The organism is Rhodococcus sp. NPDC059968 (genome assembly GCF_042738615.1).
In the GTDB taxonomy this organism is placed as follows: Bacteria; Actinomycetota; Actinomycetes; order Mycobacteriales; family Mycobacteriaceae; genus Rhodococcus_F.
Genome location: NZ_JBHWUE010000037.1, coordinates 1 through 56,426 on the forward strand (window position 1 = coordinate 1; position 56,426 = coordinate 56,426).

53 protein-coding genes and 2 pseudogenes (1 of these 55 running past the window's edge) are annotated in these 56,426 nt (G+C 64.5%); 22 read left to right on the forward strand and 33 right to left on the reverse strand.

From position 1 onward, the window contains the following. Positions 1-188 precede the first annotated feature (188 nt). Positions 189-419, reverse strand: a complete 231-nt coding sequence (locus tag ACFWAY_RS26520; RefSeq protein WP_378512760.1) for a universal stress protein — start codon at positions 417-419, stop codon at positions 189-191. Between the two features lie 86 nt (positions 420-505). After that, positions 506-1,390, reverse strand: a complete 885-nt coding sequence (locus ACFWAY_RS26525; RefSeq protein WP_378512761.1) for a universal stress protein — start codon at positions 1,388-1,390, stop codon at positions 506-508. 572 nt (positions 1,391-1,962) lie between these two features. Between ACFWAY_RS26525 and ACFWAY_RS26530 the strand changes: the two genes are divergently transcribed. The 11 genes from ACFWAY_RS26530 to ACFWAY_RS26580 all read left to right on the forward strand — a co-directional run bounded on the left by ACFWAY_RS26530 (position 1,963) and on the right by ACFWAY_RS26580 (position 13,068). After that, the gene (locus tag ACFWAY_RS26530; RefSeq protein ID WP_378512762.1) at positions 1,963-2,469 is read left to right on the forward strand and encodes a general stress protein; all 507 of its coding nucleotides are present in this window, start codon (positions 1,963-1,965) and stop codon (positions 2,467-2,469) included. An 897-nt stretch (positions 2,470-3,366) separates the two neighbouring features. After that, positions 3,367-3,870, forward strand: coding sequence for a general stress protein (locus ACFWAY_RS26535; RefSeq protein WP_032491940.1), 504 nt, complete (start codon positions 3,367-3,369; stop codon positions 3,868-3,870). 3 nt (positions 3,871-3,873) lie between these two features. Further along, complete coding sequence (dnaK, locus tag ACFWAY_RS26540) at positions 3,874-5,757, forward strand: molecular chaperone DnaK (protein ID WP_032491941.1); 1,884 nt, start codon at positions 3,874-3,876, stop codon at positions 5,755-5,757. An 8-nt stretch (positions 5,758-5,765) separates the two neighbouring features. Then, positions 5,766-6,305 (forward strand): nucleotide exchange factor GrpE, encoded by a 540-nt coding sequence (locus ACFWAY_RS26545; RefSeq protein ID WP_378512763.1) that lies wholly within the window; start codon positions 5,766-5,768, stop codon positions 6,303-6,305. A 6-nt stretch (positions 6,306-6,311) separates the two neighbouring features. Then, positions 6,312-7,238, forward strand: coding sequence for a DnaJ C-terminal domain-containing protein (locus ACFWAY_RS26550; protein ID WP_378512764.1), 927 nt, complete (start codon positions 6,312-6,314; stop codon positions 7,236-7,238). Beyond that, a complete protein-coding gene (locus ACFWAY_RS26555) occupies positions 7,235-7,564 on the forward strand; it encodes a chaperone modulator CbpM (RefSeq protein ID WP_378512765.1) in 330 nt (109 codons plus the stop codon). The genes ACFWAY_RS26550 and ACFWAY_RS26555 overlap by 4 nt, the downstream gene beginning before the upstream one ends. After that, positions 7,546-10,179: an ATP-dependent chaperone ClpB gene (gene clpB / locus ACFWAY_RS26560; protein ID WP_378512766.1), complete on the forward strand. Its 2,634-nt coding sequence runs from the start codon at positions 7,546-7,548 to the stop codon at positions 10,177-10,179. The genes ACFWAY_RS26555 and clpB overlap by 19 nt, the downstream gene beginning before the upstream one ends. A gap of 14 nt (positions 10,180-10,193) precedes the next feature. Further along, entirely contained in the window at positions 10,194-10,646 is a 453-nt protein-coding gene (trxA, locus tag ACFWAY_RS26565; RefSeq protein ID WP_378512767.1) for a thioredoxin, read from the forward strand. Continuing rightward, positions 10,643-10,909, forward strand: a complete 267-nt coding sequence (locus tag ACFWAY_RS26570) for a UBP-type zinc finger domain-containing protein (protein WP_083865197.1) — start codon at positions 10,643-10,645, stop codon at positions 10,907-10,909. Before trxA ends, ACFWAY_RS26570 begins: the two co-directional genes overlap by 4 nt. Continuing rightward, positions 10,887-12,614, forward strand: coding sequence for an FAD-dependent oxidoreductase (locus ACFWAY_RS26575; RefSeq protein ID WP_378512768.1), 1,728 nt, complete (start codon positions 10,887-10,889; stop codon positions 12,612-12,614). The genes ACFWAY_RS26570 and ACFWAY_RS26575 overlap by 23 nt, the downstream gene beginning before the upstream one ends. Before the next feature lie 13 nt (positions 12,615-12,627). Then, positions 12,628-13,068 carry a DUF1931 family protein gene (locus tag ACFWAY_RS26580; RefSeq protein ID WP_378512828.1) on the forward strand — a complete coding sequence of 147 codons (441 nt, stop codon included), beginning with the start codon at positions 12,628-12,630 and terminating at the stop codon, positions 13,066-13,068. Positions 13,069-13,309: 241 nt separating this feature from the next. Here the strand turns inward: ACFWAY_RS26580 and ACFWAY_RS26585 are convergent, their stop codons facing one another. Both ACFWAY_RS26585 and ACFWAY_RS26590 read right to left on the reverse strand, forming a co-directional pair. Then, a complete protein-coding gene (locus tag ACFWAY_RS26585; protein ID WP_378512769.1) occupies positions 13,310-13,588 on the reverse strand; it encodes a helix-turn-helix domain-containing protein in 279 nt (92 codons plus the stop codon). 68 nt (positions 13,589-13,656) lie between these two features. Further along, a pseudogene (locus tag ACFWAY_RS26590) lies at positions 13,657-13,856 on the reverse strand (HNH endonuclease family protein); the annotation flags it as partial. Between the two features lie 598 nt (positions 13,857-14,454). Here ACFWAY_RS26590 and ACFWAY_RS26595 point away from each other — a divergent pair. Beyond that, positions 14,455-15,880 (forward strand): annotated as a pseudogene (locus ACFWAY_RS26595) (IS1380 family transposase). Positions 15,881-16,115: 235 nt separating this feature from the next. Here ACFWAY_RS26595 and ACFWAY_RS26600 read toward each other — a convergent pair. The 7 genes from ACFWAY_RS26600 to ACFWAY_RS26630 form a co-directional block, all read right to left on the reverse strand. Next, positions 16,116-16,847 (reverse strand): class II aldolase/adducin family protein, encoded by a 732-nt coding sequence (locus ACFWAY_RS26600; RefSeq protein WP_378512770.1) that lies wholly within the window; start codon positions 16,845-16,847, stop codon positions 16,116-16,118. Next, positions 16,844-18,085: an NAD(P)/FAD-dependent oxidoreductase gene (locus ACFWAY_RS26605; RefSeq protein WP_378512771.1), complete on the reverse strand. Its 1,242-nt coding sequence runs from the start codon at positions 18,083-18,085 to the stop codon at positions 16,844-16,846. Before ACFWAY_RS26605 ends, ACFWAY_RS26600 begins: the two co-directional genes overlap by 4 nt. Further along, entirely contained in the window at positions 18,085-18,279 is a 195-nt protein-coding gene (locus ACFWAY_RS26610; protein ID WP_005256000.1) for a ferredoxin, read from the reverse strand. Before ACFWAY_RS26610 ends, ACFWAY_RS26605 begins: the two co-directional genes overlap by 1 nt. Positions 18,280-18,316: 37 nt before the next feature. Then, positions 18,317-19,123 (reverse strand): 3-(cis-5,6-dihydroxycyclohexa-1,3-dien-1-yl)propanoate dehydrogenase, encoded by an 807-nt coding sequence (gene hcaB / locus ACFWAY_RS26615; protein ID WP_378512772.1) that lies wholly within the window; start codon positions 19,121-19,123, stop codon positions 18,317-18,319. After that, on the reverse strand, positions 19,120-19,431 hold the full coding sequence (locus tag ACFWAY_RS26620; RefSeq protein ID WP_378512773.1) for a hypothetical protein: 312 nt from the start codon (positions 19,429-19,431) through the stop codon (positions 19,120-19,122). Before ACFWAY_RS26620 ends, hcaB begins: the two co-directional genes overlap by 4 nt. After that, positions 19,428-19,979, reverse strand: a complete 552-nt coding sequence (locus tag ACFWAY_RS26625; protein WP_007297301.1) for a 3-phenylpropionate/cinnamic acid dioxygenase subunit beta — start codon at positions 19,977-19,979, stop codon at positions 19,428-19,430. Before ACFWAY_RS26625 ends, ACFWAY_RS26620 begins: the two co-directional genes overlap by 4 nt. 71 nt (positions 19,980-20,050) lie before the next feature. Then, positions 20,051-21,481, reverse strand: a complete 1,431-nt coding sequence (locus ACFWAY_RS26630) for an aromatic ring-hydroxylating dioxygenase subunit alpha (protein ID WP_007297302.1) — start codon at positions 21,479-21,481, stop codon at positions 20,051-20,053. 202 nt (positions 21,482-21,683) lie between these two features. Between ACFWAY_RS26630 and ACFWAY_RS26635 the strand changes: the two genes are divergently transcribed. Next, complete coding sequence (locus ACFWAY_RS26635) at positions 21,684-22,478, forward strand: IclR family transcriptional regulator (protein ID WP_378512774.1); 795 nt, start codon at positions 21,684-21,686, stop codon at positions 22,476-22,478. A gap of 46 nt (positions 22,479-22,524) precedes the next feature. On the opposite strand, the gene ACFWAY_RS26640 is transcribed toward ACFWAY_RS26635, so the two are convergent. From ACFWAY_RS26640 to ACFWAY_RS26665, 6 genes are all read right to left on the reverse strand, one after another. Further along, a complete protein-coding gene (locus tag ACFWAY_RS26640) occupies positions 22,525-23,190 on the reverse strand; it encodes an N-carbamoylsarcosine amidohydrolase (RefSeq protein WP_011599104.1) in 666 nt (221 codons plus the stop codon). A 75-nt stretch (positions 23,191-23,265) separates the two neighbouring features. Beyond that, positions 23,266-24,081, reverse strand: coding sequence for an ABC transporter permease (locus ACFWAY_RS26645; protein ID WP_378512775.1), 816 nt, complete (start codon positions 24,079-24,081; stop codon positions 23,266-23,268). Beyond that, a complete protein-coding gene (locus ACFWAY_RS26650; protein ID WP_378512776.1) occupies positions 24,078-24,887 on the reverse strand; it encodes an ABC transporter permease in 810 nt (269 codons plus the stop codon). The genes ACFWAY_RS26645 and ACFWAY_RS26650 overlap by 4 nt, the downstream gene beginning before the upstream one ends. Then, positions 24,884-25,696 (reverse strand): ABC transporter ATP-binding protein, encoded by an 813-nt coding sequence (locus ACFWAY_RS26655; protein WP_378512777.1) that lies wholly within the window; start codon positions 25,694-25,696, stop codon positions 24,884-24,886. The genes ACFWAY_RS26650 and ACFWAY_RS26655 overlap by 4 nt, the downstream gene beginning before the upstream one ends. Before the next feature lie 14 nt (positions 25,697-25,710). After that, positions 25,711-26,697, reverse strand: coding sequence for an ABC transporter substrate-binding protein (locus tag ACFWAY_RS26660; protein WP_378512778.1), 987 nt, complete (start codon positions 26,695-26,697; stop codon positions 25,711-25,713). 645 nt (positions 26,698-27,342) lie between these two features. Then, positions 27,343-28,149 carry an IclR family transcriptional regulator gene (locus ACFWAY_RS26665; protein ID WP_378512779.1) on the reverse strand — a complete coding sequence of 269 codons (807 nt, stop codon included), beginning with the start codon at positions 28,147-28,149 and terminating at the stop codon, positions 27,343-27,345. Positions 28,150-28,241: 92 nt separating this feature from the next. Between ACFWAY_RS26665 and ACFWAY_RS26670 the strand changes: the two genes are divergently transcribed. From ACFWAY_RS26670 to ACFWAY_RS26695, 6 genes are all read left to right on the forward strand, one after another. After that, the gene (locus ACFWAY_RS26670; RefSeq protein ID WP_378512780.1) at positions 28,242-29,507 is read left to right on the forward strand and encodes an aromatic ring-hydroxylating dioxygenase subunit alpha; all 1,266 of its coding nucleotides are present in this window, start codon (positions 28,242-28,244) and stop codon (positions 29,505-29,507) included. Continuing rightward, the gene (locus tag ACFWAY_RS26675; protein ID WP_005256013.1) at positions 29,504-29,974 is read left to right on the forward strand and encodes an aromatic-ring-hydroxylating dioxygenase subunit beta; all 471 of its coding nucleotides are present in this window, start codon (positions 29,504-29,506) and stop codon (positions 29,972-29,974) included. Before ACFWAY_RS26670 ends, ACFWAY_RS26675 begins: the two co-directional genes overlap by 4 nt. After that, positions 29,971-30,987 (forward strand): PdxA family protein, encoded by a 1,017-nt coding sequence (locus ACFWAY_RS26680; RefSeq protein WP_378512781.1) that lies wholly within the window; start codon positions 29,971-29,973, stop codon positions 30,985-30,987. The genes ACFWAY_RS26675 and ACFWAY_RS26680 overlap by 4 nt, the downstream gene beginning before the upstream one ends. Next, a complete protein-coding gene (locus ACFWAY_RS26685; RefSeq protein ID WP_378512782.1) occupies positions 30,984-31,994 on the forward strand; it encodes a 2Fe-2S iron-sulfur cluster-binding protein in 1,011 nt (336 codons plus the stop codon). Before ACFWAY_RS26680 ends, ACFWAY_RS26685 begins: the two co-directional genes overlap by 4 nt. A 57-nt stretch (positions 31,995-32,051) precedes the next feature. Next, on the forward strand, positions 32,052-33,431 hold the full coding sequence (locus ACFWAY_RS26690; RefSeq protein ID WP_378512783.1) for an MFS transporter: 1,380 nt from the start codon (positions 32,052-32,054) through the stop codon (positions 33,429-33,431). 678 nt (positions 33,432-34,109) lie between these two features. Continuing rightward, a complete protein-coding gene (locus ACFWAY_RS26695) occupies positions 34,110-34,331 on the forward strand; it encodes a hypothetical protein (RefSeq protein ID WP_378512784.1) in 222 nt (73 codons plus the stop codon). 220 nt (positions 34,332-34,551) lie between these two features. Here ACFWAY_RS26695 and ACFWAY_RS26700 read toward each other — a convergent pair whose 3' ends face one another. Then, complete coding sequence (locus ACFWAY_RS26700; RefSeq protein ID WP_378512785.1) at positions 34,552-35,307, reverse strand: IS5 family transposase; 756 nt, start codon at positions 35,305-35,307, stop codon at positions 34,552-34,554. A 386-nt stretch (positions 35,308-35,693) separates the two neighbouring features. On the opposite strand from ACFWAY_RS26700, the gene ACFWAY_RS26705 reads away from it, so the two are divergent. Next, complete coding sequence (locus ACFWAY_RS26705; protein ID WP_378512786.1) at positions 35,694-36,650, forward strand: nucleoside hydrolase; 957 nt, start codon at positions 35,694-35,696, stop codon at positions 36,648-36,650. 68 nt (positions 36,651-36,718) lie between these two features. Here ACFWAY_RS26705 and ACFWAY_RS26710 read toward each other — a convergent pair whose 3' ends face one another. The 15 genes from ACFWAY_RS26710 to tal form a co-directional block, all read right to left on the reverse strand. Continuing rightward, positions 36,719-38,095, reverse strand: coding sequence for a coenzyme F420-0:L-glutamate ligase (locus ACFWAY_RS26710; RefSeq protein ID WP_378512787.1), 1,377 nt, complete (start codon positions 38,093-38,095; stop codon positions 36,719-36,721). Beyond that, complete coding sequence (gene cofC / locus ACFWAY_RS26715) at positions 38,092-39,000, reverse strand: 2-phospho-L-lactate guanylyltransferase (protein WP_378512788.1); 909 nt, start codon at positions 38,998-39,000, stop codon at positions 38,092-38,094. Before cofC ends, ACFWAY_RS26710 begins: the two co-directional genes overlap by 4 nt. 42 nt (positions 39,001-39,042) lie before the next feature. Further along, a complete protein-coding gene (gene pgl, locus ACFWAY_RS26720; RefSeq protein ID WP_378512789.1) occupies positions 39,043-39,849 on the reverse strand; it encodes a 6-phosphogluconolactonase in 807 nt (268 codons plus the stop codon). Next, on the reverse strand, positions 39,846-42,317 hold the full coding sequence (gene cofH / locus ACFWAY_RS26725; protein WP_378512790.1) for a 5-amino-6-(D-ribitylamino)uracil--L-tyrosine 4-hydroxyphenyl transferase CofH: 2,472 nt from the start codon (positions 42,315-42,317) through the stop codon (positions 39,846-39,848). Before cofH ends, pgl begins: the two co-directional genes overlap by 4 nt. A 74-nt stretch (positions 42,318-42,391) precedes the next feature. Further along, a complete protein-coding gene (locus ACFWAY_RS26730; RefSeq protein ID WP_378512829.1) occupies positions 42,392-43,369 on the reverse strand; it encodes a ribose-phosphate diphosphokinase in 978 nt (325 codons plus the stop codon). Between the two features lie 152 nt (positions 43,370-43,521). After that, positions 43,522-44,142 (reverse strand): HAD family hydrolase, encoded by a 621-nt coding sequence (locus ACFWAY_RS26735; protein WP_378512791.1) that lies wholly within the window; start codon positions 44,140-44,142, stop codon positions 43,522-43,524. A 94-nt stretch (positions 44,143-44,236) separates the two neighbouring features. Next, entirely contained in the window at positions 44,237-45,694 is a 1,458-nt protein-coding gene (locus ACFWAY_RS26740; RefSeq protein ID WP_378512792.1) for a nicotinate phosphoribosyltransferase, read from the reverse strand. An 824-nt stretch (positions 45,695-46,518) separates the two neighbouring features. Further along, positions 46,519-46,908 carry a nuclear transport factor 2 family protein gene (locus tag ACFWAY_RS26745; protein WP_378512793.1) on the reverse strand — a complete coding sequence of 130 codons (390 nt, stop codon included), beginning with the start codon at positions 46,906-46,908 and terminating at the stop codon, positions 46,519-46,521. A 75-nt stretch (positions 46,909-46,983) separates the two neighbouring features. After that, positions 46,984-47,934: a PfkB family carbohydrate kinase gene (locus ACFWAY_RS26750; RefSeq protein ID WP_378512794.1), complete on the reverse strand. Its 951-nt coding sequence runs from the start codon at positions 47,932-47,934 to the stop codon at positions 46,984-46,986. Beyond that, complete coding sequence (locus ACFWAY_RS26755) at positions 47,931-48,962, reverse strand: LacI family DNA-binding transcriptional regulator (RefSeq protein ID WP_378512795.1); 1,032 nt, start codon at positions 48,960-48,962, stop codon at positions 47,931-47,933. The genes ACFWAY_RS26750 and ACFWAY_RS26755 overlap by 4 nt, the downstream gene beginning before the upstream one ends. A gap of 7 nt (positions 48,963-48,969) precedes the next feature. Further along, the gene (locus ACFWAY_RS26760; RefSeq protein WP_378512796.1) at positions 48,970-49,782 is read right to left on the reverse strand and encodes a glutamine amidotransferase; all 813 of its coding nucleotides are present in this window, start codon (positions 49,780-49,782) and stop codon (positions 48,970-48,972) included. Positions 49,783-49,926: 144 nt separating this feature from the next. Then, positions 49,927-50,451 carry a pyridoxamine 5'-phosphate oxidase family protein gene (locus tag ACFWAY_RS26765; RefSeq protein ID WP_378512797.1) on the reverse strand — a complete coding sequence of 175 codons (525 nt, stop codon included), beginning with the start codon at positions 50,449-50,451 and terminating at the stop codon, positions 49,927-49,929. Positions 50,452-50,458: 7 nt separating this feature from the next. Next, the gene (locus tag ACFWAY_RS26770) at positions 50,459-50,914 is read right to left on the reverse strand and encodes a hypothetical protein (RefSeq protein WP_009479929.1); all 456 of its coding nucleotides are present in this window, start codon (positions 50,912-50,914) and stop codon (positions 50,459-50,461) included. A 362-nt stretch (positions 50,915-51,276) separates the two neighbouring features. Beyond that, positions 51,277-52,923: a glucose-6-phosphate isomerase gene (gene pgi / locus ACFWAY_RS26775; protein ID WP_378512798.1), complete on the reverse strand. Its 1,647-nt coding sequence runs from the start codon at positions 52,921-52,923 to the stop codon at positions 51,277-51,279. A gap of 4 nt (positions 52,924-52,927) precedes the next feature. After that, a complete protein-coding gene (tal, locus tag ACFWAY_RS26780; protein WP_378512799.1) occupies positions 52,928-54,205 on the reverse strand; it encodes a transaldolase in 1,278 nt (425 codons plus the stop codon). A gap of 283 nt (positions 54,206-54,488) precedes the next feature. On the opposite strand from tal, the gene ACFWAY_RS26785 reads away from it, so the two are divergent. Both ACFWAY_RS26785 and ACFWAY_RS26790 read left to right on the forward strand, forming a co-directional pair. Beyond that, a complete protein-coding gene (locus tag ACFWAY_RS26785; RefSeq protein ID WP_378512800.1) occupies positions 54,489-55,955 on the forward strand; it encodes an aldehyde dehydrogenase family protein in 1,467 nt (488 codons plus the stop codon). A gap of 82 nt (positions 55,956-56,037) precedes the next feature. Further along, positions 56,038-56,426, forward strand: partial view of an aldehyde dehydrogenase family protein gene (locus ACFWAY_RS26790; RefSeq protein ID WP_378512801.1) — the beginning only. It continues 1,042 nt past the right edge of the window; 389 of the gene's 1,431 nt are visible here — the first part of the coding sequence; it begins with the start codon at positions 56,038-56,040; the stop codon falls past the right edge of the window.

Below are 56,426 nucleotides of genomic sequence, written 5' to 3' on the forward strand. Positions count from 1 at the left end.
TGTCACCATCGTGAACAGCAGTGCCAGCTGCCCGGTCAGCTGATGACCCCGGGGCAGGACCCGCACGGATTTGTCGTGTGCCGCAATCACTCCGAACCATGGAAGCGTCGTCGGCCAACTCTAGAAGTCGGCGGTCGTCCCGGCGGGCAGCTGCGAACCCTCGACCGGAAGGGTGGGCTGATCGTTGCTTACGACCGAAAGCGCATTCGAGACGATCCGTTCGCCGTCGGCACGAACGGTTCCGGCCGGGGCTTCGTGCGACTCGCCACCGTGGGCAATTGGACCACGTGAACCAGGTGGAGGGGAACGCTGCGGCGGTGGGCGGCGACCACCGCCGCCCACCGCGCGGCCTGCGTCGCGGCCGACGAGCCGTCGACGCCGATGGCGACGACGATGTGGCGCCTGTCGACAACGGACATCACCTGAAACGGAGGCGGCGAATGAATGGAGCTCGAGGCACACGTCGAGCGCTGACCGTGCCGGACCGACGCCATGCCAGGGGCGGCTACCGGACGATGAGGAGCGGGCAGTTGACCGAGTTCATCAACGTCCTGCTGGTCGATCCCAGCAGCATGCTGGTGAATCCGCCCCGCCCGCGGCTACCCACGATGAGAAGCTGCGCATTTTCGGCTTGCTCACGCAGACCGTGTGCGGGTTGGTCCATGACGACGACTGGGCGGACCGTCACGTCCGGGTATTTCTCGGCGTGGCCGGCGAGCCTTACCGACAACCGGGCTGTTTCGTTCTTCACGACCTCCTGCATCCACATGGGGTCGGTGCCGCCCTCGAATGCGAGGTGAAGATCGACGTCGGACCAGGCGTGGACGGCCACGAGTTCGGATTGCCGCAGTGCGGCTTCCTCGAATGCCATGGCGATGGCGGGTTCGGTGTGCGCGGATCCGTCGACGCCGACGACGACGGGTCCTGAGAGGTCGGTGATGTCGGTGTCGGGCAGGCCGTGGATGACGGCGACGGGGCGGTGTGCGTGGGTGGCGACGGCCGAGCTGACCGAGCCCAGGAACATCCTTTCGATGATTCCTTGCCGGTTCGCACCGACGACGACCATGCCCGCAGTTTTCGCATGCTCGAGGAGTTCACCGGCGGGTGTCTCGGTGCCGAGGACGGTGTGGATTTCGAGCGAGTGACCGGGCACTGCGTCGGCTGCGACCTCGGCGGCCCTGGCCAACCTCTTCTTGGCTTCGAGTTCCTCTTCTTCGAAGAAGCTGGCGGGCAGGCCGACGGGGGCGCCGTAGACGCCCGGACGGAGCGTCGTGGTGAGCACCGTCAGGGGAGAGTTTCGTAGCGCCGCTTCCTTCGCGGCCCACGACACTGCCTGCAGCGATGACGGTGATCCGTCTGTTCCGACGACGATCGGACGGTCGGCAGTCATGTTGTTTCCTACCTTTCGTGACCGGGTGATGGGACGGCGGAAGTGCCTGTCAGTGATATCGATGGTCGCGGCCAGAAGATCGTCGCCGTAGGGCAGAAGGTCACCGCTTTCGGGTCGGAGGTCCACCTGCGGCCGTGCGACCCCCATCCACAGCGTCACAGTCATACCGCTCGGCGTATTTCGCCCGGTACCGGCGCCACCTGATTATCGGTGTGCGGCAACTCAGGTGATGTGCGCGGACGAATCCCCGTCCGATAGTCAGCGAAAGCAAGGAGAGGGCGCCGTCGAGGGAATGCACCTCGGTTAGACGAGCGCGGCACGGCTACACCGGGCGCCGTACCCCGCGCATCGTGCGAGAAAGGGCGGGTAGAGGTCGGAAGTCCTCTGACAGGCAACGAGGGTCATTGACCTTGTGCCCTACGCCGGTTGCGGTCGTCGCGGAAGACTCGGGAACCGAGCGATCGGAGGAGGTATCTCCGAACCAGCGCAGCTGGGGCTCGAGTCATGGGTGGCCCTGACCGGTTCGAAGCGGAGTCGGCGCCGCCGCAGAGAATTCACGCATAGGAGCAATGATGGCAACACAGTCGAGTGCGGGAACATCGGCAGTGCGCCCGAACGAGCCCGCCCACCGAACAATAGCAACGTTCGACAACTATGCCGGCGCCGAGCGTGCCGTCGACTACCTCTCCGACCAGCACTTCGCGGTGGAGAAGGTGGCCATCATCGGCCGCGATCTCGAACTGGTCGAGCAGGTCCTCGGCCGGATGAATTACGGCTGGGCGGCACTACGGGGTGCGCTGACCGGCGCGCTGACCGGCGCGCTGATCGGGTGGATCTTCGGCCTTTTCGACTGGGTGCGGCCGCTCCTCGCGAGTGTCACGCTCGCCTGCTACGGGCTGATCTTCGGCGCCCTCATGGGTGCTCTGCTCGGTCTGCTCATGTATGCGCTGCAACGGGGGCGGCGCGATTTCGCCTCGGTCTACTCATTGCAGCCCCGCCGCTATGAAGTCCTCGCCGACGTCGAGGTCGCGGACGAAGCCAGCCGGCTGCTCGCCGGCCGTACCGATCGAAAGGAATGAGTGATGGGAACCGCTGTAGGCATCGACCTGGGCACCACCAACTCGGCCATCGCGTGTTGGCAGGGTGGTGAGCCGGTGCCGTCGAAGCGCTCATCGAGGTGTCCTACGTCTGGCGGGGCAGGTGCATCAGCGACCGCCTCCCTGAGGAATCTGTCTCCTACAAGCACCTGCCGCGAGCGGGCCCACCCGATTAACATACCCCTGGCTCCGCCCGTGGTCGGCGACTCCCGAGCCGCGTCAAATATCCATAGACAATCGAAATCGACGATTGCAGTGTACGTGCCTCAACTGCTATGGCGACGAGTCGTATATTGTTGTACTACTTTCACTTTCAAAACCAGTTCCCCCGTTTTTGCCCGATTCGGTTGCCGTACACCGGAATCAGGTCTCGGTGACCCCGCTGGACGGCCCAGTCCGACAGCTGGAAATTCGGATTTCGCCACTGGTTCGCTTCTGCGCCAAAGGCTTAGGCCCCACCGCCGAGAACCTGATCCTGTACATGAGGCTGAGGAAGCTGAATTTCCCACGGTTCCGGAGAACTGTGCTGTCAGGACCGAATCGCCTTCCTACTTTCGACTTACCGGAACCTTGTCACACAACGCGTCGGCTGCGAGAATCCCTTGCATCGGGAGTTCTACTCGCGGAAGCACCACTGTAGTGGCTGATGCTCGGAGTCCGCGGATACCAGTCGCCTCGAGCGGTTTCCGGCGGACAGCCGCGCCCAGGGCTGGGTGTGGCCGCCACCGTCCCCCCGTTTCGTCGACGCCCACAGGCGGATGAAGAACTCTCATGCGGTTGGGCCGTCCGTGAGCTCAACCCGTAGACCGACCGACCGGACGCCGAACCGGTACGCGCGGGCCCGGCGAAACCCCAAATTATCGACGCCGAGGGGGCGTGATGTCAGAGTCCAGTGGCGGAACCTCCGCGGTGAGGCCAAACCAACCTGCACGCCAGGTAATAGCAACGTTCGACAACTACGCCGACGCCGAAAGCGCCGTCGACTACCTCTCCGACCAACACTTCGCGGTGGAGAAGGTGGCCATCGTCGGACGTGATCTCGTGCTGGTCGAGCAGGTCGTCGGCCGGTTGAACTACGGCTGGGCCGCTCTGCGAGGCGCCGCCGCGGGCGCGCTGACGGGCGCACTGTTCGGCTGGATCTTCGGGTTACTCAACTGGGTCCAGCCGCTGCTCACGGGCCTCGCGCTCGCCTTCTACGGGCTGATCTTCGGCGCCCTCATAGGTGCTCTGCTCGGCCTGCTCATGTACGCGCTGCAGGGCGGCCGGCGCGACTTCACCTCAATCCAGTCATTACAACCACGTCACTACGAAGTCCTCGCCGACGTCGAGGTCGCGGACGAAGCCGTCCGCCTGCTCACCGGCCGGACCGATCGAAAGGAATGAGTCATGGCAACCGCGGTAGGCATCGACCTGGGCACCACCAACTCGGTCATCGCAAGCTGGCAAGGCGGCGAGCCGGTGGTGATCTCCAATGTCGAGGGAGCGCGGACGACGCCGTCGGTGGTGGCGTTCACCGAGAGCGGCGAGCGCCTGGTGGGTCAACTCGCCCGACGGCAGGCGATCCTGAACCCGAAGGGCACAATCTACTCGGCGAAACGCTTCATCGGCCGCCACTACGACGAGATCTCCGAGGAGGCCAAAGCGGTCAGCTTCGACGTCGTAGCGGGTGACAACGGTGAGGCACGATTCGACGTGCGGGGCAAGAAATACGCGCCGGAGGAGATCAGTGCCCTCGTGCTGCGCAAGCTCGTCGACGACGCGAGCAAGTTCCTCGGTGAGAAGGTCAAGGAAGCGGTCATCACCGTTCCGGCCTACTTCAACGACGCGCAGCGCAACGCCACCAAGGACGCCGGCCGCATCGCAGGCCTCGAAGTCCTGCGGATCATCAACGAGCCGACCGCTGCGGCACTGGCGTACGGCATGGACAAGCAGACCCACGAGACCGTACTGGTCTTCGACCTCGGCGGCGGCACCTTCGACGTGAGCCTGCTCGACGTCGGCGAGGGAGTGGTCGAGGTTCGCTCCACGGCAGGCGACTCCCACCTCGGCGGCGACGACTTCGACCGGCGTCTGGTGGACTACCTCGCCGACGAATTCCAACGTGCGGAGAACATCGATCTGCGCAAGGATGCGCAGGCGTTGCAGCGCCTCTTCGAGGCCGCGGAGAAAGCCAAGGTCGAGTTGTCCTCGGTGACGCAGGCCCAGGTCAACTTGCCCTTCGTCACCGCTGACGCGAACGGTCCCAAGCACCTCACCACCACGATCATGCGATCGAAGTTCGAGGATCTGACGGCGGATCTGGTGGAACGCTGCCTCAGCCCGGTGAAGCAGGCAATGAGTGACGCCAAGGTCACCGCCAACGACATCGACGAGGTGATCCTGGTCGGTGGTTCGACACGTATTCCGGCGGTGCAAGCGCTGGTTCGCCGGCTCACCGGCGGCAAGGACCCCAACATGAGCGTCAACCCGGACGAGGTCGTGGCGCTCGGTGCCGCAGTCCAGGCGGGCGTGCTCAAGGGTGAGGTCTCCGATGTGCTGTTGCTCGATGTCACCCCGCTGTCCCTCGGCGTCGAGACCCAGGGCGGGGTGATGACCAAGATCATCGAGCGCAACACCACGATCCCGGCCCGGCGCAGTGAAGTGTTCTCCACCGCGGAAGACAACCAGTCCGCCGTGGACGTCGTGGTCCTGCAGGGCGAACGCGAACGGGCCGCCGACAACCGGGTGCTCGGCCGGTTCCGGCTGGAAGACATCCGCCCCGCGCCACGCGGCGAGGCCCAGGTCGAAGTCACGTTCGACATCGACGCCAACGGCATCCTCCACGTCACCGCACGCGACAAGGACACCGGCAAGGAGCAGAGCATCACGATCAGTGAACAGGGCAACCTCGATCAGAGTGAGGTCGAGCGCATGCTCGCGGAGGCCGAACGGAACCGGGGCGAGGACGAGGCGCTGCGCAAGGCGGTCGACGCGCGTAACGAGCTCGATTCGGTTGCATATCAAGTGGAACGGCGACTCGCCGAACTCGGTGACAGTGCCCCACCGCACGACAAGGCACGCGCCGAGATGCTGATCGCCGACGCCAGGAAAGCTGTGAAGGACGGTGCTTCACCCGCGGAGGTACAGCCACTCACCTCGGAGCTGCAGCAGCTGCTCTACGGGCTCGCCCCGGTCCCGGCCGGCGGCGGCGACGGACACCAGGCAGGCGGCGGAGACGCTGCGTCGTCGGATGACGACGACGTGATCGACGCCGAATTCGATCGAAGCTGAGGCACACGATGGAAAGGTCTGCAGATCATTCGACGACCGAGCCGGCTACCGACGGTACCGGCACGGATCAGACCGAGACGGCGCCTGATCGCACCGACACGGATCAGACCGAGACGGGGGCCGAGCTGGCTCAACTCGAGGACCGCTGGCGCAGGGCCCTCGCAGATCTGGACAACCTGCGCAAGCGGTATGCCAAGGATCTGGACAGGGAACGCGCCGCGGAGGTGGCGAAGGTTTCGGCGGCGTGGCTGCCGGTGCTGGACAATCTGGAGCTCGCGCTGGCCCATGCGGGCAGCGATCCCCAGGCCGTCGTCGAGGGCGTGAAGGCGATCCGGGACCAGGCGGTGCAGGTGCTGTCACGGCTCGGCTTCGAGCGCCACGACGAGGTCGGTGTGCCGTTCTCCCCGGAGCTCCACGAAGTGGTCAGCGTGGTGACCCAACCCGACCTTCCCTCCGGGACCGTGATCGAGGTCTTGCGCCCGGGCTACGGAGAGGACGGGCGGCAATTGCGTCCCGCCTCGGTGGTCGTCAGCCGCCCCGAGGGGTGAGCACCGATGGCGCGTGACTACTACGAAGTGCTCGGGGTCCCCCGCGGCGCCAGCACCGACGAAATCCAGCAGGCGTACCGCAAGCTGGCCCGCAAGTATCACCCCGACGTGAACAAGGACCCCACTGCGGAGGACAAGTTCAAGGAGGCCAACGAGGCCTACCAGGTGTTGTCCGACCCGGACACCCGGAAACGCTACGACCGATTCGGTGACGACTTCCGGCGGGTGCCCGAGGACTACGACGAACGGGTCCGGGCAAGCGCCGGTGGGTACGGCGGCGGTGGGTACGGCGGCGGGGGCGGGGGCAGAAGGGTGCACTTCGGTCACGGTGTCGGTGGCGAGGGCGGCGTCGACTTCGAGGACCTCTTCGGGCAGATGTTCGGCGGCGGTGGCGGGTACGGGCCGATTCCCGGCGCCGATCAGGAAGCGGAACTGGAACTGACCCTGGAAGAGGCGTTTCGGGGCGGCAAACGCACTCTCAGACTGGACGGACGGCAGTACGACGTCGACATTCCGGCCGGTGTCCTGGACGGCCAGAGAATCCGGCTGGCCGGGCAAGGCGGGCGGGGCAACGGTGACGCGCCGCCCGGGGATCTGTACCTCGTGGTGCGGATCAAGCCGCATTCCCGGTTCCGGGTACAGGGCCGGGACATCTACGTCGACCTGCCCGTATCGCCATGGGAGGCGGTCCTCGGGTCGACCGTCGTCGTTCCCACCCCGGGTGGCGAGGCGAAAGTCAAAGTGGTGCCGGGCTCGTCGACGGGAAGGAAGCTGCGCCTGCGGGGAGAAGGAATGCCCAATCCGCGGGGCGCCAACGGCAACCTCTACGCCGAGATCAAGGTGATGGTGCCGTCGAAACCGACAGCACGCGAACGCGAGCTGTTCGAGCAGTTGGCCGCCGAATCGAACTTCGATCCGAGGAAAGAGAAATGAGCACCCCGACCCCGGTCACGCAGTACGTATTGGTTCGCCGTGCCAGATTGTCGCCAGATGCCTTTGCCGAACGTACCGGGCTGCACCCGGACCTGGCACGAAAGCTTGTGGCTCTCGGCCTGCTCGACGCCCACCGCGACACCGGCGGCGAGATGTCGTTCGAACCATCCGAAGTGGTCCACGCCGCCCGCATCCAACGGCTGCGGACCGGTCTGGGCCTGAACTACTCGGCAATCGGGCTCGTGCTCGATCTGCTGGATCGAATCGAGAAACTCGAAGCAGCTTCCCGCAGAAGGAGGACACCCCCATGGACACCGGCAGCCTGACTGAAAAGTCACGAGAAGCCCTGCAGGAAGCCCAGAACGTAGCGACCAGAATGGGTCACACCGAGGTCGACGGAGAGCACCTGCTGCTCGCGTTGGTCGATCAGCAGGAAGGGTTGGTCCCCCGACTGCTCGAGCAGGCGGGCGCGAACGTCGATGCCCTGCGATCCGATCTGGAACGGGAACTGTCGCGTAGGCCGAAGGTCAGCGGCCCCGGCGCGACACCCGGTCAGGTGATGATCACCCAGCGCCTGGCCAAGCTGCTCGACGCCGCGGAACGGGAGGCGAAGCGACTCAAGGATTCCTACGTGTCGGTGGAGCATCTCGTGATGGCCCTGTCCGAGGAGGGATCGGCCAGTGCGGCCGGACGGGTCCTCGCCAGTCATGGGGTCACACGAGACGCCTTCCTCACGGCGCTGACGAAAGTGCGCGGCAATCAGCGCGTCACCTCGGCGACCCCGGAGGGGGCGTACGAGGCGCTGGAGAAGTACGGGCGCGATCTCGTCTCCGAGGGCCGGGCAGGCAAACTCGATCCGGTCATCGGCCGGGATGCCGAGATCCGCAGGGTAACGCAGATCCTGAGCCGGAAGACGAAGAACAATCCGGTGCTGATCGGCGACCCCGGCGTCGGTAAGACCGCGATCGTCGAGGGCCTCGCCCAGCGGATCGTCCGGGGCGACGTGCCCGAGGGCCTGCGCGACAAGACGATCTTCTCGCTCGACATGGGTTCCCTGGTGGCCGGCGCGAAGTACCGCGGCGAGTTCGAGGAGCGACTGCAGGCGGTGCTGTCCGAGGTGAAGGCGGCCGAGGGGCGCATCCTGTTGTTCGTCGACGAGTTACATACAGTGGTCGGTGCGGGATCAGTCGGAGGCGAGGGGTCTCTCGACGCCGGCAACATGCTCAAGCCGATGCTCGCCCGCGGCGAACTGCACATGATCGGTGCCACCACTCTCGACGAGTATCGCAAGCACATCGAATCCGATGCGGCACTGGAGCGTCGCTTCCAGACCGTTCTCGTCGACGAGCCCAGCGCCGAGGATGCGATCTCGATTCTGCGCGGACTTCGAGAGCGCCTCGAGGTGTTTCACGGCGTGAAGATTCAGGACGGCGCACTGGTGGCCGCCGTGACCCTCTCGCACCGGTACATCACCGACCGCTTCCTTCCGGACAAGGCGATCGATCTGGTAGACGAGGCGTGCGCTCGGCTACGCACCGAAATCGATTCGATGCCCGCCGAACTCGACGAGCTCACCCGGAAAGTGACCCGGCTGGAGATCGAGGAGGCCGCGCTGTCCAAGGAAACGGACGCGGCCAGCAAGGCGCGCCTCGACGAGCTGCGTAAGGAGCTGGCCGATCTGCGGGCCGAGGCCGACGCCCGGCACGCTCAGTGGGAGGCGGAGCGGCAGGCGATCCGGCGGGTGCAGGAGCTGCGGGGAGAGCTGGAACGGTTGCGCCACGAGGCCGAGGAGGCGGAGCGCAACTACGACCTCAATCGGGCCGCCGAATTGCGATACGGCGAGATCACCGAGCTCGAACGCAGGCTCGAGGCGGCGGAGGAGCAACTGGCCACCAGGCAGGGCCGGAATCCGTTGCTGCGTGAGGTGGTCACCGAAGACGAGATCGCAGAGATCGTGGCCGCATGGACGGGTATCCCGGTCGCCCGGCTGCAGGAAGGTGAGCGGGAGAAGCTGTTGAAGCTCGACGAGATTCTGCACGAGAGGGTCGTCGGTCAGGACGAGGCGGTGCAACTGGTCGCAGACGCGGTGATCCGGGCGAGGTCCGGTATCCGTGATCCGCGCCGGCCGATCGGTTCGTTCATCTTCCTGGGCCCGACGGGCGTGGGAAAGACCGAGCTCGCAAAGACGCTGGCCAGTGCCCTCTTCGACAGCGAAGACAACATGGTGCGCCTGGACATGAGCGAGTACCAGGAGCGGCACACGGTGAGCAGGCTCATCGGTGCGCCCCCCGGGTACGTCGGGTACGACGAGGGTGGCCAGCTCACCGAGGCGGTGCGCCGCAAGCCGTACTCCGTGGTGCTCTTCGACGAGATCGAGAAGGCCCACGCCGACGTCTTCAATACCCTGCTGCAGGTGCTCGATGACGGCCGGATCACCGATTCCCAAGGCAGGCAGGTCGATTTCCGGAACACGGTGATCATCATGACCTCCAACATCGGCTCCCAGCATCTGCTCGAGGGAGTCACAGCCGACGGCGAGATCAAGCCGGACGCCCGGGAGCGGGTGCTGGCGGAACTGCGCGGGCACTTCCGTCCCGAGTTCCTCAACCGGGTCGACGACATCGTGTTGTTCACCCCGCTCACCCTGCCCCAGATCGAGCACATCGTCGAACTGCAACTCACCGATCTTCGGAATAGGTTGTCAGAGAGGCAGATACACCTGGATATCACGCCGGAGGCGCGCCGGCTCATCGCCGAACGCGGGTTCGATCCGGTCTACGGTGCGCGGCCGCTGCGGCGGTACATCGCCCACGAGGTCGAGACCAAGATCGGTCGTGCGCTGTTGCGCGGGGAGATCGAACCGGGTGGCACCATCGGTGTCACGGTGGACGGCGGCGAGCTCGCCGTCGCGTATGCGGAACCCGCCGTCGCGGCGGCCTGAGAAGAGGTGTCGTCATGGGATCCGACAAGGTGAAGTGCCCGAACTGCGGCAAGGTCAACAAGGTGCCGGCGGCCGGGGACGGCAAACCGCGCTGCGGGAACTGCCACGAGCCGCTGCCCTGGATCGCCTCGGCAGGGGACGTCGACTTCGCGGAGGTCGCCGAGAAGTCCTCGGTGCCTGTGCTCGTCGACCTCTGGGCGACGTGGTGCGGCCCGTGCCGCATGGTCAGTCCGGCGCTCGAGCAGCTCGCCAGGGAACGCGCGGGTCAGATCAAGCTGGTCAAGGTCGACGTGGATGCTGCGCCCAAGACGGCCGAACGGTTCACCGTCCGCGCCGTGCCGACTCTGCTGGTGATGGACCGGGGTGAGGTCCTAGCTCGTCAGGCGGGCGCCGCCCCGGTACCGGAGCTGCGCACGTGGCTCGATCAGGCGCTCCCCGAGAATGCAGGCAAGGGGGCGAAGCCATGACTTCTGTCCATGTGGACCCGCACGTGACCGCGATCCGGCCAGTCGTGCCCCGGACTCCGCAGGGTTGCGAGGAATGTCTTCGCCTCGGAACCCCGTGGGTGCATCTGAGGCTGTGCCTGACGTGCGGACACGTCGGTTGCTGCGACTCCTCGCCGGGTAAGCACGCGAGCGCGCACGCCCACGCGATCGGCCATCCGATCGTCCAGTCGATGGAACCCGGCGAGGATTGGCGCTGGTGTTATGTCGACCAGAACTTCGTCTGAGGACCGCGTTCCCGCCCGCGACATTCCGCCGGTCGACGACGAGACTCCGGACGAGGAAGGTGCTTTCCCGCGGCTGACGGACGACCAGGTCGCGACGCTCGAGGTCGGTGGCACGCGTCGATCGGTTCACGCCGGCGAGGTGCTGATCCGAGAGGGCGCGCCCAGCAACGACTTCTTCGTCATCCTCTCCGGCAAGGTCGCGATCATCGACGAGGGCGACGTGGACGGCGAACGCCGGATACTGCGCGTGCACGGTCCCCGCCGCTTCCTGGGCGAGCTCGGACTGCTGGAAGGCCAGGTGGCGTTCTTCACCGCCGAGGTGATCGAGGACGGCGAGATGCTCGTCGTCCCGGCCGAGCGGGTGCGCGCGCTGGTTGCCCACGATCCCGTGCTCAGCGATCTGATCCTGCGCGCCTACCTGGTGCGCCGGCACCTGCTGATCGGGCTCGGTTCGGGGTTCCGGATCATCGGCTCCTGCTATTCCCCGGACACGTTGCGGCTTCGCGAGTTCGCCATGCGAAACCGATTGCCCCACCGGTGGATCGATGTCGAGCGGGACGAACGGGCGGAGCAGCTGCTGCGCAGCCTGGACGTCGCCACCGAGGACACTCCCGTCGTGATCTGGCACGGCGAGAAGGTGCTGCGCAATCCGACGAATGCGGAACTCGCCCGCATCGTCGGGCTTCCGGTCCCGGACCCGGTCCCGGACGCAGCCCAGGACGTGTGCGACCTCGTCGTCGTGGGTGCCGGACCGGCCGGTCTGGCCGCGTCCGTGTACGGCGCCTCGGACGGGTTGAACACGGTGACACTGGAGTCGATCGCCGCCGGCGGCCAGGCCAGTACCTCCTCCCGGATCGAGAACTACCTGGGCTTCCCGGCAGGGGTCTCCGGCTCCGAATTGGCCGAGCGGGCGGTGATCCAGGCCGGGAAGTTCGGCGCCCGCATCCTGGTGTCGGCGGAGGTGACCGGTTTGGGGTCCGGGGACGGGCACCACGTGCTCCGGCTGGCGGACGGCGGCGCGGTTCGCGGCCGGGCCCTCGTGCTCGCCACCGGGGCGCGATATCGCAAGTTGACGGTTCCGGGGATCGCGGCACTGGAGGGGACGAGCGTGTACTACGCCGCAACCCACCAGGAAGCGCGGATGTGCGGCACCGACCCGGTCGCCGTCGTCGGCGGCGGAAACTCCGCCGGACAGGCCACCGTCTTCCTCGCCGACCGTGTCTCCCACGTTCACCTGCTCATCCGCGGCGACGACCTCGGAAAGAGCATGTCCCGGTATCTCGTCGACCAGATCGAGCGCCATCCGCGCGTCACCGTCCACCGGAACACCGAGATTCGCGAGGTCCACGGCGAGAAGTACCTCGAAGAAATCGTGGTCGAGGACCATCGCACAGGAGAACAGGACACGATCCGGGTGCACGCCCTGTTCGTCTTCATCGGAGCGATGCCGCACACCGGGTGGCTGGCCGACACGATCGCACTCGACGACCACGGCTTCATCCTCACGGGCGTGGACGCGGTCCACGCCCGAGGGGACGGCAACCGGCCGATCAGCGCCCGGCCGTCGAGGACGCTCGAAACCAGCCGGCCCGGACTGTTCGCGGCGGGCGACGTCCGCAGCGGCTCGGTGAAACGGGTCGCATCCGCTGTCGGTGAAGGAGCGATGGCGGTACGCCAAATCCATGAATACTTCGAAAGGAGCTGACGACATGCCAGTGATGGGCACCGTGAAATTCCAGCGGTTCTTCCGGGCAGCGGCCGGATTGCAGGTCGACCGGAACGATCTCAAGCGCTATACGGAATTCATCGACGACAAGATCTACGACTTGATCCTCATCGGCAAGGCCTCGGCAAAGGCAAACCTGCGGGACGTGATCGAACCGTGGGACCTGCCGATCACCAAGGGACTGCAGGAGAGCATCCACCGGTTCGAAAAACTCGACGAGGAGATCGAACTCCAACCTCTGCTCGATCAACTGACGGCCCGCCCGCCGTTGGACGTGGCCCTCTCCGAGGAGACCGAGCGCCGGCTGCCGCTGATCGCCGGAGGCTTGAGCGTGGCTCTGGCCCATGCCTTCGTCACGATCGAGCCGGACCGCAAGAACCCCGGAACCGCCGAATGGAGCGTCGCCTTCGACATCTTCCATCTACTGCTCTGACCCCGGCCGGCGGCCGGGCGAACCAGTAGATCGCCGGGACGCGAGGAATTCGTCCGGAGTCACGTATTACCGGTTGTCGCCCACCACACCGTGTGACCGTACGGTTGAGATTTCCATGGATGATCGGGCATCTGCGGCCGCCGGCGCTGTCTGCCCCTGCTCGTTCTGGACGTTTTTGGTCACGGTTGGGGGGTTCTTTCGGGGCGTGGTCAAAACGCCGCTAGTGTCTTGAGTCGTTAATTCATATCCCGGTCGCCGCCGCCATCGACCGGGTCGACCAGTGGCTCTCGCGGTTGCCCGGCTGCTCCTCGAGAGTCTTGGTGATCACCATCTCGACCTGGGCATCACTCAACTTGCGCGGCGCGCCCGGCCGGTCCTCGTCACTCAAGCCATTCAGCCGGCGCTCCACAAATCGCTTGCGCCACTTACCAACAGTGGGAAGCGAGACCACCAATTGTCGCGAGACATCACTGTTGGACAAGCCGTCCGCGCACGCCAGGGCGAGACCGGCTGCATCCATGCCCGGATCCTCTCGAGATTCGAATCGAAACTCGAGCCGACACGCCGAGGTAACAAAGTACTACTAGGGCTCATCGAGTCCTGCTCCGCTTGGGTCACCCACAGCCGGAGAGGGCTTCGGCATCGATTTGCCGTGAGACGTAGGCGCACTGGTATCCCTTGTTCGGCGGCAGCCACGACGCGGCGTCAGAATCGGACTTCTTCGAATTGATGGATGCATCTACGGCCTGCAGATTGCGGGGGCCGTTTGCCAGGTCGCGGCGTTGCTCCCTGAGCCCGTGATTGCGTGGATCCCTGTCTCACACTAACCATTTCACGTAAACCATTGGGGTATCCTGCTTTCCGCCACATAGATGACATACTAGAGATTATCGACAAATTCGGAAACCATTGGATAATCGCCCTTTTCACGACGAGACATAAACACTGCGGACTGACCGGACGCCGCATCTCGGCCACCGAGACGGCTCAATTCGGCGTACATCGCGGATCGTCGCGTCATCCGGGGTTGACGGAGGAGTCCCATGCTCTGCATGGTCGTCACGCAGAGCACGCACGCGTGGCGATGAGTCCAAGGACATCAATTCCTCAAGTGACGTAACAGATATTATTGGCGCCGATTCTGAGCAGCACCGGGCCGTATCCAGCGAAGTCTCGGGTCCAGCCCCGCGCGAGGATATTGACCCGGATGACAAGCGCGGCGTTTTCCATGATAGCCACCCGAGTCAGACCCTGCGCCCCGTGTTTAGCCTGAATCCGTGGAGGGGGTAGCGGGATCGTCGGCGAGTGAACAGTGAAAGTGTCTCCCGTAGTGAGACAATCAAGATTCTCACTTCACAACTGTCCACATACGGAAGGGCACTTTCGGTGCAATCATCGCACACGTTCACGGCCGAATCCGCTGTGTTCGACGAACGCAATCTCGTGTCGTCTGCCGGTCTGGTTCCGGTGCTGGAACTGGCCGAACAGGCAGGACTGTCGGAGTTGATCGACACTCATGTCCGCCTCGACTCCACACGGGTGGCCTCGGGTGCGGTGAACCCGGTCGGGAAATTGACCTCGATCATCGCCGGGATGTGCACCGGAGCGGACGTCATCGACGACATGAACCTGCTCCGGGCCGGTGGGATGCCCGCCCTGTTCGATCAGGTGTACGCGCCGTCGACACTGGGGATATTCTTGCGCGAGTTCACCTTCGGGCACAGCCTCCAACTCGGGTCGGTGCTGCGCCGACACCTGATCGCCCTCGCCGCCCGCACCCCGCTGCTGCCCGGCATCGCCGAGCGGGCGTTCCTCGACATCGACTCGCTGCTGCGCCCGGTCTACGGACACCAGAAACAAGGAGCGTCCTACGGGCATGCGAAGATCGCCGGCCGCGCCCTGCTCCGCAAGGGACTGCCGCCGCTGGTCACGACCCTGTCCACCGCGCAGGCGGCGCCGGTGATCACCGAGATGCGGCTGCGGGCAGGCAAGACGGGATCCGGCCGCGGCGCCGCCTCCCAGCTGCGTTCGGCGATCACCACCGCCCGCGCCTGCGGGGCGCACGGCAAGATCGTGGTCCGCGGTGATTCGGCGTTCGGGAACAAGGCCGTGATCGGCGCCGCGGTCGCTGCGGGTATCGAGTTCTCCCTGGTGATGACCCGTAATCCGCGGATCACCCGGGCCATCGACGGCATCGACGAGCACAAGTGGATGCCGGTGCACTACCCCGGTGCGGTGATCGACCCCGAGACCGGGGAGCTGATCTCCGACGCCGAGGTCGCCGAGACCTCGTACACCGCGTTCTCCGGCCGCCACCGGATCACCGCCCGCCTGATCGTGCGCCGGGTCAAGGACGCGAATTACCCGGATGCGTGGGGGTCCCTCCCTGCACGCAGTGCTTGGGGGCGTCCCGGTGTGGCGCTACCACCCGTTCTTCACCAATTCCGATCTGTCGACCGTCGAGGCAGATATCACCCACCGCAAGCACGCGATCGTGGAAACGGTGTTCGCGGACCTGATCGACGGACCCCTCGCGCACATCCCGTCGGGACGGTTCGGCGCGAACAGCGCCTGGGTGCTCTGCGCCGCGATCACCCACAATCTGCTGCGCGCCGCCGGCACTCTCGCCGGCGGACACCACGCCGTCGCCCGCGGCGCCAGCCTGCGCCGGCACCTGGTCAACGTTCCCGCCCGATTCGCCCGGCCCGCACGCAAACCCGTGCTCCACCTGCCAGCTCACTGGCCACGACAAGCGCACTGGACATCCCTCTGGGACAACACCATCGACTACACGCCACCCCAAGCAGCCTGACCCTCGACACACCGGCCGCACCGGCCCCAACCCCAGGAACACAACGAACGTGGATGAGCTGACAACCAGGTCAGCAGATCAACTACACCCCGAACAGCATCACCTGTGCGCATCACAAACTAATCCGACCGACATCAGCGATCCACGGATTCAGGTTTAGACGCCGCACTCGTAGGGAATCAACACGCACGTGTCTCAAGTAGGTTGACAATTACCGCCGGTACCCACGATTGGCCTATACCGTCGCTGCGCGTGCGACCTCGTGTCGCCAGACTGCGCCGGTGTTGAAGTTGGCGCCCAGGTCGGGAAGATCCTCCCAATCGGCGTCGTCGATGTCGACGAGCGTGCCACCCGCACTCACGACAGCCAAGGACATGCGCGCCAGCTCTTCCAGGCTGGCGGCCTGCAGAACCGACTGTTGCACCGACGATGCGACGGAGGTGATGCCATGTCCGCGGCAGATGACGACGGGCCGATCACCCATCGCCGTCACCATTTCCTTGCCGAGTTGGGTGCGATGAATCAACACTGCGCGGCGGTACACCGGCACCCCACCCCGCGCGAGAACTGCACCGGGGATGTCGTAGGCCCCGTAGATGGGCCGCAGCGAGATACCCGCTAGGTCGGCTGCAACAATCGACGGGGGGTGCAGGTGCGCTACAGCTCGGATGTCAGGCGAGGCCCGCATCGACTCGACGTGAACGGGCAACTCCTTGGGTACCTGATAGCCGTTGTTAAGTTCACCTGGAGCGCCGGCTGTTCCGTCGAACCGTACGAGTCGAATGTCGGACGGGCGTGTATAGGCCACGCCGGTGTCGTCTGCACTGCGACACCTGATGAGCAGAAGGTCATGGGAGACTCTGAAGCTGATGTGGCCCAGGATGCCCTCCATCAAACCCCGGGCAGCGGCAACCCTGCACGCCTCGGCTACGACGACCCGTGCACCCTCGATATCCCTCTCGTTCACGTGGTTTCCTTGACCGTGGTGCGGGCTGATACCGTCATTGCCTCGAGACGTGCCACAAACTCGGCATATTCGACCCCGAGTGCGATCGCTTTGCGGGCGGTGACAAGCGCTTTCGGCCAGTTGACGACGACGACCCCGGTCAGTCTGCCTTTCTCGTCGGGGTAACAGACCGCGAACCGAGCCTTGTTCGTCACCTCGCCGATGACAGTGTGCGTCGACGAGCCCGCCAGTCCGACCGTCTGTATCTTCCAGTCGTACTGATCACTCCAGACGTATTCGACCGGTTCGTGGCGTATCTTCTCGTCCGGGCGAGCGATGTTCCGGGCGACCACGACGGCTTGCTCCACCGCGTTCGTCCAGTGCTCGAGCCGGGTCAAACCGCCGCGTCGGGTGTTGTCGAACCGGCACACGTCGCCGACTGCGTAGATGTTGTCGTGACCGATTGCACGGCAGTACACGTCACACACCACACCATTGCTCACCTCGAGACCGGAGGACTCGAGCCAGTCGTCGTTCGGTATCGCCCCGATTCCGACGACCACCGTGTCGGCGGCGAGCGTCGACCCGTCGGACAAGCCGATCGTGAAGGACCCGTGCTCACCGTGCACGGACTCGACACCGACCCCGAATCTGGTGTCGACGCCGCGACGCCGATGGAGGTCGATGAACAGCTCGCCGATCTCCGCACCCATCACGCGTGCCATGGGCACGGGTTCTGGATCCACCAGCGTCACGCGCATCCCGAGTTCGACCGCGGTTGCCGCGGTCTCCGCGCCGATGAAGCCGCCGCCGATAATGACGAGGTGGTCGGTGGTGCCGAAATGGCGTCGTAGTGCGCGGGCGTCCGCGGCTGTTCGTATCACGTGCAGGCCGTTCGGCGTTCCCCACGGTGACGGCCGGGCGCGAGCGCCGGTGGCGAGCACCAGGTTGTCGAACGCGACCCTCGTACCGTCTGCGAGTTCGACATCCCGGTTTGCCGTGCTCAGCCGTATGGCTGGTTGGCCCAACCGAAGCTCGAGATCGAGTTCCCGAGCCTGTTCGGTGGTCAACAACGTAATCTCGGCCATCGTCGAGTCACCTGCCAGGATCGACTTCGACAACGGCGGCTTGTCATAGGGCAGTTCACCTTCGGCACCGATGAGAACGATGGCGCCCGGATACCCTTCCGACCGCAGTGCCTGCGCAGTTCGGACACCACCGATCGATGCACCGACGATGACCGTGGTCGATTCCGGCATCAGTCTTCGATCCAGAGCGCGGAGACCGGGCAGGACCGGGCAGCACTGTCGACGCGTCCCCGTTCCGATTCGGGGACCTCCACACTCAACAGTTCGACGACACCGTCGTCGTCGATGTCGAAGTAGTCGTCGGCAGCGACGACGCAATTGGCATATCCCTGACATGCACCAAGATTCGCTTTGACGACAGCCATCGCGGTTTCCTCTCTTTCCGAACTGGTCGAACTCGTATCAGCGGGTCGAAGGTTTGGGGGCTCCGATTCCGAAGCCGCCGTCGGGATGCGTCGCGCCTGCGGTGATTCCTCGGGATCTGTCGGAAGCGAAGAAGACGAAGCTCCACGCGTGGTCCTCACCTGAGAGGGCCACGTTGAGCGGTGTCCGCGCCGCCAACTCGCGTGCACGATTCGGATTGTCGTCGAGTCGATCGGCGTCGCGGCCCAGGCTCGCCAACCCGCGCAGGTCGGTGTTCAACGTGCCGCCTGGGGCGACTCCGTTGACGCGAATATCTGGGGCGAGCTCGTAGGCCAGGGTGGTGACCAGCCCGCGTACGGCAAATTTGGATGACACGTAGAGCACTCCGCCTCGTCCGGGATAGAACGACGAGGCAGACTCCGCCAGCACGATCGACGATCCGCGGTGCTTGCGGAGCTCCGGTACGGCGGCCTTGACCGAGTGCATGTGGCTGAGCACGTTGGTTCGGAAGATCTCGTCGAACGCCACGTCGAGTGTGTCCGCGGGGATGTCCTCTATGCCCTGGTAGAAGTCGAAGATCCCGACACAGTTGACCAGTGTGTCGAGCCCTCCGAACTCGGCGACCGCAGCCGCGACGGCAGCGTCGTTGTCCGCCGCGCGTGTGGCGTCACCTTCGATGACCGGTACCTGGGGTAGGTGTTCGCGCAGCACCCGACACTTGTTCGGGTCACGCTCGAGTACCGCGACGCACGCGCCTTCGGCGAGGAACGCATCGACGACTGCTCGCCCGATCCCCGATCCCCCGCCAACGACAAGTGCACGCTTGCCGTCGAGCCAGCCAGTCATTCGTTGTCTCCCTCTGCGATCAACGGAGCAAACATGTTTCCCACCATCGCGGCGAAGGTGGCCGGGTTCTGCCAGGTCAGCGCCTCGAGTTCCAGCGGGTCCACACAGACCCACTGTCCGGACTTCGGGGCGTGCACCAGCAGCCGTACGCCGTTGCGGGTCGCCACCTTGTGCACGTTGACCTCGGCGAATTCGTTGGCGATGGTCAGCGGATCACCGACGGCACCAGCCACGAGCTGCGCGAACTCGTCTGTGGCACGGCGCGCGGCGCGTGCGTCCTGCTCCTCGCCTTCCCACTGCAAGCTCATAGGAACACCGCGAGATTCTGCATCCGCATCACGGACTCGTCGACAAAGATGGTGCGTCGTGCGAGCTTCCATTCGTCACCGACGCGCCTGAGCAGATCCTCGCGTCCACACGAGACGAGTGCCGACTCATTGACATCGCCTCTGCTGCGGAACAGCAATTCGGCGCTTTCGACGACGAGGTGGTCCTCCGCGTCGGTGAGGAAGGTTCGGATGTTGGTGATGTAGTGGCGCAGTCGTGACGGGGGATCCTCGGTCCACGCGTGCTCGGTGACGAACCGCGCGACCCGCCGGCTCAGCGAATACTTGTTCTCATCGAAATGTGCCATTCCTGGTGAGGTGTCGAATCCCGAGTTGAGCGCCGTGGTTACCCGAACCGGCATGAGGTAGTGGATATCGTCGGTGATGTTGTCGAGCCAGGTTTGGTATTCCTGTGCGTCGAGCAGATATGCCTCGTCGATCAAGAATTGGTGCGCGTCCAGGTGCCGTCGATCGTCGAATCGCAGCGGAGTTCCGGTGCGCGTGACGCGCGATGCATGGTCGCCCAGCACGGCTTGTTCCGAATAGGTCGAGCCTTCACCTACGCGGCTGTAACCGGTATTGGTAGCTCGCACAGAGGTGGTCATGCCAGCACCGCCCCGTTGACAGTCGCGTCCTTGCTGTGGTCGCAGCTGCCGTTCGTCGGAGTCAGCGGCCTGATTCCGTCTGGATTGTCGGTTCCCACCGATGTCGGCCCCACCTCCAGTGCCGGCTTTTCGAGGTAGTCCGCCCACATTTCGAGAAGTTTGCGCTGGTTGGCCTCGTTGTATCCGACCTGCGCCGTCCCGGGGCCGTGGAACTCGTCGGCGGTGAGCTCATCGGAGACGCGTGTCCCGTCCTCGAGCAGACCCATGCGACTGTTGAGTAACAGGCGCCGCGCCATCGATCCTGCGGAGGTGTTCGTCAGCGACACCCAGTTCTCGACATCGTCCTGTTCGAACATGCCGGTGGATCCGAAGCACATCAGGTATGCCTTGTACGACTTCTTCTTGAATTCTTCCGGCGCGCTCCGGTCGACCGCGAAGAAGGACAACACCTCGGTCTCGTTCTCACTGATCGGTTGCCAGAGTCGAATGGAGATGAACGGCAGAACGTCGTCGCCGTCCTCGACCTTCGGCCAGTTGTGCACGAAGCTCAGGTTCGGAAACACCGATGCTGCCGAGATCATGAAGCCGTCTGCGCCGATTACTCGCTGCTGCTCGTCCGACCACACCTCCTTGGCCCGGTCGGTCATCTCCGCGGTGTATCCCACGTACTGCATGCGCTCGTCGAAGGTGCCGTCGGGCAACTTGTACGTCGTTCCCCCACCTGGTCCTGCCCAGTAGGTTGCTCCGTCCTTGCGCTTCTCCGCTTTGGGTTCGCGGAACAGGCCGATCTCGACGACCGAGGTGTGTGTCTGCGGCGTGTGGTACATGTCGCCCGCGAAATTCTCGGCTCCGATCTTCCAGTTCGCTTTGACTCTCCAACGCTGCGGGCCCCGTACCTCGAGCCCCGACTCGCTCTGCTTGGTGTAGTAGTCGAGGTAGAACTTGAAGTCGCCCAGATAGTCCGACAGCGATTCCGCGTTCGGATCCATATTGATGAAGATCATTCCGTTGTAGCTGTCGAGATTGGGTGCAGGGAGGAGTGTCTGGCCCTTCTTCTTGAAGCCCTCCTCGCCCCCGTACGCCTCCTCGTGGAACGGCAGTCCGATGATGCGGCCGTCGTTTCGGTACGACCAACCGTGATAGGGGCAGCGAAAGTTCGACGCGTTTCCCATTTCCGCGCGACACACCTGCATCCCGCGGTGCAGACACATGTTGAACATCGCCCGAATCCCACCCTTGGAGTCGCGGGAGATGATGAACGAATCCTCGAGCACCCGGCGGACAACGTAGTCCCCCGCCTGCGGTACCTCGGATTCGTGCGCGACGAACAACCACGATCGACTGAAGACGGTCGCCTTCTCACGCTCGAAAATCTCTTTGTCGTTGTAGATGTGCGCCGGGATCATGCCGCGGCGAATGTCTTCCATCGCTTGTGTGTGGTGGGTCGTCCGGGGTTCCAAGGTTCATTCCTCTTCGATCGACGATGGCGGTCTCTCTGCTAGGCAGAAGCGCCTTCTGTTAGCTAGATGTTGCTCTCTTCAGCCCGACGAGTCAACCCCCTGCGCGTACGCGGATTCCACCCGCTGGCAGGTCGACCGCACACCCGACCTGACACGTATGCTCTCTGCTATGCAGAACCACGGTCCACGGCAACAGGCGCCGGAGGCGACACCACCGCAGTACCCGATCGAATCCGTCGACAACGCACTTCGTCTGCTGTTGCTGCTCGGGGAACAGCCCGAAATTCGGCTGACCGAGGCGAGCCAGTACCTCGGAGTTGCGTCGTCGACGGCTCACCGACTTCTGGCGATGCTCCAGTACCGGGGCTTCATTCGGCAGGATCCGGCCAGCAAGGCCTATCGTCCGGGCCCAGCGCTGACGGGGGTCGCGTTTGCGATTTTTGCCAGGCTCGACATTCCTCAGACGGCGGCACCGATCCTGCGCACCCTCAGCGAGGAACTGCGTGAAACTGTCCATATCGGGGCACTCGACGGTCGAACCGTGCGCTTCATCGCCGCCCTGGAGAGCCCATCGGCAGTCCGAGTTGCGTCCCGGTTGGGCAAGGTCATGCCAGCGCACTGCACGTCCACCGGGAAGGCCATGCTGGCGGAACTTTCCCTCGACGAACTGCATCAGCTGTACCCGACCGAGGAACTGGAACAGGTGACTCCACAGTCCATCAGCACGCGGACCGAGCTCGAAGCCCAATTGGAAGAGGTCAGAAGGAACGGGTACGCGGTCAACCGGGAGGAATCCGAGGAAGGTGTTGCCTCCGTGGCCGTCTCGGTCCCGACGAACGCCCCCGGCATGCGCCTGGCAATGAATGTTTCAGCGCCCAAGCACCGCCTGCGCCCGGCACAGGTACGCAGCATCGGCCGCGCCCTGACGGACGCGGCTGATCAGCTAGCGGCGGCGCTCGGGTGAGTGTCGGTCCACCCGGCGAGGTACGTTCTCGCGGGCACTGTGACCGTCAACTCGACGACGGAACGCTCTCGAGGTAGGCGCTGGCCTCGTCGAGTCCGACGACGTCACCGTATTTGGCGTCGATATCGAAGAGGCTGGCAGTGTGCGGTAGTGCCGCCCGGTCCCCCACTGCGTCCTCGACCACTATGGTGTGGAACCCGTACGAGCAGGCGTCTACCGCGGTGGCACGAACACATCCGCTCGTGGTGCAGCCCACGATGATCACGGTGTCTATCCGGCGGCTGATCAACCGAGCGGCCAGGTCGGTGCCGAAAAAGCACGATGCGTACTTCTTCACCAATGTCGTCTCACCTGGCTGTTGTTCGAGCCGCTCGTCGATCTCGACCCATTGACTGCCCTCGACCAGATACTTGTTCGAGGGGATCTTGCCGATCCAGGCGCCGGCCTCTTGGAGTTCCGCGTCGTAGGCCACTGTGGAGAAGATGATCGGCACCTGGGCCTTTCGCGCGAGCGCGAGGAGAATCTTCGTTGCGTCGATTTGGGTATCGAGGTCACCTGCGAGCGGCGAACGGCGATCGGTGAAGCCCGTGATCAAGTCGACCACCACCACTGCCGGCCGCACGCCGAAGCCGATGCGGCCGCCCAGACCTTTCTCCCGGAATTCGGTGCGCAACCGCTGGTATTCCTCTGCTGCGGCAGTCAGGGCGCTCATCAGTGTCCTCCGGAAAATGGGTGTGGGCATGGGCCGGAAAGGCCCACTGCCGATTCGGATAGTTGCGTGCGGCGATCAGTTGACCGCGTCGGTGATCTTCCGCTCGATGGCCCACAGGACGATGTTGCCCACCAGCGCCATCGAGACCAGCAGCATGATCACTCCGTACATCGTCGGTAGATCCAACTTGCCGTACGCAAGCATCGCCATCTGACCCAACCCTGCTCTGGTCGCGAAAAACTCCGCGATCAGAACATTGATGAAGGCAATGCTGAAGCCGATCCGGATACCGACCATGAGAGAGGGTGCCATCGCGGGCACGACGATCTTGCTCATTGTCTGAAGCGGACTTGCGCCGGTGGCCCGGCCGAGTTTCAGCAGGATGGGGTTGATCGCGCGTACGCCCGCCGCCGTCGAGACGATGATGGGGAACACCGCGGCCAACGCGGCCATCGCTGACTGCGCCCCGAGTCCCAGGCCGAAGATCTGCAGCAGGATCGGAAAGAAGATTACCCGTGGTATGGCGAAGGCACCCGCGATGATCGGATCGAACACATCACCGAGAAACTTGCTTCGCCCGATGACGTAGCCGATTGGGAAACCCACCGCTGTTGCGATGACGAATCCGAGTCCGACAGCACTCATCGTGGCATTGAGATTTCTGTAGATCGAGCCATCGACGAACAATCCCCACACCGCCGACACCGACGCACCGGGAGACGGCACAAGTTCGCTGGTCGCTGCAATAAGCGCCCAGACACCGATCAACCCGATGACGATGAGTATTCGCAGGAGGTTGTCGGTCCACCGCTGTGACAGCCGGAACCACTTTCGCGTATTCTGTTTGGCTGCTTCGAGTTCGGTTCCGGCGCTGAGCATGGTGGCGTTCACAGCATGTCCCTTCGAATGGCTCGTTCAGCCAGGCCGAGGGCACTGTTCACTGCGATGCTGAACACCACGACAATGGCGATATAGGCCCACATGTCCGCCACGTAGAGTTCGCGGTACATAAAGCCCGCACGGAATCCCAGGCCTTTCGACGCCAGGATGAACTCCATCGCAATGGTGCCGATGACTGCGTAGATGAATCCAAGCTTGATCCCGGGAAAGATGAGCGGCGTGGCGGCCGGGAACAGCACCTTGAAGTACTGCTGCCGGCGCGAGGCATCGACCGATCGCGCCAACTTGTGCAACACGGGTTTGACTGCCCCGAGCGCCACCATCGTGGTCAGCGCTATCGGAATGAGGGCCATGGTGCTCGCGATGACGATGATCGGTCCCGCGTTGAGTCCGAGCACCGCAACCAGAATTGGATAGAACAACAATGTCGGCATCGCATACCCGGTGACGATGAATGGTTCGAGGACTCGGCCGATGACCCGGACCCTCCAGAGCAATACCCCCAGAGGCACCCCGCCGAGCACGCCCAGTGCAAACGCCGCCAGTATTGTCACGCTCGTCCGCGTCAGATCGGTGACGAAGTGGGTGCTCGGGATGATTGCCGCGACGTGGGCGAGTATCTCGGATGGCGCGACCATCTGATTGCGGTCGATCCAGCCAGTTCGCGTTGCCGCCTCGAACAACAACACCAGAGCAACAAGCATCGTCCACCGTACGACGCGTGCCCGATGTTTCGCGCGCCGGAATCCCAACCTTGGCGTTTCGTGGCGGGCCGCCTGCGGCGAGGTCACAGTCATGCGGCATCCGTCCCGTGCCCCAGTGTCTTAGCGGCCTCTTCCTTGATGATCGACCACAGGTGATCCTCGAGTTCCTTGAATCTGGCCATGGCGTGTGTGCCGCTCGGGCGTGGACGAGGGAGCCCGACGTCGATCACCTCTCGGACCACCGATGGACGTGCCGACATCACCCAGATCTGATCCGACAGATAGATCGCCTCTTGGATGTCGTGGGTAACGAAGAGCACCCGATTGTGGGTCTGCTCCCAGATCTTCAAGAGCTCGCGCCCGATGAACTGTCGCGTCTGCTGATCCAGAGCGCCGAACGGTTCGTCCATCAACAGAATTCGAGGATCCGTGGCGAGTGCACGGGCGATCGCCACGCGTTGACGCATACCTCCGGAAAGCTGCCCGGGCCGGTGCTTCTCGAAACCCTGCAAGCCGACCAGTTCGATCATCGCACGCGCTTTTTCCAGGCGCTCGTCCTTGTCGACGTGCTTGATCTCCAACCCGAAAGCCACATTGTCGAGAACACTCCGCCAGTGCAGCGTCGAATCTTCCTGAAACACCATGGCGGTGTCCTTACGGGGCCCTGTGACAATCTCCCCATCGATGGTCACCCGTCCACGTGAGGGAACAAGTAAGCCACAGGCCATGTCCAGCAAGGTGCTCTTTCCGCATCCACTCGGACCGATCACCGATACGAACTGGCCCTCCGCGATCGATGCCGTGACGTTACGCACGGCCTCGGTCCGCCCGGTGTCGGAATCGAAAGTCATACCGATACCGTCGAAAGAGACGTTCTTCGATTCGACTTGTGTAGTGGTCATGTTCTCTTCCCGCCTTATAGTTCGACTACAACTGAGTCAATATCGACCTTGCCGCCGAGTCGTCCGGCCTCGACGCCCGAGGCCACGACCGCTTCGAGTTGCGGGCGCGCGAAGTCGAGACTGAAGAAGCCTCGCGAATTCTCCAACGCCGCCAGAGCGATCTCGGGCTTGTACTTGATTGCGCGGCCATAGATTTCGGCCGCCCGCTCGAGATCCGTATCGATCATCTCGATACCGCGACCCACAGCACGCATCCACCCCGCCAACACGTCCCGATTCTTTTCGATGAACGGGGTGGTGGCACATAGGCAGGTGTCCGACCAGTCCTGGACGTAGTCCCGGGATCGCCAGATCACCTTCGCGCCGGTTTCGGCGATGATGCGCTCGGACAGCGGGGACGCAGTCCACGCGACATCGACAACGCCCTGGGAGGCGACGGTCCACGAATCGCTCGCGGATCCGACGCTGAGCAGCTCGACGTCGACGCCGGGTGTCAAACCCGCCAATCGAAGCGTCTTCTCGGCGAAGTCGGTCGAGTTCGATCCCGGGCTGCTCACACCGATGGTGCGGCCCCGAACATCGTCGATCGTGTTGATCGGGGAGTCAGCGGGGGCGATGAAGTCCACAGATGCCGCGGTGTAGACGTTCCCGAACGCCTTGACATCGAGTCCGCGCTCCACGGCGATGAACACCGGAATCGTCGCCGAAGTGCCGAATCCGATCCCGGAGCCGATTCCACGCACGGTGTCCAGCCCACCCGGGAACTGAACGTTCTCCAGCGCCAGCATCTCTTCTTCGTAGTAGCCCTCGGACGCTGCGATCAGAAACGGGGCCGAATGGATCAGGCTCGCCAACCCGGTGATGGCGACGTCACCTCGGTAGACGCCGTCCCGACCTCGCGACTGGGTAGCACACCCGGCACCGGCTCCCACAGCGAGGAGACCCCCCAGAGCCGCCGTCACTCTCATGAAATCCCGCCGACTCAGCGAACTACTGCCCATATCGACCCGATTCCTTCTGTAGTCCCGTCACACATGGCCCCGAAAGTGAAGCACATCACGCGACTGTTGTACAGAAGCTAACTCTGGTCTGCAGAGAGACAGTGTTGCGGGTGTCCCCAAATGCCACACTGCACCGTGGGTGCGCAGAACCTCGCGCTTTCACGATGATTGAGCGGAAGTCCGCCCCTGCGACACAGCCCCGTTCCCAGCCAGACCCAACGGGTCACGGCTCCATCCCCGAGGTCTGGTGGCGGAAAGGCTGACCGTGGTGTTCCTGATGGCGTCGGCCGACTCGATGTACCCGATCGGCAAGTCCCGCGAACCTCCGAAGCACGTGGGGTCCTGGCGCTGCTCGGTCTCCCGGTTCCGATCGCCGTCGATCATCGCACTCGGCTCCTCGTGTCGCCTCCGTACCCGCATAGGTCCTGAAAGGCTCGGCCCCTCCTGTGCGCGCTCATGGCCGCCTCGCTGTTGCCCGCGTCGGTTTCGCCGCCCTCATGACCTGATCGGCCACGACAGACAATGACTCCAGCACAACCGAAGTCACCTCCCGCAGGGGAGCCCCGCATGCGTCGACACGACACGCTGGGAGCGTCGCATCCTTCTGCGTAACGCGGGGGTGTGAGTTGCCGTCGGGGTGGGATCTCACAGAAGCCGGCCGAGTCTTGCTGCGTACTTGTTCAGTACGGGCACGGCTGCCTCACGGATGTCGTGCAGGGTGGTTCTGGCTGTGGACGTACTGACACTCATTGCCGCCACGGTTTCGCCCCGGGCAGTCCGGACCGGTACGGCTATCGACAGCATGCCGAGTTCGATTTCTTCGTCGGTGCAGGCCACGCCGCTCTCCCTCGCCGTCAAGATTCGCTCGCTGATGGCATCGACATCGGTCAGTGTCTTGGGTGTGCGGGGCTGCGGGTGGCATTCTCGGAGGTAGTCGTCGAGTTGCGTATCGGGAAGTCCGGCCAGCAGTACTCGACCGGTCGCGGAGCTGTGGGCGGGCAGTTTGGCGCCGACCCGGACTCCGGTCGCGACGATCCGTGCGGCCTCGGCGCGGGCGACGAACAGGGACCACCCGTCTTCGAGAACCGCGAGCGACACCGACTCGCCCAGCGCATCGCGGGCCTCGACCAACTGCGGCTGGGCAAGTTGCGGCAGTGGCGCGGTGTCCAGATAGGCCCCGCCCAGCCGAAGCATCCTGGGTGTCGGTCGGAAGTTTCCGTTGTCGTGGGTCAGGTAACCGAGCTCGACGAGAGTGAGCAGGCAGCGGCGCGCCGCGGCGCGGGAGGTGTTCGTCCGCTGAGCGGCGTCGGTGACGGTCAGTTGCGGGTGGCGGATGCCGAAGGCCTCGATGACCGCCAGGCCCTTCGCCAGTCCGGCCATTCCCTCGGGAGCGCGGGCAGCACCCTTGACACTTCCCTCATCGTCCGGCTTAATTGTTCGAGAATTGCTCATCTGTTCGTTATACGAACAGCAGCGGGGCTTGTCAAGTCCCGGCGAGCGAGTTCTCTGATGTCCCGACTGGTTGTCCAGACTGAGGAGAAATTATGGAAAGCAGCGTTGTCGACACGGTCCGCGAGACCCCGGCGGATTGGACTGACGACCTCACCCGGGTGCCGTATCGGGTGTTCCAGGGCGAGGATGTCTACGCGGCCGAGCAGACCAAGTTGTTCCATGGCCCGTATTGGAGCTACCTGTGCCTGGAGGCGGAGGTAGCCGGCCCGGGAGACTACTGCTCCACCTTCGTCGGCGAGACGCCGGTGATCGTGGCGCGTGATCGCGACGGTGAGCTCTACGGCTTCGAGAACCGGTGCGCCCATCGCGGCGCCCTGCTGGCGCTGGACGAACGCGGAAACACGAAAGACTTTACGTGCGTCTACCACGCGTGGAGCTACAACCTGCAGGGCGATCTGACCGGCGTTGCGTTCAAAGATGGGGTCAAGGGCAAAGGGGGAATGCCTGATTCGTTCTGTATGGAGGACCACGGACCGCGCAAGATGCGCATCGCCGTCCTCTACGGTCTGGTCTTCGGGAGTTTTTCCGATGACGTGCCCGACATCGAGGACTATCTCGGCGAAGAGATCACGAGTCGGATCGCCCGTGTCCTCGCCGGACGCACCCCTGAGATCATCGGACGCTTCACACAGATCCTTCCCAATAACTGGAAGCTGTACGTAGAGAACGTCAAGGACTCCTACCACGCCAGCATCCTGCACCTGTTCTTCACGACCTTCGAGCTCAACCGACTGTCGCAGCGCGGTGGGATCATCGTCGACGCGAGCGGCGGCCACCACGTCAGTTACTCGGCGATCGACCGAGACGCAGAGAAGGACGTCGCGTACTCGGATCAGAACATCCGGTCCGAAAGCGCCTACAAACTGGCCGATCCAACGTTGCTCGAGGGGTTCAGCGAGGTCGGTGACGATACGACGCTGCAGATCCTCTCCGTCTTCCCGGGCTTCGTGCTGCAGCAGATCCAGAACTCCGTGGCTGTGCGCCAGATCCTGCCGACCGGGGTCGAACGAACACGGCTGAACTGGACGTACCTCGGCTTCGAAGAAGACACGCCCGAGCAGCGGGAAGTACGACTCAAGCAGGCCAACCTCGTGGGCCCCGCAGGCTACATCTCGATGGAGGACGGCTGTGTCGGAGGCTTCGTGCAACGCGGAATCGCAGGTGCGGCAAGCCAGTCCGCCGTGCTCGAAATGGGAGGCAGTCTAGCCGAATCCAGCGAAAGCCGTGTCACCGAAGCATCGGTCCGCGGCTTCTGGAAGGCCTACCGGGCCGCGATGAACCGACAGGAAGAGGCATGAGCGTGAACGACTTCCAGCGAATCGGCCGCGTGCAGGCCGACTACTCCCGCTGCATCGACGAGGGGCCGCTCGAGCAGTGGCCGGACTTCTTCGTCGAAAACTGCATGTACCGGATCACCACCGCACAGAACTACAGCGAAGGCCTGCCCGCCGGACTGGTGTGGGCCAACACTCGCCGGATGCTGGTCGACCGCGTATCGGCGCTGCGTGAAGCCAACATCTACGAGCAACACACCTACCGTCACATCCTGGGCCAGCCCTCGGTCCTGGAAGAGAACGGTGACGGTATCCATGCCGAGACCAGCTTCCTGGTGGTGCGGGTGATGCGTGACGGCCAATCCGACATCTTCGCCAGCGGGCGGTATGTCGACCGCTACGTCGACGTGGACGATCAGTTGAAGATTGCCGAACGAGTCGTCGTGTGCGACAGCACCAACATCGACACCCTGTTGGCGCTCCCACTATGAGTGGGTCCCCCCCACGGGTCCTGCTCACGATCGGCGATCCGAATGGAATCGGTCCCGAGCTCGCGGTGAAGGCCGTCATGGCAGCGCAGGAGCATCCCGCATTCAATCCGGTCCTGGTGGGCGATCGATTCGTCGTCGAGCCGCTCGCCCACCGGGCAGGCATGACAGTCCGCGAGACAGCCGACGGCTTCCCCACGCCCATGGCCGATGTCGTCGACCTGCTTCCGGTGCACTCGCTGCCCGCCGGGGCCTTCGCCCCGGGCCTGGTGACGGCCGAAGCCGGGAAGGCGACGGTGGCGTACCTGGAACGGGCCGTGCGCTGCCTGCAGGGCGGCGGAGCCCGCGGCATCGTCGCGTGCCCACACTCGGAAACCGCGGTCAACGCCGCCGGCATCTCCTTCGACGGATATCCGAGCTTGCTGGCCGAACTCGTCGGCGCGCGGCCCGATCAGGTGTTCTTGATGTTGATCGGTGCCGGTTTGCGCATCGTGCACGCAACGTTGCACGAATCGCTGCGGGATGCGCTTCGGCGCCTCACGCCCGAGCTGGTGCACGGGGCGGCACATGCCGCGGTGGAGACGCTACAGACGCAGGGCATCCCGTCCCCGCGCATCGGCGTCTTCGGCATCAATCCACACGCCGGCGAGGGCGGTTTGTTCGGTGACGAGGACCTGCGGGTGACAGCGCCAGCGGTGGAGCGGCTGCGCGCCGCAGGGATCGACGCCTCGGGACCGGTCGGGGCCGACCTCATGCTGGCAGACCCCGGCTTCGACGCGTTCGTCGCCATGTACCACGATCAGGGCCATATTCCGGTCAAACTCCTCGCAGGGCGCAGCGCAGCCGCGATGACGATCGGAGCCGGAGTGCGGTTCTCCAGTGTCGGCCACGGGGCGGGGTTCGACATTGCCGGCAAGGGCACAGCCGACCCGGATGCGGTAGTCGGGGCGCTGCGACTCGTCGGCGCCGCCGAAACCCACATGTTGGCACCCGGCACCTTTGGAGCTACCTCATGACCTACACAGTAACTGTCACCGGAACGGACATCAGCTTTCCGTGCGAGCCCGATGAGAGCGTGCTCGACGCGGCGGAACGTTCCGGATACGCGATCCCGTACTCGTGCCGCAAAGGCGTGTGCTCGAGTTGCGAAGGCGCACTCGATGCCGGCTGCCTCGATGTGCGCGGTTGGGGGATGTCGCAAGGCCCTCAGAGTGGAGTGCTGTTCTGCCAGGCCCGGCCGAGCACCGACACCTCGATCACGCCCAATCGGATCACCAAGCAGGACAGGGTGATACGCAAGACCCTGACCGCAAAGGTCCATCGGATCACCCGTCCGGCGCCCGATGTCACGGTGGTGCAGCTGCGTCTCCCCACCGGGGTGCGTGCGAAGTTCGCTGCCGGGCAGTACCTGAAAGTCTTCCTCGACGACGGTGACAGCCGGAATTATTCGATGGCGAATCCGCCGCACGAGAACGACGGAGTGACCCTGCACATTCGTCGGGTGCAGGGTGGACGCTTCTCCGATGAGGTGCTCGGCGGGCTCGAAAAGGGAACCAGACTGAGGATCGAGCTGCCCTACGGCGAGTTCTCACTGAACCCCGACTCGGACAGGCCGGTCATCTTCGTCGCCAGTGGCACCGGCTTCGCCCCGGTCAAATCGATCATCGAGGACCACCTCAAACGTGGTGGAGAACGGTCCGTGCACCTCTACTGGGGCGCACGAGGACAGGGCGACATCTACCTACCCGAGTTGCCCGAGAAGTGGGCCTCGGATCCGGGTCGTGTCTCATTCACTCCCGTCCTGTCACATCCCGCGGAGGACTGGACCGGACGCACCGGGCTCGTTCATCGAGCGGTGCTCGAGGACTACGCGAACCTCAGCGACCACGAGGTCTATGCATGCGGAAGCCCCGCAATGACCTCGGCGGCACGCGAGGATTTTGTCCACGAGGCCGGTTTGGCGCCAGACAATTTCTATTGCGACGCCTTCGTACCGTCGGGCGAGCCCGTTGTCACCGCGTGATCCGCTACCACGACCACATCATCCGGGAAACCGGGTATCAGATAATGTGAGGCAATCATGTCCTTAGCACCATCGCGCGTGACACTGCCGGATTTCATCGATTCGCGGCCAGTGAGTCGATACCAGTACATCGTGATCGCCCTGTGTGGGGTGGTCATGTTCATCGACGGCTTCGACACCCAGAGCATCAGCTACATGGCGCCCCACATCGCCGAGGAGTGGGGCCTGTCGAAACAGGTGCTCGGGCCCATCTTCTCCGCCGCTCTCGCCGGTCTCATGGTCGGCTATCTGGCGCTCTCGCCGCTGTCCGAGCGGTTCGGCCACCGCCGGATGATCCTCACGAGCACGGTCATCTTCGCGCTCGGCACGTTGGCGGCGGCCTGGTCACAGAACGTCACCGAACTGATGGCGTTGCGCTTCATCACCGGAATGGGGCTCGGTGCCGCCGCGCCGAGTGCCATCGCACTGACGGGCGAATTCAGCCCCAAGCGTCTTCGAGCAACCTTCGTCCTGGTGATCTATTGCGGCTTCTCCCTCGGATTCGTCGCGGCAGGGCTGGTCTCCGGTTGGCTGATCCCGATCCTCGGCTGGCGGTCGGTACTCGTCGTCGGCGCAGTAGCACCGCTGCTCCTGCTCCCGGCGTTACTGCGCTACCTGCCGGACTCACTCACCTCAATGATCAACAGAGGCGCGGAGCCCAACAGAATCCAGGCGATCTTCCGTAAAATGGATCCCGCCCTCGCCGTCGGCCCCGACATCACCTACGAGGCCGAGAAGCGGACCGACGGACAACGCACCGCACTGAGGAGCCTGTTCACCCGTGACCGGGTCTTGGGAACCCTGCTGCTGTGGCTGGTCTTCGTCATCAACCTCGGCGAGTTCTACGCGCTGCAGAGCTGGCTACCGTCGATCATGACGAGCCTTGACTACGACATGGGTACGGTGGTCACCGCCACCACCCTCACGACTGTCGGCGGCATCGCCGCTGCATTTGTCACCGGGCCATGTATGGACCGACTCGGCGCGTACGTCACCCTCGGAACCGTTTATGTCGTCGGATTCGCATTCGTTGCGCTGACCGGTGTCGCATTTACGGCGCCGTTGTGGGTCCTATTGACGGCCAATTTTTTTGCGGGGGTCTGCATCAGCGGTGGGCAGAAGAGCCTCATCGCGCTGTCCGCGGTGTTCTATCCGACATCGATGCGGTCCACCGGGGTTGGATGGGCGTTGGGTGTTGGCCGCCTCGGCGGCATCGTCGGGCCGATCGCTGTCGGAGCGGCACTCGGCATGGGCTGGTCTGCCAGTGCAGTCTTCTACGCAATGTCAGTCCCCATGCTCGTCGCCGGAGCTGCGGTCTTCCTCCTCGGCCGCTGGGTCCGAAGCGACAATCACCCCGATCGCAAGTCGGCAGAAAGTCATTCGCTCGCCCGCAAGTAGTGTGGATCGGCAACACCGGCCGGGTGATCTCAAGGCCTGCGATCTCCAGCTGGGTCGGCTACCACGACCGCGGTGCACGGGCAACACGCTGCCACCCCGCCTGGGCGATGTCACCCCCTTCGTGATCTCGCGGCCGTCCAGTCCGAGACCGAGCTCGCCGAACCGTAGGACGGCGGTACCGTGGATACCGAGGTCATTCTGGGCCGAAAACCAAGGCCCTGCCTCGGCGTCGAACCTCGGATTTCGCGTTCACCGCCACACCCCAAGGACGAAGATCTGCAAACTGTTCGGCCGCCCGGCCTGGACGGCACCCGGCGCTGTTCCAGGCCCTCGACGGCCCGAGTTCTGGTGGGTCATCGGAAAAGTACAAGACGTCAACCTTCTAAAACGTGGAGTCGGCGGACGAACTCCATAGAACCCGCAATTCGTCAAGTCAAATGAGCACCCAGTTCCGTTCCCGGAACGCCTCGCAGGCCTGAAAATGGGGTCGGGTCGCCTGCCGACGCCGACGTTTTCTTGGGAGTGTAAGCCCGTAAATGAGCCTGGCGCCGGGGCCGACCTCGGAAGGGTCACGCACTGTTGCTTCGAGCACGCCGGTCAGAATTTCGGATTCCCTCGACCGAGGCCCCCAGGCGGCCCGCCCGTGGAGAGTGCCGACGCGACTGGAGGACAAACAAAGTGAAGCCGGAACCGGAAGAGATTCCCGACGATGATCACGAGCTGGTGATCGATCGGGTTGCTGCGATCGATGTGGCCAAGGCGGCGGGCAAGGTGTGTGTCCGAGTGCCGCGGCCGGGCCGGGCAGGCCGGCGGGTCAGCCGGGTGTGGGACGTGACTGCCACCACCGCCGCGGTCACCGAACTGGCCGACAACCTGGTCGGCGACGAGATTCAGAGATAGAGCCCCGTGGAGTGGTGTAAATCCTTGAGCGCGTCGCTCTGCGAGTGCGGTGATCATACATACCGTAAGGGCGGTGGATTCCTCCTTGTTCTCGGGGGCGTCGGCGTTGTTTCTTCCGATGCGTATTAACGCGTCCAAGCTCGGCAACACGACTCTGGCGTATCTGAGAGTGTGTTTGAAAACCGTCAGGTTCGGGCGAGTCGCCTGGTCATGGTCGCGATCATCGCGATGTGAACCATGGCTTCGTGGTGGTCGGGTCTGGTTTCGTAGTCGCGCACGCAGCGGCAATGCTTGTTGATCCACGCGAAATTTCTCTCGACCACCCCAACGCGGGGACGGGCGTGGAAACCGGTGGCGCCGGGGATGCGTTTGATGATCTATATAATAAGGGCGAGAACATCTTTCGCCCAGACAGGCACACGTCCGGGATAACCGCCGTCGGCCCAGACCAGCCGGATGGTGGAGAACCTGCCGCGCAGTGCGGCAGGAGTCGGTGCGCGGTGTCGCGGTCCTGGATCGAGGCAGCGGTGACGACGACGGCGAGCAACAGTCCGTTCACATCCACGGCAATGTGCCGCTTGACGCCGTTGGTTCTCTTGCCGCCATCCCAGCCGCGGCTCGATCGGAGCACGGTATCGGCAGCCGGCACCGTCTGCGAGTCGATGATCGCCGCGGTCGGGCACCGGTCCCGCCCGGCCCGCACCCGCAGCCGGTCGCGCAGCGCGTCGAGGATGCGCTGCCACGCGCCGCTGTGGGCCCAGCGGGCGAAGACCGCGTACATCGTCCCGGCCGGCGGGAACTCCACCGGCAGTTGCCGCCACGCGGTACCACCGCGCACGATGTACAAGATGGCATCCACCATCGCACGGCGGCAATACTTCTCGGGTCGTCCCCCGCGGCCTGCCGTGCTTCCCGGCGCAGGCAACAGCGGTTCGAGGGTCGCCCACTCTGCGTCGGTGACCGACGACGAGTACACCGCGCAACCATGTTCGCCCGCCGCGTGGGGCGGGCACGACGGGCATGGCGAGATCGGCGATGATGGCATTGTGGGCTTCTGGTCTGGGCGGGGACTTGGTAATCACCGACCCAACCAGAAGCCCACTTCTGCGGTTCTCAGCGAGGCACGCGCCCGCCATCGCGAGTTCTCAAACACCCTCTGAGCTTCTCGGATACTCAGCGGTACCTCTTTCAGTGGAAACGCTTATGTTAGGCGACACACAATGCGCAACTTTGCGATAAATGACAATCAGATCTCGTGCATAGGTGATGATTTGGGTTTCGCGGCAGATCGCCGGGCAACCTTGTATCGTTTCTACCAAGGTCGCATTCTGCCGACCCAGAGAAGCCTAAGGAGAACCGATAGTGGCTGCGCCTGCGCGATTGATCATCGATACAGATCCAGGAATTGACGATGCGTTGGCGCTGGCTCTGGCGGTGGCGAGCCCAGAGGTCGATCTGATTGCCGTCACCACGGTCGCGGGAAACGCTCCGGTCGAGGACGCGACCGACAACGCGCTGCGGCTTTTGCGTGCACTCGGGCGGGACGACGTTCCGGTCGCGGCGGGCGCAAACCGCGCGCTCGTCCGCATCGGAATGCACAACCAGCTCTCACCGCACGGCGAGAACGGGCTGGGCGGGGTCGAGCTTCCTGCGCCGACCCGTGCGTTGTCCGAGGAACACGCCGTCGGACTCCTCGCGTCGGTGCTCCGTGAGGCCGCACCGCGGTCCGTGACGATCGCGGCGATCGGTCCGTTGACGAACATCGCCCTGCTCGTCGCCATGCACCCCGAGTTGATCGACCGGATCGACAAGCTGGTGATCATGGGAGGGAGCACCGGCCGGGGCAACATCACGCCGGTTGCAGAGTTCAACATCTGGTCCGACCCCGAGGCGGCGCAACGCGTCTTCGCGTGTCCGCACCTCGAAACCTGGCTCCTGGGGCTCGATGTCACGCGACGTTCGACTCTGGACGAGACAGCGCTCGCAATGCTCGAGGCGCGGTCACATACCGGGTCACTCCTCGCGACGATGATCCGAGGCTACGGCGACATTCAGGCGGACGGCTGGCCCATGCACGACGCCTTGGTGATCGCAGCGATTATCGACCCTGCGATCGTTCGATTGCAGACCGCGACAGTCGAAGTCGAGACCGGTGTCGGTGTCGGTCGCGGACAGACGGTGTGCACGCTGTCGGGCTCCGTCACCACGTCCGGAGGGAGTGCCACGCCGGGTACCCGGCTGGCGGTCGATCTGGATGTCGACCGATTCCGTGACCTCGTGCTCACCCGCGTCGCGGGTCTCGCTGTGGCACAAGCATGAAGAGGCCGCACGACAGCGCGTAGCGGACACCGCACAAGGCTGCCGTTGGGCCAGGCGTTCGAGCGAACTCACACTTCTACGAGCGCCCCCGCCACATCGGCGGGCGGACGGACGTGCCGAGGTCGCGTGGGGTAGCCGATCGCCACGGCGCCGAGCGGCGTCCAGTCCGACGGCACACCCAATTCCGTGCGCACGATCTCCGGCGCAAAGATGGTGGATCCAACCCAACAACTGCCCACTTCCCTTGCGGCGAGGGAAACCAGGAGTCCTTGCACCGCCGCGCCGACCGCCACGGTGAACATCGTCGACTCGGCGCGCCGACGGCGGGCGTCCGGGTAGTCGTGGGCGCCGTCCGGCACACAGAACGGGACGATAACTTCCGGGGCGTCGAACAGAATGCCGCCGCGGGCGATCCGCCGCTCCACCCGCTCCGGGGGCATGCCGTCAGCGGTCAGATCGATCCGCCACTGCTCGCGCATCGCGGCGAGGAGTCGCACGCGTACCTCGCGCGACCGCAGCCATACAAATCGCACAGGATGTGTGTGGTGCGGGGCTGGTGCGGTCAGGGATTCGGCGACCGCCTGCGTGATCAGCGCTGGGTGAACCGGCCCGTCGCTGAAAGCGCGAACCGAATGCCGCAGCAACTGAGCCTCACGGCGGCCCTGTGCCAGCGCCTCAGCGGTGCCGAGCCAGAACAAGTCCTCGTGGCCGGAACGCAGCAGATCGGTCGCACCTGACCCGTCGTCGGATGATTTCAGTCCCCGCACTACAGCGACGGGGATTCCCGCCACCTTGCCTTTCACCAGATCGGCGGCGGCCGCGAGTTCGTCGGCCACCGCCACCTCGGTTACCTCCAGCACGTTGCCCTGCGCGTCCCTGCTGCCGGCGTAGCCGTGGAGAACCGCGATGCCTGCGCTGCCGATCGCCGCGTCGGTTTGCCCCCGGCGCCACGCGCGGCCCATCGTGTCCGTGATGATCACCGCCACGCTGACACCGAGCAGATGCTGCAAACCTGACCGAATCGACTGCGCGCTCTCATCGGGGTTCTCTGGTAATAGTGCCAATTCGTGCGAGAAGACGTTGGAGCCATCGATCCCCGAAGCAGCCTGCACGATCCCCAGACGGTTCTCGGTGATGACGGTTGGCCCCTTGCGGGCAACGACACGAACCGCCTCCTGCTCGACCAGAAGCGCCCGGAACGCCTCACGATCCTGAGCTCGTATCGGCGCATCGACGATTCGTCCCTCCGCCTTGGACACAATCTTGCTCGTGATCACGACGATGTCGTCGTCAACCAACCAAGGCGCCTGGTGAGCGATCTGTTCGGCAACGTCGTCTCCCGGCCGGAACTCCGGAAGACCTGTCACGGGAAATACTTGGAGTCCGCTGACAGAGCCGTGGTCGGGGACGGCCGGGGCTCCCGAAGGCTGAGCGGCCGACTTCATCGGTTCTGCAATCGAGGAGTTCGGATAATCCGATCCTCTTCTGCAAGTCGCAACTTCGCCTGTTGCAGTAGTTCTTCCCGCTGACTCTGCGCGAGTTCGGGAGTCACGTTCGACGACAACAGTGCGGTCAATTGCTTGAAGTACGGGCGCGGAGGCACGCCGAAGGTAATGAATATGACATCCGCGGTTCCGCCACCGAAGGGCTGCCAGCGGCGCGCGAAGTCGATCATCGCAGCCTCGTGGTTGTCCAAGAACGCGAACTCGCGCGCCGACCCCAGAGCAGCCATGCGGGCGCCGAAGCCCAACGCCCGGACCGTGCGCAGGTCGGAGGCGGTGTCCACGTCTGACCTCAGCGAAGTCCATTCACCCTCGAGAACTATGGCGCCCGACGCCTGATGGGCGAGCGCCGAACCGATGCCGAAGGCCGGGAACAGTCCTTCGCCCGCCGCCGATAGCAGCAACGTGGTGCCCTTTCCATCCCGGTCGGCGCAGAACGCACGCCTGCCGTCGGCAGCCGAGATGAATGCGGACAATTCGCGATGCCGAAGCGCTGGAAGATCTGCGGGCAACGCACCTACCACTCGACCTGGGTGCTCCCGCTCCAGCAGGGCCGCGCCGTGGTTCAATGCCGCGTTCACTCCCCCGGCTGGCTCGTTTCCTAGTACGCGTGCACCGAGGCGTTCGACGCTGCGCGCCACGACCGGGTCCGGGGTCACGACGAGCACCGAGTCGACCACTCGTGCTCGCAGCGCAGCGCAGACTGTGTCGAGCACGATCGCCAGGACCAGCCTCTTGTGCGCGTTCATCTTTCCGATACCGCCGTCGGCCGCGCCCCGGAGCCGTGTTTTCGCCTCGGAGAGTGACTTGACCGGAATTATCAGGTCGATAGGATGCGGATTCGTCATTACAAAGACTCGGATTCTCGGGTGGGTCTTTCACATCGTCAGTTATCGCGCCGAGGCGCGGAGGTCTTCGCAGCTGGACAGCAGGCTCGCTGCGGCCGCGTCCAGGAACACCCGGGTCGCGTGCGAACCCAGCGCCCCCGCTGCCGGTAGCTGCTGAGGCGTCACCCCGTCCTCCATCAGCGTCGCGACTGCAGACGCCTTGGCTTCGCCGGTAGTCATCAGCCACACCTCGCGGGAGCGCGTGATCGCCGACAGGGTCAGCGAAATCCGGGTGCTCGGCGGCTTCGGGCAGTTGTACACCGCCACCACCTCACGTTGCTTCTCCAGCACTGCCGGTGAGTCCGGGAAGATCGAGGCGACGTGACCTTCCTCGCCCATCCCGAGGAGGCAGATGTCGAACAGAGGCGTCCTGTCCAGGCGACCGTACGCGCACAGTAGCGCCTGGTAGGCGTTTGCCACTGCGGTGGCGTCGTTGCCGAAGCCGCCGTCGGAGGGCGCCATGACGTGCACACGGCCCGGGTCCACAGGCAGGTGGTCCAGCAGCGCCTCGCGTGCCTGCTTCTCGTTACGGTCGGGGTGATGTCGGGCCACGAAGCGCTCGTCGCCCCAGAAGAAGTTCACTCGATGCCAGTTGACGATGTCGCGATTCGGGTCGGTGCGCAGTCGCTCGAGCACCGCTGTCCCGGTTCGTCCGCCGGTGAGCACCAACGACGCGTAGGCGCGCTCTTCCTGCACCTGGGCCAGAGTCGAAAGCAACCTCGACGCGACGCCACCGGCGAGCTGTTCGCCGTCGTCGTAGATATAGGGGATCGGCCTCGAGGGAGCGGAAGCGGTTCTTGTTGTTGTCATCTGAGGATCACCTCTGGTGAGTGTGTCGGCGCACCGTGCAGATCGAGCTGGTGGGTGGGAGGCGTCTGGTAGTTGGTCGTGCGCCGTCGCAGGCGGCGACCGATTCCCCGCACCACCGCGTCCAGGTCTGTCTCGTCGAGTTGCTGGCCGTGGGCGGCGCCGGCGGCGCGGCTGATGTTCTCGTCCATCAACGTCCCGCCGACGTCGTTCACTCCGGCCTGGAGCAGTTGACGAACCCCGTCGAGTCCGAGCTTGACCCACGACGCCTGCACGTTGTCGATCAGCCCGTCGTAGACGATTCGCGCAATCGCGTGGACCAGCACTACTTCTCGCCAGGTCGGACCACGGCGCGCACCACGTTTGAGGTAGATCGGAGCCGCCATGTGTACGAACGGAAGACCGACGAACTCGGTGAACCCGCCCGTCTCGCGCTGGAGTTCTCGGGTGCGGAGGAAGTGCCGAGCCCAGTGCACGGGCTCCTCGACGGTTCCGAACATCATCGTCACGTTCGACGTCAGGCCCATCGAGTGGGCGACGCGGTGACATTCGAGCCACTCCTCGGTGTCGATCTTGTCCGGGCAGAGGATTGCCCGGACCTCGTCGTCGAGGATTTCCGCGGCGGTGCCCGGGAGCGACTTCAGTCCTGCCTCGACCAATCGCTGTAGGTACTTCTCGAGCGGCTCCCCGAGCCGCCTGGCCCCTTCGGTGACCTCGAGGGCCGTGAAGCCGTGCACGTGGATGTCGGGCGCTGCTTCCTTCGCCGCGCGGCAGACGTCGATGTAAAAGTCGCCGTCGAAGGACGGATGGATGCCACCCTGCAGGCAGACCTCGGTACACCCGAGATCCCACGCCTCCCGGACACGGCCGGCGACTTCCTGAAGCGTCAGCAGGTACGGCTTGCCTCGCAGGTTCAGCGACAACGGTCCCTTGGAAAACCCACAGAAGGTGCACTTGAAGGTGCAGACATTGGTGTAGTTGATGTTTCGGTTCCGCACGAATGTCACATCGTCACCGACCGCCCTGAAGCGGAGGTGATCGGCGAACTCGGCGACCTCGGCGACCTCTCCCCCACGAGCTCCGAACAGGGTGACGATCTCGCCCACTCCCGGTTCCTGCCCCGAGGCGATACCGTCGAGGACGTCCGTGACGGGCCCGCCGAACCCTCGCCTGCGGCTCGGCACCAGATCGGTGGGCGCGAACTCCGACCCGGAGCTCCAGACGGTAGAGCGTCGACCGATCTGGACGACTTCCGCCCCGGTGCCGACGTTCTTCGCGTCGGCGTGACTCTCGGGGAACATCGCACCCGGGTCGTCGCGGCCGAGCGACTCGGCGTCCGACCGGTCCATGATCGCAAAGCGCAGACCGGGGTCGATCCACTGTTCGGGGCGGCGCGCGAACTCGGGGTACACGGTGAGGCGGGGTGTGAGGAACTTGCCGTGACGTTCGGTCACCTCGCGGAGCCGGTCGAGCGAGGGCCACGGCCGTTCCGGGTTGACGTGGTCGACCGTCACCGGGGACACACCACCGAAGTCGTCGATCCCCGCGTCGAGCAGCGGACCGAAGTCTTCCGACAGGTTGGGGGGTGCCTGCAGGTGCACATCCGGCGGCAGGATCAACCGCGCCATCGCGATCGTGCGGAGGAACTCGTCCTGCGCGCAGGCGGGTTCGTTGCGCATCACGGTGTCCGGTTTGGGCATGAAGTTCTGCACGATCACTTCTTGGACATGCCCGTAACGTCTGTGCAAGTCGGCGATGGCCCGCAGCGCCGTGACACGGTCCTGCGCAGACTCTCCGATGCCGACGAGGATCCCGGTCGTGAAGGGAATCGCGAGTTCGCCCGCGGCTTCCAGCGTGGCCAGTCGGCGTTCCGGTGTCTTGTCGGGCGCACCGCGGTGGGCCATCAGCGTCGGGTTCAACGACTCGATCATCATGCCCTGGCCTGGGCTGACCGTCCGCAGCAAAGAGAGAGCATCCGGTGCGAGGGCTCCGGCGTTGGAGTGCGCCAGCAATCCCGTCTCCGCGGTCACGAGCCGGCACATTGCGGCCAGGTACTCGACGGTGGAGCCGTAGCCGTGATCGGCCAGCCATTGGGCCGCGACGTCGTATCGGTCTTCGGGCTGTTCCCCCAGCGTGAACAGTGCCTCGTGACATCCCGCCTGCGCCCCCTGCGCCGCGATCGCGAGGACCTGATCGGGCGTGAGGTACGGCGCCTCCACGCGTGCGGGTGAGCGGGAGAAGGTGCAGTAGCCACATCCGTCGCGGCACAGTGAGGTCAACGGGATGAACACCTTCGGCGAGTACGTCACCCTCGTGCCGAAGAGCGCGTCGCGTAGTGCGGCTGCCTGTTCCATCAGTTCCGGGAGGGGACGGGTGAGGACGGTCGCGTCATCGACGGACAGTGCGTCGAGGGCGCTCCTCGTGGTGCCGAGCTGGTGGATTGTTGACTTCGTACCTATATCGAGACTCATGGTGGGATGCTCTCTACGCCTCTACCGTGTGATGAGAACCCCGAGCGCGGCTCGGCGGCTCCCACTTCGATCGATCAGAACAACTGGTACTCACTGCCGAACACTTCGCTGACGGATCCGCCTCGGAAGACCTGGCTGATCGAGTCGGCGAGGACGCCGGCGCAGGACAGCACGCGCACGTTGGCCGGTGCCTGGGGCGACAGCGCGATCGTGTCGGTCACGACGATCTCTTCGAACGGCGATGCGGCGAGGTTGTCGTAGGCATGGCCGCTGAACACCGGGTGGGTGGCTGCGGCGAACACCCTCGACGCTCCTGCCCTCATCACCATCTCCCCCGCAGCACGGAGCGTGCCGGCGGTATCGATCATGTCGTCGACGATGATCGCGGTCTTGCCCCGAACATCTCCGATCACGTGACCTATCTCGGCGACCTGATGTCTCGGGCGTTCCTTGTCGAGAATCGCGAGATCGGCGCCGACGCACTGGGCGAAACTCTTGTTCAGCTTCACCCGGCCGGCGTCGGGTGCCACCACCACGAGATCCTCCATGTCGAGATCGATGAAGTACTGAGCGAGCAACCTCATTGCCGTCATGTGGTCCACCGGGATCTTGAACATGCCCTGGAGTTGTCCTGCATGCAGATCCATCGCCAGGAGACGGTCTGCTCCAGCCGATTCGAGCATCCGCGCGACCATACGTGCAGAGATCGGCTCTCGCGGGGCGCTCTGCTTGTCCTGCCTCGAGTACCCGTACCACGGCGTCACGGCGATGACGCGGTGCGCACTGGCAGCCACCGCGGCGTCGATCATCACCATCAGCTCCATCAGTGCGTCGTTGGTGGTGACCCCGGTATCGGGATTGGTACATGTCGGCTGAACGATGAAGACGTCGGCGTCGCGGATCGACTCCTCGAACCGGCAGTACACCTCCCCGTTCGAGAAGGTCTTCAGCACAACCGGACTCAGCCCCACGTCCAGCTCGGCACCGATCGCTTTCGCGATGTCGGGGTTGGCTCGACCGGAAAACAGTTTCAACCGCTTGCCGTAGTTCATCGGCATGCTCGTTGCGGTATCCACGGACGTGGCGCTGTCCGCACCACTACTTGTCGGGATGCTTCTCAAGGCGGCCACCGTTCAAGGACCTCACTGTCGTGTTGGTGGAAGGTAGTACTGATCTGCCTGTCGTCGACGTGCGGCGGCGCCGGTCAGAGCAGTCCGCGGCCGAGGACGTATGCACCGCGGAGATCGGACCCCTCGTACTCGATCGTCGCAAGCTCACGGACCCGGGCGCTCGCATTGACGGCCACCGTGTTCGGAAGCTTTCCGAACAGCGGGATGTCGGACGTGGAGTCGCCGTAAGCGACGCAGTCCCCTTCGGCGAGCCCATACTCCGCGAGTAGCTTGCTGACGATCGAGATCTTGTCCTCGGCGCTGAGGAGACTCTCCGGGCCGACCTCGCTCCTCAACGCCACCTGCGCGCCGAACGCCGAGTCGGCGCCCCAACCGGTCAGACGTTCCACGAAGAACTGGGGTGACTGAGAGATGACGGTGCTGTATTCGCCACGGTTGCGGATATCGGCGAAGACTTCGACCACGCCGCCGATCCACGGGGAGGCGGCGAACGCGCCATCGATGTCCGCCTCGCTGAGCCCTTCCCACAGTGGAAGGCAGAGTTCCCAGAAACGCACATCGCTGATCTCGCCCTTGAACCAGGATTGCTCGATCAGCTCGCCCGCAGCGAGTTCTCCGACCGCTCTCGAGATCTCGATAGAAGCAGTGGACTGCAGGAGGGTGCCGTCCATGTCGAAGACGTGCAGCTTAGTCATCTGTGAACCTAACTGTGTGTGGAACGAGTTACAAGCCTGCCCGGGGGCCGGCGACCAGGGCGTTGCGAAGGTTGTGCCCGGTCGCCGGCAGCTCTCAGGAGAGTGCGAGTTCAGCGTCGTTGTGCAGGGGTGCGATGGCGTCGGCGTAATAGCTCTCCGGCACCTCCCGCTCACTACGCTCGATCAGCTCGGAGAAATCCCACTTCCGCAGCAACTTGCCGTCACGGAACACCGGCTGCAGGATGTTCTCCTCCGGCGAGATCGACTCCCGCGGCACCGTCTGATACTCACCCTGCGACAGTCGCAACCCGAGACGGCCACGCTTGGACGCCTTCATCGCATCCCCGGTCGGCGCCTTCGCGATGCCCCGCCACTCACCATTGACACACACCGCACTGGCCTTCTGCCCGAAGTTCATCGTGTCCCGGTTGCAGTGCTGCAACAGCCCGCCACCCATCCCGAAGATCGCGTTCTCCGCGGACAAACCGCGGCGCTCGAGCTCCGCATACACCCGCGGGAGACTGTCACGGTTCACTCCGTCACCCTGCACGACCCGCACATAGTCGGGCAGCACCTTGAAGCCCTTGCTGTTGGTGGTGTACCCGAAGCTGTCCATCAACCACTCGGTCGTCTCCGCGGTCACCTGCACCACGTCACCCGAGTCCGGGCGCACCCCGACCAGTCCGGGGAAGTTGCGGATCACGTCGGCGAGCTCGCGGCCGATGATGTTCTTGACCGCGTTCTCGTGGTCGTAGGTGTCGGTCAGCAGCAACGCCACCCCGCTCGGTGCGTGCACCTCGAGCATGTTCCGCATCGCCGCGGCCTCGTTCTCGCGCCCCCACGCGCAGAAACTGGCGTGCTCGGAGTTCGGGCCGGAATTCGCCGGCGACACAGCGTTGTAGTACTCCTTCGCCGCGAGAATCCCCGGCACGGTGTCACTCTGGTTGAAGTTGACCAGGTGCGCCAACCCCCCGAGCGCGGCCGACTGCTGCGAGCTCACCCCGCGGGCACCGTAGTCGTGCAGGCAGTGTCGCAGAATTTCCGGGTGATCGGAGGTCCGGGCCAACGCCTCCTTGATGACCTGCTTGGCCAGCCAGCTGATGGTGCCCACCGTTGTCGGGTACCACACCCCACGCAGCAGGGCGGTCTCGAAGAAGCTCGTCACCCAGAAGTACTTCGGATCGGTGTTGATGATCTGCACCAGCACGTTGCGGGTCGGCATCACCAGGCCCTCGGGCACCGCCTCGATCTCCACCGGCAAGAACCCACCGTGATCGTTGAGGATCCCCAGCCAATTCTCCCGATTGAAGTGCATCCCCTGCTCACGGGTGATGCACTCCGCCTGATCGATATCCTCGAGCGTGATCGGACGCAGCAGATACTCCCTGATGAAGGCCTGCAAGCCCACGAACATCGTCACCGGAAACTCCCCACCCCGCGACTCGATGTAACTGGACACATACTCCGTGCCCGCCGGATACAGGGGGTAATGACAATGCTTGTAACTATCGGTGTTGATGATGATGTTGTCGTAACTCCGGGTCAAAGCCATCGCAATTTCGCCTTTTCTCGTGGTGTGTGATCGTTGCTACTTCTCTGCTGTCTGAATTTTCCAGGTCCAGGAGAGTACCCGCGAATGCGGCCGAACCTTCGCCTCCGAGGTGCTGCGTTCGACCTAGCACTGGATCCTGTACGACGTTGGTTACCAACATGTTTCGACTCATTACATCTAGAGAGCCGGTACCCGTCCCGCGGGCGACACACAGCGGGTTCGCTCTCTCAGTGCGCTGCATCACACATACTATTAACGTTTATAGTCGCGCAGTCAAGAGGTTCACGGAGATCAGTTCTCAGCTCGCGCACTGCGCTCGAAAAGCGGCTCGCGCAGCTGCTGGCCTGGACAATCTTTCGCCAACGATCAGCCGGCCACATCCCGCTTCCGCGCTCCGTCCCCCGGCACTGCCGAACCCTAAAACCCGATAGAACGACCAGAAAATAGAAAGGGTTCTACTCTTGTCGCGAATGCCTGAGCGACCCGCGAACACCTGCCGACCGGCCGCGTGACGGAATTGGACCAGGCAACGAAACGTGCACCTAGACAGACGAATACGGCCATCCACACGAGTGAATGACCGTATTCTCGCAGCCGGAGTCGAGGGCGCCGTGGCCAAGCGCCGGCACGGCGAGGCGACCGGTCGGTGCCGACTCGACGAAGCGACCATTCGGTTCTCCCGCTCATTGCGGGACGGTCGCCCTATTTACCCCAACCCCGGGCGGGTCCGCGCTCCGACACTTGTCAGTGGCGTCAGAGTGATCACGTTGCGGTCTCCGACCGCAACCCGACAACATTCAGTTAGTTCCTCTGCGTAGTTACCTCTAGGAAGCAGTAACGGGAGTGGAAATCTTGCGGTAGGTGTCCTTACGCCTGATGCGGTCGCCTTCGAACTCGAACACGTCGCACGCACGTGTTTCCAGAACGGTGCCGTCCCCGTGCCTCTGGAAGGTAGTCCACCGGGTTACAGCAAAATTCATACTTACAAGCGGCTTCTCCATCACGGTTTCAGTCGCCGAACCGCTTGGTCGAAGGTACATCTCGAATCCGCGACGAACATCGGCATGACCTTCGAACCGGACTCCCGGATCGGGGCCGACCGAAGAGTGGAAGGTGCAATTGTCGGTCATCAGGTTCATCAGTGCGTCGACGTCCTTGATGTTCCAGGCGTAGACGAACTGGTCGATCAACGCTGCACGGTCGTCAATAGTCATGGTTGCTCCATATGCTCGGGTTCGGGAAGCCTCCGGGTGCGCTGATGATCGCCGCACAGGGGCCTCGAAGGGTGGTTACGCCCGACTGCCGACCTCGATCTCGGTGGCGCGAGGCATCCCTGCGCGGGCCCCGACGTGGGTAACAGACAGCGCAGCAGCAACATTCGCAGCTCGGACGGCGCCGTCGAGCTCGTCTCCCGCCGCTAGCCGGGTGATCAGAACGCCATTGAAGGTATCGCCTGCGCCGGTGGTATCGCGGGCCACGGTAGGCCGTGGCCGAACGTGGTCGACGTTCCCGTCGGGCGTGAGTACCAGGGCACCGTCACCTCCCAGGGTGACGACGACCGGGGCGCCGGTGCGTGCCATGATCGCGGCGGCAGCCTTGCGGGCGTGAGTGTGCTCGTCACCGAGCATCTTGGCGAGTTCGAGACACTCACCGGCATTGGGCGTCAGGATCGGCCCGTACCCGAGGAGAGCGGCAACCCCGGGAATGGGAGGGGCCGGATTCAGGACACAGCGTGCACCCGCCGAGGCGGCAGCGACCACCGCAGCCTCCACCGCGGCGTCGGGTATCTCCGTGCTGACCAGCACTGAATCCGAGGGTCTCAGGTCGGAGGTGAGGGCCCGCGTCACGTGTTCGGCGCTCAGTGCGGCATTGGCGCCCGCACCGACGGCGATCTGGTTCTCGGCGCCCGGGTCGACGACGATCAACGCGACCCCGGTGGCTTCGTGCTCGAGGACGGTGACACCGTCCACCCAGATGCCCTCGGCGGTGAGTTCGTCCAGCGCTTCGGTGCCGTTGCCGTCCGCGCCTACCGCTCCGACGAGATGCACTTCCGCACCTGCCCGCGCGGCCGCCACCGCGGCGTTGGCGCCTTTGCCGCCGCCGTACCGTTCGACGCGGGTTCCCACGACGGTCTCGCCCGGACCGGGCAGTCTCTCCGCGGCGACGACCAGGTCGACGTTGATCGCTCCGACGACGAACACTCGCCCCCGGGTGGTGCCCGCGTCCAGCGACGTACTCATGAACTACCTAAGGGTGTGGCCACGGAATCTCTTATCTGTAGCAGGGTCGGGAACGGCTCGGGCGCGGGAGGGTCGACCTTGTCGTCGATGAGTTCGAACAGCAGGTTCGCGGCTCGCACACCCATGTCCCGAGCCGGTTGGCGGACTGTGGTCAATCTCGGCGTGAGGAGCGAGACCATCGGTAGGTCGTCGAATCCGACGACGCTGAGTTCTTCGGGCACTCGGATGCCCTCGGATCGGCAGTACTCGAGCACGCCGATGGCCATCAGGTCGTTCCCGCACAACAACGCTGTCGGACGCTCCGACGGCGGCCCGGCCAATGCCTTCGCTGCAAGTTCCGTACCCGACTCCTGCCGGTAGTTTCCACCGAAGACCGGAACGGTATCGGGTTCGATTCCGGCGGCTGCCAACGCTTCCCGATAACCGGCGAGTCGCTGTTGGGCCGTCCACAGACCCTCGGGACCGCCGATGACGGCGATCTTGCGATGGCCTGCTTCGAGCACATGTCGAGCGACTTCCCGGGCACCGCGGCGGTTGTCCGACACGATGGCCGGCAGGTCGAATCCGGGGACCTGCTCGTCCACCAGAACGATCGGACCGAGCCGGGTGAGTTCGAGAAGCGACGTCGGTGACGTCGACGCCCCCGACAGATAGATGATCCCGTTCAGCCGCTGACTTCGCAGCAGTCGCCCGTTGAGCGACTCTCCTCCGTCGATGGCTTCGGGGGCACACAACACGACGAGCACTCCACGAGCAGCTGCGGCCTGTTCGACGCCTTCCGCGAGGAGCGCGAAGAACTGGTTCGACAGTTCGGGGACCACGAGTCCGATCGTGGGCGCCGAACGTCTCTTCAACCCCCGCGCAGCCTCGTTGGGTGCGTAGTTGAGGACCCGCACAGCGTCGAGCACGCGGGCGCGACGTGCGGGCGCAACCGGTCCGCTGTCGTTCAAGACGTAGCTGACTGTGCTCACGGACACGCCCGCGTGCCGGGCCACGTCTTTCATCGTCGGGGGCTGACCATTGCTCATAAAATTCTCAATCTACCGCAGCAACTGCGTGCACCGGCGACACAAGGCTCGTGTCGAGGCCCGCAGCCCAGTTCACGATCGAAGTCCACAGCGCCTGATAGTGCTGCCACTGCACGAATTCCGGCGGCGCCCAATGGGGGGCCAAATCGGACGCGAAGGCCACCGTGCGGCCGACGCCGGCGGTACCGACGACCAGCAGCGGGTCTTCGCCGAAGTGCGCGACAACCGTCGCGTCGGACTTGGCGATGACCCGGTTGTAGCCGAGAAGCATCGGCCATTCCGCGGGGGTCCCGCCGAGGATCTCGTGATTCGGCTCGTCGAACGTGGCGTCGAGGCCTTCGGGAACTTCGATGCGGTCGTCGTAGCCGAGCATGGTGACCGGCAGCACCGGTGCCAGCGGGCTCATCCCGTAGCGGGCCTTGCCGTCGATCCCGGTGAACGACATGTAGCCGCCCACCATGATCAGGCCTCCGCCGGCTTCGGTGAAGTCCGCCAGCAGCGACAACCGGTTGACGCTGCGTTCGGATCGCAGGAACGTCTCGTCGGCCAGCAGGAAGGAGTTCGCTCCGATGTCGCTGAGGACCACGACGTCGAACTGCTGCAATTCTTCCAGCGTCTTCGGGAACCGCCCCGAGATCTCGTGGGCGCGCATGTACGTCACGTCGAGCCCGGAAGCCTCCAGCGAGCCCAGGAAGACGCCGCCGCCTTCCTCGTACTCGACTGTGCGGAATTCGTCGAAGCCCTTGATGTGCACCGTGTGCTTGATCCACGATTCGCCGACCACGAGCACCCGGGTGGCGCCGTCCTTAGTCGAAGTCATACCTACTCCAAATGTCAAAGAATGTGTGTGTGCAACTCGAGCCGTCGCCCGCGGTCGTCGTTGTCGGAAGCGGGCGGACCGGCGTCCCCGTCAGTGAACGAGGCGATGCCGGTCCGCCGTGATCTGCGGCGATGAACGGATCGGTCAGCTCTTGGGGAGCGGCCGGTCTCCTACGAAGTCCGGCAGCACACGAGCTTCCGGAACCTGCGGCATCGTCGTCTCGCGTGAATCCCAGCCGATCATCTTGTCCGGCACCAGTTCCAGGTAGCGGCGGTCGGCGAATTCACCGAACTCGAAGTACTGCTCGGCGTAGGGGTGACCCGTGCCGAAGTACTTCTCGAACACCTTGTCCTGGAGCTTCTTCACGAGAACCTCGTCGGTGGCTTCGACCAGCGTTCCCAGGATGCGTACACCGCTGACGGTGGCGTACTCGTCGCCCGAATCGACCAGCGCGGCGATCTTCCGGCCCGCCTGCGAGTTCGCACCGTGGCGGCTACCGGCGTCGATCGGCAGGAAGATCCTCTTCTCGTCGACGACGAACCACAGCGGAGTCAGGTAGATGGTCCCGTCGGCGTTCACGCTCGCCACACGGATGCTCTTGGCCCTGTCGAGGTAACCCCACCTCTTGTCGCCCCGCAGCGGGGCGGTCTGGCTTGCGGTCACGGCCATTGCTCTCTCACTTCCTCAGTTCTTGGAGGGTCTTGTGGTAATCCGGCACCTCGACGAGTCCCACGCGGGGAGACGGTCCGCTGGTCCAGAAGAAGACGGTCCGCACACCGGTGTTCTCGAGGGTGTAGGTGTATCCGGCCGGCAGGTAGATGTGCTCGCCCGGACCGGCTTCGAGCACGACCTCTCGGTCGTTCGCATCCTTGACCCGCAGCTTGATGTGCCCTTCGAGGCAGTAGTGCGTCTCGTCGAAGTTGGGCTGCTCCCAGTTGTAGGGGGCGTGGTCGGGCTCCTGGTAGCAGTAGCCCTGGCGGAAGTAGCGTGCGTCGTCGCGCTCCCGTGACAGGAAGATCGCGGTGTCGATGCCGGTGTTGAACTGTAGGCGCGGCATGCTGCTGATCTCGTCTTCGGTGATCACCCGCGGGTACCGTCGCGCGTTCGGCGCTGACGGATCGAAGTCGGCCATCCGGGTCTTCCCTTCATTTCGAGTCGGTTTCCGAGAGCATCCACAATGGTGGCCAGGCAGACTGAGCGCAGTTGGCTCGTGCTGGATCTTCGGGTGAGTTCCCCGCGACGACCACCGGGATTGCTCGCCGGTGTGAAACGTTTCCACTTTGGAGATCTAATCTGGCATTCCACCTGTTGTAATGCCGACTGGATTCGTTTCTAATCTACAAGAGCGGTTATGGAGCGTCAAGTGTTCGGGAGGATTCTCGCGTGCCTGTCCCGGACGCCGTCGCCAGGCCCGGGACCTGCACATACCGCACCGTGGACAGCCCTGTTCCCTCAGCGCACGGCGGCAACGTGTCGGTCTCCACCGGTCCGTGACTACACCCGCCGGGCCGCCGCCTTCCGGTACAGCGAGACCAGGGAGTTGGTCGATTCATCGTGACCGAGCGCGGGCGGCTCGTCCTGAGAGAGCTCGTCGACGATGCGGTGGGCGAGCACTTTGCCCAGCTCCACACCCCATTGATCGAACGAGTTGATCCCCCACAGAACCCCCTGGGTGAACACCTTGTGCTCGTACAGAGCCACCAGCTGACCGAGCACGAACGGGTCCAGCCTGCCCGCCAGCAGCGTGTTCGTCGGTCTGCCCCCCGCGAAACTTCGGTGCGCGACGAGGTCGGCCCGCACCCCGGCAGCCGCCACTTCCTCCGCACTGCGACCGAAGGCGAGAGCCTCGGTCTGAGCGAAGAAGTTCGCCATCAACAGATCGTGGTGTTCGTCAGGACCGTCGACGGGACGAAGAAAGCCGATGAAGTCGCAGGGGACGAGATGGGTGCCCTGGTGCAGCAGCTGGTAGAAGGCGTGCTGGCCGTTCGTGCCGGGTTCGCCCCACACGACCGGGCCGGTTCGGACCCGGACCGGCCGGCCCTCGGTGTCCACCGATTTGCCGTTGCTCTCCATGTCGAGCTGCTGCAAGTACGCCGGAAAGCGTGCGAGGTACTTGCTGTAGGGCAGGACGGCATGAGTCTGAGCCTCGTGAAAATTGTTGTACCAGAGTCCGATCAGTGCGAGGAGCACCGGCATGTTGCGGGCGAACGGCGCCTCGCGGAAATGAGTGTCCATCGCACGGAAGCCGTCGAGCATCGAGGCGAAGTTCTCCGGCCCGATCGCGATCATCAACGACAGTCCGACCGCCGACTCGACGGAGTACCTACCGCCGACCCAATCCCAGAAACCGAACATGTTCTCGGTATCGATCCCGAAGCGACGCACCTGTTCCGCATTGGTGGAGACGGCGACGAAGTGTCTGCGAACCGCATCCTCGTTGCCGAGCGCGTCCACCAGGAGCCGGCGCGCGGTGCGCGCATTGGTCAGTGTCTCGACAGTGGTGAACGTCTTGGACACGACGACGTACAGGGTCTCGCTCTGATCGAGATCCCGGACCGCCGACACGATGTCCGAGCCGTCGACATTGGAGACGAAACGGACGTTCAGTCCCGGATCCGAGTAGGCCGACAGCGCCTCGGCGGCCATCGCGGGGCCGAGATCCGACCCGCCGATCCCGATGTTCACCACGTTCTTTATGGCCTTACCCGTGTATCCCAGCCACTCCCCCGACCGGATCCGGGTCGCGAAGGCCGCCATGTCGTCGAGCACGCGGTGCACCCCCGGGACGACGTCACCTCCGTCGATCACCATTCGCTCACCGCGTGCGGCGCGCAGTGCCACGTGTGCCGCGGCGCGATCTTCGGTCGTATTGATTCGCTCCCCCGCGAACATTGCCTCGATCCGCCGGTCCACCCCGGCGGCGTAGGCGAGGTCGACCAACTCGCCGATCACCTCGGCGTCGACGAGGTTCTTCGAGTAATCCAATAGCAGTCCGTCGACACCGAGGGTGAACTCGGCAGCGCGACCGGGATTTTCGGTGAAGAGTCGGCGAAGCGATACTCCGTCGAGGCGCGCTCGGTGTTTCGCGAGCGCGGCCCACTGCGGCCGCTGATCGACCGGGGTCTGAAGGAATTCCATCATCGCCTCACACTTCTCGGGCCTGGACCGCCGAGACGGGGAACGGCGGTGGTATCTGTGCTGGGTTACGGGGCCGGTCGATCTGCGCGCGGGCGTCGTCGAGAAGCAGCGCGACGGTCGAGGTGAGGTCGTTCCAGGCGACCTCGAACTTCTGCAGTCCCTCCGTTTCGAGCGCACGGACGACGTCGTCGTACTCGACTCCGGCGAGTGTGAGCTTGTCGAGGATCGTGCGCGAGGTGTCGTATGTTCCGGAGATGCTGTCGCCGTCCACGACCCCGTGATCGGCCACGGCGCGTAGCGTCTCCTCCGGCATCGTGTTCACCGTTCGGGCGGCGATCAACTCGGTGACGTACCGGGTGTCGAAGTACGCGGGGTCCTTGACCCCGGTGGATGCCCACAGGAGGCGCTGCGGGTGGGCGCCGTCGGCCTCGAGCGCGCGCCATCGAGGAGTGCGCAGCATCGTCTCGAACTTCTCGTAGGCGAGCCTGGCGTTTGCTAGCGCTGCCGCCCCGCGCAGGTAGTCGCGAGCGTCCTCGCCCAGGCGCCGGTCTACTTCCGTGTCCACTCGGGAGATGAAAAATGATGCCACCGACTGGATGCCGGACAGGTCGTGGCCGTTCGCGCGGGCCTGCTCGAGACCGGCCATGAATGCGTCCTGGACGCCTTCGTAACGTTCGAGAGAGAAGATCAGCGTCACGTTGACGCCGATGCCGGCCGCGAGCGTCTGTGTGATGGCGGGAAGGCACTCGGCCGTCGCCGGAATCTTGATCAGGACGTTGCCGCGACCGATCGATCGAAAGAGATCGCGGGCCTCGGCGACGGTGCCCGGCACGTTGCGCGAAAGGTAGGGATCCACCTCGATCGAGACATATCCGTCGGCACCGCCGGACCGTTCGTACGTCTCCTGCAGAATCTCACAGGCCCACCGGACGTCGGTGGTGGTCAACGCACGTACGGCCTCGGCGGCATCCGCCCCCGCGATCGCCAGCTCGCGGATCTGCTCACCGTAGGCGTCCTCACCCGACCGCAGGGCGTTCTCGAAGATCGACGGGTTGGTGGTCACGCCGGACACGGACCAGTTCCGCACGAGTGCGGCCAGGCTCCCCGACGCCAGGCGGTGACGAGACAGATCGTCGAGCCACACGGCGACGCCGGCGGCGGACAGCCGCTGGAGCGGGCCGGGCGCGGCCGAGGATTCCGCGGAGTTGCACCCCTCCCACGCCGGCCCTTCGTCGGTGCCGAGGTACTCGTGGGGGCGAACGGTGCGCCCTCGATCGTTTCTCATTCGAAGTCTCCTTGACCGTTCCGGCATGGGCACTTATTGTCATGTAAACGTTTCTACTCGGGAGGTCATCTCATCACATGCCGAATGCCCCTGACAACCTCACGACCCACGATTCCCCGAGCGCCTCGGTCGGCCTGATCGCCGCGATGACGCTCCGGCTCGGACACCCCGGCGGGATTCCTGGACGCGACACACCTACTCGGATGCCGTCGCGTTCCATCGCCGCAGGTGATAGCCCTGCAATCCCACGTTCGACTCCTTCCATGCCCCAGGTCAGGTGACCATGTCCAACACCTCTGCGTCTGCAACGCTCCTCGACGAGGCCGCGACACTCTTCATCGATGGTGAGTGGTGCACCTCGGAACAGATATTTAAACGATTCGAGCCGTACGAGACAGATCGCCTGTCGGGCACCTTCGCGTCGGCGACTCCCGCTCACGTCCGCCGCGCCTACGACGCGGCCGAGAAGGCCCAGCCGGGATGGGCGGCCACATCTGCCGTCCAACGCGCCGACGTCCTGCGCCGAGCAGCCGACCTGCTCGAGGCCAGGGTCGAGACAGCCGCTCGCCGGCTCACCGCCGACATGGGCAAGGCCATCCGCGACGCCCGCGGCGAGGTGCTGCGCAGCGCTGCGATCCTGCGCTACTACGCCGGCGATCTGCAGCAGCCCTCGGGCGAGACCTACCCGAGCGCAAACCCCGAGACCGTTCTGCTCACCGTCGAGCAACCCCTCGGGATCGTCTGCGCCATCACGCCGTGGAACTTTCCGTTCGCGATTCCGACGTGGAAAATCGCTCCCGCAGTCGCATTCGGCAACTCCGTGGTGTGGAAGCCGGCCGAAGTGGCCTCCGGCAGCGCGGTGTTGCTCACCGAAATTTTCGCCGAGGCGGGTTTGCCGACCGGTGTGCTCAATCTGGTCACCGGCAAGGGCCGTTCCCTGTCCGGTTCGTTGACCGGGGACCACCGCTTGGCGGCGTTGACCTTCACCGGATCCAACGGTGTCGGTGTCCGCCTCCGTGAGGCGGTCGCAGACCGCAACGTCAAGGTGCAACTCGAGCTCGGCGGCAAGAACCCCGCCATCGTGCTGGCGGACGCCGACCTCGAGGACGCGGCCGTGCAGGTAGTTCGCGGAGCCATGCTGGCCGCCGGACAGCGCTGCACGGCCACCAGTCGTGTGTATGTTCAGCGCCCGGTGGCCACGGAATTCCGCGAACTGCTGCTCGCCCAGGTCAACCGACTGGTGGTGGGCAACCCGTACGACGAGGCCACCGACATCGGGCCGATGTCCTCACCGGAGCAACGCGACACCGTCGTCGAGTACCTTCGGCTCGCACACGAGGAGGGTGCGGACATCCTTCTCGGTGGCAAGACAGACGGTGAGGGCTGCTTCCTCGAACCGACGGTACTGACCGGTGTGGCCCCGTCCAGCCGACTTGTGCGGGAGGAAATCTTCGGCCCGGTGCTCGTCCTGACCGAGGTCGAGGATTTCGACGAAGCCCTCGCCGCGGCGAACGACACCGAGTTCGGCCTGTCGGCCTCGCTGTTCACCTCGAACATCTCCAAAGCCATGCAGTTCGTGCACCGCATCAATTCCGGCCTGGTCCATGTCAATCGGGAGACGGCGAGTGTAGAGCCGCACGTCCCGTTCGGCGGCGTCAAGGCCTCGAGCAGCATGAATCGTGAGCAGGGAAAGGCTGCCCGCACGTTCTTCACCACCACCAAAACGGTCTATCTCAGATCGCCGAACTGACGGGGGCGATCGCACATTTTCGAGATCAACCGCTTGGCCCCAGCACTTTTCAGAACAACCAACGCTTCGACGGAGGAAAACGATGGACCACACTCGGAAGTTCTACATCGACGGCACCTGGGTAGACCCGATCGGCTCGAAGACGCTCGAGGTGATCAACCCGGCGACGGAGAAGCCGATCGCCACCATCGCGATGGGCAACGAACAGGACGTTGACCTCGCAGTCACCGCCGCACGCACGGCCTTCGACAGTTTCGCCTCGACCACCCCGGCCGAGCGCATCGCCCTGCTGAAGAAAATCATCGAGGTGTACCAACGCCGCATGAAGGACCTGGCGGCCGCCGTCACCAGCGAGATGGGAGCGCCCACCGGCCTCGCGGAGGCCGCTCAGGCACCGGCGGGTCTCGGGCACTTCATGGCGACGCTCGACGCCCTCGAGAACTTCACGTTCGAGGAAACGATCGACACCAC

Bases quoted from the DNA above. Each gene is read 5' to 3' on its own strand.
- ACFWAY_RS26520 (WP_378512760.1), bottom strand. From the start codon at position 419: ATGTCCGTTGTCGACAGGCGCCACATCGTCGTCGCCATCGGCGTCGAC.
- ACFWAY_RS26525 (WP_378512761.1), bottom strand. From the start codon at position 1,390: ATGACTGCCGACCGTCCGATCGTCGTCGGAACAGACGGATCACCGTCA.
- ACFWAY_RS26530 (WP_378512762.1), top strand. From the start codon at position 1,963: ATGGCAACACAGTCGAGTGCGGGAACATCGGCAGTGCGCCCGAACGAG.
- ACFWAY_RS26535 (WP_032491940.1), top strand. From the start codon at position 3,367: ATGTCAGAGTCCAGTGGCGGAACCTCCGCGGTGAGGCCAAACCAACCT.
- dnaK (WP_032491941.1), top strand. From the start codon at position 3,874: ATGGCAACCGCGGTAGGCATCGACCTGGGCACCACCAACTCGGTCATC.
- ACFWAY_RS26545 (WP_378512763.1), top strand. From the start codon at position 5,766: ATGGAAAGGTCTGCAGATCATTCGACGACCGAGCCGGCTACCGACGGT.
- ACFWAY_RS26550 (WP_378512764.1), top strand. From the start codon at position 6,312: ATGGCGCGTGACTACTACGAAGTGCTCGGGGTCCCCCGCGGCGCCAGC.
- ACFWAY_RS26555 (WP_378512765.1), top strand. From the start codon at position 7,235: ATGAGCACCCCGACCCCGGTCACGCAGTACGTATTGGTTCGCCGTGCC.
- clpB (WP_378512766.1), top strand. From the start codon at position 7,546: ATGGACACCGGCAGCCTGACTGAAAAGTCACGAGAAGCCCTGCAGGAA.
- trxA (WP_378512767.1), top strand. From the start codon at position 10,194: ATGGGATCCGACAAGGTGAAGTGCCCGAACTGCGGCAAGGTCAACAAG.
- ACFWAY_RS26570 (WP_083865197.1), top strand. From the start codon at position 10,643: ATGACTTCTGTCCATGTGGACCCGCACGTGACCGCGATCCGGCCAGTC.
- ACFWAY_RS26575 (WP_378512768.1), top strand. From the start codon at position 10,887: ATGTCGACCAGAACTTCGTCTGAGGACCGCGTTCCCGCCCGCGACATT.
- ACFWAY_RS26580 (WP_378512828.1), top strand. From the start codon at position 12,628: ATGGGCACCGTGAAATTCCAGCGGTTCTTCCGGGCAGCGGCCGGATTG.
- ACFWAY_RS26585 (WP_378512769.1), bottom strand. From the start codon at position 13,588: ATGGATGCAGCCGGTCTCGCCCTGGCGTGCGCGGACGGCTTGTCCAAC.
- ACFWAY_RS26605 (WP_378512771.1), bottom strand. From the start codon at position 18,085: ATGCCGGAATCGACCACGGTCATCGTCGGTGCATCGATCGGTGGTGTC.
- ACFWAY_RS26610 (WP_005256000.1), bottom strand. From the start codon at position 18,279: ATGGCTGTCGTCAAAGCGAATCTTGGTGCATGTCAGGGATATGCCAAT.
- hcaB (WP_378512772.1), bottom strand. From the start codon at position 19,123: ATGACTGGCTGGCTCGACGGCAAGCGTGCACTTGTCGTTGGCGGGGGA.
- ACFWAY_RS26620 (WP_378512773.1), bottom strand. From the start codon at position 19,431: ATGAGCTTGCAGTGGGAAGGCGAGGAGCAGGACGCACGCGCCGCGCGC.
- ACFWAY_RS26630 (WP_007297302.1), bottom strand. From the start codon at position 21,481: ATGGAAGACATTCGCCGCGGCATGATCCCGGCGCACATCTACAACGAC.
- ACFWAY_RS26635 (WP_378512774.1), top strand. From the start codon at position 21,684: ATGCAGAACCACGGTCCACGGCAACAGGCGCCGGAGGCGACACCACCG.
- ACFWAY_RS26640 (WP_011599104.1), bottom strand. From the start codon at position 23,190: ATGAGCGCCCTGACTGCCGCAGCAGAGGAATACCAGCGGTTGCGCACC.
- ACFWAY_RS26650 (WP_378512776.1), bottom strand. From the start codon at position 24,887: ATGACTGTGACCTCGCCGCAGGCGGCCCGCCACGAAACGCCAAGGTTG.
- ACFWAY_RS26655 (WP_378512777.1), bottom strand. From the start codon at position 25,696: ATGACCACTACACAAGTCGAATCGAAGAACGTCTCTTTCGACGGTATC.
- ACFWAY_RS26660 (WP_378512778.1), bottom strand. From the start codon at position 26,697: ATGGGCAGTAGTTCGCTGAGTCGGCGGGATTTCATGAGAGTGACGGCG.
- ACFWAY_RS26665 (WP_378512779.1), bottom strand. From the start codon at position 28,149: ATGAGCAATTCTCGAACAATTAAGCCGGACGATGAGGGAAGTGTCAAG.
- ACFWAY_RS26670 (WP_378512780.1), top strand. From the start codon at position 28,242: ATGGAAAGCAGCGTTGTCGACACGGTCCGCGAGACCCCGGCGGATTGG.
- ACFWAY_RS26675 (WP_005256013.1), top strand. From the start codon at position 29,504: ATGAGCGTGAACGACTTCCAGCGAATCGGCCGCGTGCAGGCCGACTAC.
- ACFWAY_RS26680 (WP_378512781.1), top strand. From the start codon at position 29,971: ATGAGTGGGTCCCCCCCACGGGTCCTGCTCACGATCGGCGATCCGAAT.
- ACFWAY_RS26685 (WP_378512782.1), top strand. From the start codon at position 30,984: ATGACCTACACAGTAACTGTCACCGGAACGGACATCAGCTTTCCGTGC.
- ACFWAY_RS26690 (WP_378512783.1), top strand. From the start codon at position 32,052: ATGTCCTTAGCACCATCGCGCGTGACACTGCCGGATTTCATCGATTCG.
- ACFWAY_RS26710 (WP_378512787.1), bottom strand. From the start codon at position 38,095: ATGAAGTCGGCCGCTCAGCCTTCGGGAGCCCCGGCCGTCCCCGACCAC.
- cofC (WP_378512788.1), bottom strand. From the start codon at position 39,000: ATGACGAATCCGCATCCTATCGACCTGATAATTCCGGTCAAGTCACTC.
- pgl (WP_378512789.1), bottom strand. From the start codon at position 39,849: ATGACAACAACAAGAACCGCTTCCGCTCCCTCGAGGCCGATCCCCTAT.
- cofH (WP_378512790.1), bottom strand. From the start codon at position 42,317: ATGAGTCTCGATATAGGTACGAAGTCAACAATCCACCAGCTCGGCACC.
- ACFWAY_RS26730 (WP_378512829.1), bottom strand. From the start codon at position 43,369: ATGAACTACGGCAAGCGGTTGAAACTGTTTTCCGGTCGAGCCAACCCC.
- ACFWAY_RS26735 (WP_378512791.1), bottom strand. From the start codon at position 44,142: ATGACTAAGCTGCACGTCTTCGACATGGACGGCACCCTCCTGCAGTCC.
- ACFWAY_RS26740 (WP_378512792.1), bottom strand. From the start codon at position 45,694: ATGGCTTTGACCCGGAGTTACGACAACATCATCATCAACACCGATAGT.
- ACFWAY_RS26745 (WP_378512793.1), bottom strand. From the start codon at position 46,908: ATGACTATTGACGACCGTGCAGCGTTGATCGACCAGTTCGTCTACGCC.
- ACFWAY_RS26750 (WP_378512794.1), bottom strand. From the start codon at position 47,934: ATGAGTACGTCGCTGGACGCGGGCACCACCCGGGGGCGAGTGTTCGTC.
- ACFWAY_RS26755 (WP_378512795.1), bottom strand. From the start codon at position 48,962: ATGAGCAATGGTCAGCCCCCGACGATGAAAGACGTGGCCCGGCACGCG.
- ACFWAY_RS26760 (WP_378512796.1), bottom strand. From the start codon at position 49,782: ATGACTTCGACTAAGGACGGCGCCACCCGGGTGCTCGTGGTCGGCGAA.
- ACFWAY_RS26765 (WP_378512797.1), bottom strand. From the start codon at position 50,451: ATGGCCGTGACCGCAAGCCAGACCGCCCCGCTGCGGGGCGACAAGAGG.
- ACFWAY_RS26770 (WP_009479929.1), bottom strand. From the start codon at position 50,914: ATGGCCGACTTCGATCCGTCAGCGCCGAACGCGCGACGGTACCCGCGG.
- pgi (WP_378512798.1), bottom strand. From the start codon at position 52,923: ATGATGGAATTCCTTCAGACCCCGGTCGATCAGCGGCCGCAGTGGGCC.
- tal (WP_378512799.1), bottom strand. From the start codon at position 54,205: ATGAGAAACGATCGAGGGCGCACCGTTCGCCCCCACGAGTACCTCGGC.
- ACFWAY_RS26785 (WP_378512800.1), top strand. From the start codon at position 54,489: ATGTCCAACACCTCTGCGTCTGCAACGCTCCTCGACGAGGCCGCGACA.